Genomic DNA, 57,671 nt, shown 5'->3' with positions numbered 1-57,671 from the left:
AACCACGGGGCGGTTGGGGCGAGTGGTCGAAAAAGGCATATTTAATTAAAAAGGAGTTGGCACCCGTTTGGGGCCAACTCCTTTTTCTATAGCCAAGTGTATGCCGCACCGAACAAGACGATTCCGGTAAGCAAGGTGAGCACCAAATAGCTGATTCCCTGAAGCCATTTGCGGTCTTCAAAATCTTTTACGGCATCCAATGCCATTGTGGAAAAGGTGGTGAACGCTCCGAGAAATCCCGTCAGCCAGAAAGCCGAATGGTTTCCCGAGCCAATTAGCGCCCCCATTGCGAACGACCCGGCGCTATTGACAAACCAGGTGGCGAGTTTTGGGTGCTTTGCCCGGCTTTCTGCCAGCCAGTAAAATCCGTAGCGCGCCATGGCGCCGAAAAATCCGCCTACTGCTACTGCAATCATCGGACATCCCGCTTTCTGCCAAGCGCTAATCCTGCAGCAGCAGCCATTATGGAAGCCGCAGTCATGGCTACAGCAAACACTATCCCCTGCCAAAAGGACGTTTCCAGCAAGTGAAACCAGTCAGCGGAAAAAGCAGAGAAGGTTGTAAAAGAACCGATCAGGCCGGTTGATAGAAATAACCGGAATTCAGCTGATTTGTGCGAAAAACGGGCGGCCATCCAGCCAATCAGCAAACTGCCGAAAAGATTGACCATCCATAACCCCATGCTTGAGGGTACGATTGCATAAACACCGGCCCGGAGCAGGGAGCCCACCATCCCGCCGAAGCCGACCGCTAAAAGTCGTTTCAAGAAAACCGCCCCATATCGTTTTCTCCCAGTATAACTCAATCAGCCGTTAAAATTAATGTGCTTCCTTCCACCTCTTCTTTGATTTCCGTTTCGTGGTAATCTCCTTTTGCCCAATCATTCACTTGGTTATGGAAATAATCCGATTTCATATGGCCGCTGAGCCCCGGCCCGACAATATGGTAAGCACTCGACAAATCGCTGAGATCTGCCACAAACCTCCAGGAAGCCCCGTGGTCGACATTGCCTTCGGCATCAAAGGCAGCCGCCTGGACTGTGATATTCGAACCGCCGATCGGCACCGGATCCGGATTCAAGAATTGCCCAAGCACCGGAGAAGCACCCGCTATTGGATGCGGGAACGTCAATTGATGGTCGTCTCCCCATTTCCAATCGTTAAAATCTTTGCCGAATTCTTCTTCAATTTCACCCAAACTTGTTTTGAGCGCATCGGCCAGCCATTTCCCTGTGCCGCCGTATTCTGTAACCCATTCACCTTCCTCGCCGCTGAACGATTCCCGCATCATCTGGTCGGTGATGTGGTTTTTCCCGGGCAGCAATTCGTAGACATCTTCAGGGAAATCTTTCGCCAGCATCGTTTTCGGCAGTTGCTTCATCCATTTGTGGAACACAAGCGGCGCTGCTTGGTCCTTGCTGTCGACTTGGTCCCACTTCTTCATCATTTCGAACAAGTCATTGTATTCGTCCGTTTCCCCTTCCACAGCTGCCATCATGCCATCCAGAAATTCAGCCGCGTATAAATTCTTCTGGTCCATCTGAAGCGCCATCATGTCCTCCGGCGTTAAATCGTCCGAAGCTTCCAGCACTTCCGCAATGCGTTCATAACGGTAGGGCTGCGCCCAGAAATCCGTGATGTGGTAAGGATAGGAATCATCGACCACTTCGTTGTTCGCTGTGGCAATAAACCCACTTTCCGGATTCACCGCCTTCGGCAATTCATCAAACGGCACATATCCTTCCCAGCCATAATCGGCTGAATCGCCCGGCACCGGCAGCTGGCCATCTCCGGATTTGCGCAGCGGAATGCGTCCATTCGCTTTGTAGGCAATCGTGCCGTCCGTCGAAGCGAACACAAAGTTCTGGGCAGGCGCCTGGAAATCTTCCAGTGCCGTTTCGAACTCTTCCCAGTTGGACGCTTTATTGAAACTCAGCACGGCCTGCAATTCAAGCGTCGGCTCAAGTGCGGTCCACTGCATTGAGAACAGGGCTTCCGGGTCTTCTTCTTTGTACAGCACATTTGAAATGATCGGGCCGTGGCGGGTAACGACCACCTCGAAGTCTTCGGTTTCCCCGTCTTTTACTCGGATGGGTTCATCCCGTACTTCCGCCTGCTCCCATTCCCCTTCATAGCGGAACTGCGTCGGATCATCCGGATTCGGTGTTTCAATGTAGAGATCCTGCACATCCGGCCCGACATTCGTCACGCCCCAGGCAATTTGTTCGTTGTGCCCGAGAATAATGCCTGGAATGCCGGCAAAGATGACGCCGCTGACATTTTGCTCAGGCGATTCCAAATGCATCTGATACCAGATGGACGGCGTGCTGAGCCCAAGGTGCGGATCGTCCGCGAGCAGCGGTTTTCCGCTTTCGGTTTTATCTCCTGACACCACCCAGTTGTTGCTGCCGTTGAATTCAGGCGGAATGACCGACGCATCGAATTGACCCGCGACTTTCACCGGCTGCTCCAAATTCGCTTCGATGATGGACGGCGCATTTTCCGGATACTTGATAAACAATTCCCGCGCCTTTTCTTCCGGGAACTCATTGAGCGCCCAGTGGCGTATCGCAAGCGTCGACCAGTTGCCGCCGAGGTCATATGCCATGAATTTGCCGATCGTCAAGGAATCCACCGGCGTCCACTCTTCCGGTTCATACCCGAGCAGCGCAAATTCGTAGCTCAACGTCCCTTCTTCTTTCGCTTCTTCCATATACGCATTGACGCCGTCCGCGTACCATTCAAGCACTTGCTTGGCTTCGTCGTTGTAGCCATCCCATGATTTTTCAGCCGCATCGCGCAAGCTGAATGTCCGGAAGAATTTGTCTGTATCGACAGCTCCTGCCCCCACCACTTCCGCTAAACGGCCGCTTGCCTGACGGCGCGACAAATCCATTTGGAACATCCGGTCCTGTGCTTGCACATAGCCCTGTGCCCGGTACAGGTCTGCGTCTGAATCGGCTTCGATATGCGGCACACCGATTTCATCGCGCGTAACTTTTACGTCCCCATCCAGTATGGCCACCGCACTTTTGCCTTCGATGACCGGACTCGACTTGCCTATGTAAACGTTTACAAAAACTAGCGCCGCAACTGCCAGCACCAGCAAAACCCCGACTGTTCCCAATACCCATTTCAGCCACTTTCTGTTCTTCGGCTTTTTCCCCACTTGTGTTCCCCCTCGTATCCATTGTGTAGTTTGTCCCCTTATATCTTTTCGACTGCATGCAAAGAAATTCCTTTAATAGGAAAATGAAAAGTGTATTTCTGCATAGAAAAAAGCGATGGCCCAATTAAGGGCACATCGCTTTTTTAAATAGAATCTTCTCCGACAATCTTAACTTCCAGTTCCAAGTCAATGCCGAATTTTTCAAAGACAGCGGTTTTGACCATTTCAATCGTCTGGATGTAATCATTCGCCGTCGCATTGTTTTTGTTGACGATAAAACCGGCATGTTTTGTCGAAACTTCCGCTCCGCCAAAGCCTTTGCCTTGAAGTCCGCTTTCCTGGATCAGTTTGCCGGCAAAATTGCCCGGCGGCCGTTTAAAGACACTGCCTGCTGAAGGAAACTCAAGCGGCTGCTTGGTTTCGCGCTGAATCGTCAAGTCGCTCATTTTTGCATCGATGGCTGCCTGTTTGCCGAACTCCAACGAAAATTCAGCTGACAAGACGTAATAGCCTTTTTTGATAATGATGCTTTTCCGGTAGCCCAGCTCCAGATCTTCTTTTGACAGCACCAGTTTTTCCCCTTCACGGGTCAAGACAGTCGCCTGGCGGATAATGTCTTTGATTTCTCCGCCGTATGCGCCAGCGTTCATCGCCATAGCGCCGCCGATAGAACCCGGGATGCCGCAGGCGAATTCAAAGCCTGTCAGCCGGTTGGCCGCTGCTATTTTGGAAACTTCCTTGATATTGGCGCCGCCTTGCGCATAAACAGATGTGCCTTCAATGCGGACTGTGCGCAGGCTCTTCAAGTTCAAGACAATTCCACGGACGCCTCCGTCACGGACGACCATATTCGAACCATTGCCAAGCAACAGCAGCGGTATTTTATTTTCGTATGCATATTTAACTGCATAAGCAGTTTCATCTTCGGTTGTAGGGGTTACAAAAATATCAGCTGGCCCACCCATTCGTGTTAATGTATGTAAGTGTAGCGGTTCATCCATTTTCACGTGATCATCAGCCAAAAAGCGGCGTAAATCACTTAACCATTGTTCTTTCGTCATTTAAAGCAAATCCCTTCTAACTTTTCGCTTCTATTAGTATCCGATTTTATTGTTGATTTGACAAGTGATAGCCGCATCTTCCGTTCTAAAGACCGATAAAATAATATCTTGAATTCGAGAATTATTAATTGAAACCTATTGACTTTGAGATTTTATGCCGGTATAGTAAAAGTAGATAGAATATTTAGGAGGAATTATACATGAAAAAATGGACAATCGACGCAGCTCACTCTGAAATCGGCTTCTCAGTAAAACACATGATGATCTCTAAAGTAAAAGGCTCTTTCACTTCATTCGACGCGGAAGTTGAAGCGAACGAAGAAGACCTAAACGGCGCTTTGATCGATTTTAAAATCGACGTAGCAAGCATTAACACAAACAACACAGACCGCGACAACCACTTGCGTTCTGCTGATTTCTTTGATGCTGAGTCTCACCCGCATATCACATTCAAAGCAAACGACATCACGAAAAAAGATGATGAATATGAATTGACCGGCGACCTTACCATTAAAGGCATCACCCGCCCTGCTACTTTTGAAGTAGAATACGGCGGAAAAGGCACGAACCCATGGGGCGTAGAAGTTGTAGCTTTCAGCGCGGAAGGCAAAGTAAACCGCAAAGATTTCGGCCTTACATGGAACCAAGCGCTTGAAACAGGCGGCGTAATGGTCGGCGAAGACATCAAGATTTCATTGGAACTGGAAGCAAATCCTGCATAATAACACGAAAAGTGGAAGCGCCTGTTCAGCTCTGAAAGGCATAAGAAAGTTCAGCGAAGTGGCGCTCTTTGCCACACAGCTCGGCTGGCTTATGTCCCGAGGAGCTAGGCGCTGCAGCTGGACATGAAAAGCGGAACCAAAAAAGCAGTGCGGAGAAATCTCTCCGCACTGCTTTTTTTAATATTCCTGCTCGATTTTCTTTAGCGGTTTGACAGCTGGCCCATCCAGCACTTCGCCCGTATAAGAAAAACGCGAGCCGTGGCATGGGCAGTCCCAGGAACGTTCAGCGTCGTTCCAATGGGTTTCACAGCCCATATGGGTACATGCTGTATCGACCAGATGCACCTGGCCATATTTGTCTTTATAGCCTCCGGCTTTGCCTTTGCCGTATTTCACTAAGCCGCCTTCGTCTTTCCCTAATGTTTCGACCGTTTTGGACGGCATTTTCAATTTCCCTTTGACCAATTCCTTGGCCACGCCGCCATTGTCTTTCAAGAAACTCAGCGCATCGACCGCTTTCATCTTCGTCCGCGTCGGATCATACAGGTCTGCATAAGGGTTCGGATTTCCAAGAATTTGGTCTGACAGCATCATAGCCGCTACAGCCCCGTTCGACATGCCCCATTTATGGAAGCCTGTCGCGACCAGAATATTGTCGTAGCCTGCAGTGATGGTGCCGACATACGGCACTTTATCAAGCGTGGTCATATCCTGTGCCGACCAGCGGTATGGAATTTCGCGGATGCCAAAATACTTTTCGCCGAACTTCTCGAGGTTTTTGTAGTGCTCCATGGTCGGCGATTTGCTTTTGCCGGTCGCGTGGCCGTCGCCGCCAATCAGCAGGAGTTTTTCGCCGTTTTCATCTGTTGCGTAGCGAATGGAACGCGATGGCATATCTGCACTGATGTACATGCCTTCCGGAACTTTCCCAGTCGTACGGGCTCCAATAACATAAGAACGATTTACATTGAGCCGCGTAAAGTAAAAGCCGTCTGAACTATTGAACGGGTAATGGGTGGCGACAATCACTTTATTGCAGGAAAGATGAGACATGTTTTCCGTCTGGATCACCGGGTCGTTTTTACTCAAAATCTTGACGGCACGGGTTTGTTCATAAATCTTGCCGCCGAGGCGCTCGATTTCACTGACCAACTTCGCCAAAAATTTGACCGGATGGAACTGTGCCTGGTTGCGCATGACAAGCGCTTCCTGCACTTCAAATGGCAGTTCCACTTCTTCTTTCGCCAAACCGCCGTTGATCCCTAACTGCTCGTAAGCTTCCGCTTCTTTTTGGACCAGCTTGGCCCCAATGGCTGTATTGGCATAGATAAAGGCATTTTGATGCGAAAAGTCGCAGTCGATGCCAAGTTCAGAAGCCGTTTCTTCGATGTAGTTCAACCCGGCCATATTGGCGTCATAATACTGGCGCGCTTTTTCCTGCCCCATAATTTTAATGAGCGGGAAGTAAAATACGCCATGCTGGGCCGTAATTTTTGCGGTCGTGTAGCCTGTCACGCCATCAATCAGCTTGCCGGCGTCGATTAACGTCACTTTGCGCCCTGCTTTTGCCAGCAGGTAAGCACTGATGACTCCGACAATCCCGCCGCCTATGATTCCAATATCCGTGGACTCGTTTCCTTGCAGCGCAGGGTAACTTGGCACATTCTTATACTCTCTCCAATAAGACTTCTGCTCGTCCGGAACTTGCGTGATATTTTCTTCTTGCCGCATGCTGTCCCTCCTCTAAGGTTTTACTAAATGTGTACCCTGTCACCCCAATTCTTAACCTACAAGAAAAGCCCGAAAGCGGATTTCGCTTTCGGGCTTTCGGGAAAAATTCAATTAAGCTCTTACGCCTTGAAGAGAGCGAGCTGCTTGTTTTACGCGCTCCATGCCTTCTTCAATAATGGCAGGTGCTGCTTCTGGATCAGCTGCATGCCCTTCGATGATGACTTCGTTGATGTCCTGGATGCCAAAGAAGTTCATGATGTTGCGGATATAAGTAACACTCATTTCAGCAGGCGCTGCTTCCGGTGTTGAGTAAACGCCGCCGCGTGCATTCAAAATGATGACTTTCTTTTCCGGAACCAAACCAACCGGGCCATTCTCAGTATATTTAAACGTCATGCCTGCGCGGTAAATGTAATCAATAAATGTTTGCAACGCTGCAGGAATCGTCATGTTCCATAACGGGAAAGCAAATACGACAACGTCCGCTTCCATGAAAGCGTCCATTGCTTTAGCAGAAGCAGTCAAAATGCGCTGTTCTGTTTCAGTCATCGCTTCAGCTTGAGCTGATTTTTGCATGGCATTGAAGAAGTCCTGGCCGAAATACGGCATATCTTCTTCAAATACGTCAAAGGTTTGGATGTTTAACCCTTTATCAATTTCATTCATAAATACTTCGTGCATTTTGCTGGAAATACCTTCAGTAGCCGGGCGGTTATTTGCTTTTACAACTAATACATTCATCTTAATACAAAACTCCTCTTATGCTATTTTTACAATTCTCGATTTCAAGACATTATTATCTTACCAAAAAGCAGAGTGGAAATCCACCTCTCTGCTCACATGTCACAAGAGTCTCCTGTGCAATATGTGGTTTCTTTTCTTCCCAACGGTTTTAAAGCCGGACGAATGCCTTCTTCTTCCCCAATTTGGATAAGCGCATCCACGAATGCTTCTACCGGCTGGGCGCCGGAGATGGCGTATTTTCGGTTGATAACGAAAAACGGTACACCTTGCACGCCGATTTGGCGGGCTTCCTCAATATCGGTCTGTACTTCAGCTGTAAAGCGTTCCGAAGCTAGAATTGCTTGTGCGTCTTCCCGCGGAAGTTCCACTTTCTCAGCAAGGTCCAACAACACTTCGGAATTCCCAACATTCTTGGCCTCAATAAAATAAGCATGGAGCAATTGTTCTGTCAGTTCGGCATCTTTATCTAAACTTTCCGCCCATTTTACCAAACGGTGAGCGGCAAATGTATTGGCTTCCACCATGCCATCAAATTTATATTCAAGGCCCACAGTGCGTGCATGCTCTGCTACACCTTTAGTCATTTCTTTCGCTTGTTCGACTGTCTTCCCCATTTTTTTAGCCAATGATTCGTAAGTTGGAACCGTCGAATCCACCGGTGTATTCGGGTCTAATTGGTAGGCTTTGAATGAAATGTCTGCTTGGCTTTCATAGCCTGATCTCTTCAAAGCTTGTTCCAGTGTTCGTTTGCCTATGTAACAAAATGGGCACACATAATCTGACCAAATCTCTATTTTCATTTTATCCACCTCTTGGCATTAACTATAACAACGAAAACAGCAAGCCTCAATTTTTTTGCTTATACAAAGAAAAGCGGAAGCGCTTGTGCAGGTGCGACAGGCATAAGCCAGACTGGCGAAGTGGCGTCCTCTGCCACATAGCTAGGCCGGCTTATGACCCCGAGCATCTAGGCGCTGCAGCTGGACACTAGGAAAAGCACAAGCGGCCGTCCAGCCCCGGCAAGCGCTGGAAGCCTGGCCGGTAATGGTGTTCTGTGCCATTGCTGGAACGGTTGAAGCGACTCGAGGGGCTGGGCGCTGGAGCTGGACAAAAAGAAAAACTGACTCCTTAAAGGAGTCAGCTAAGCGCTTCGGTGATGACCGGAACAATTTGTTTTTTGCGCGATACGACACCCGGCAAAAGAACGCGGTTGTCAACAACGCTCGATTTGAACGCACCTTCGATGATGTCTGCTCTTCTGCCCAGAACGATGGCGACAGAGTTGTTGTTCAAAATATCGGTTACGACGAACGCAAACAAGTCCAGCCCTTTTTCAGCGATGATTTGCTGCATCAATACTTCCAGCTCTTTTTGGCGGGTAATGACGTCGTTCACATCAATGGCATTTACTTGAGCCACTTCAAAACGGTGGTCGCCTGCTTCGAATTCTTTGGAATCCAAAGACATCAAATCTTCCAATGTTTTATTGCTTAAATCGGCTCCAGCTTTCAGCATAGCCAGACCGTATTCTTCTGCATCCACTTTTGCAATTTCAGCCAGTTCACGCGCCGCTGCAATGTCTTGCGGCGTGCAAGTCGGAGATTTGAAAAGAAGTGAATCTGAAATGATGGCGGACAGCATCAGCCCGGCAATATTCGCTGGAATTTCCACGCCGTTTTCCTTGAACAACTTCAGCAGGATGGTCGTTGTGCAGCCTACGGGCTCCGCGCGGAAATAAAGCGGATCGGTTGTTTCAAAATTAGCGATCCGGTGATGGTCAATCACTTCGATGACCTGGACATCTCCGATATCTTCCGCACTTTGCTGGCGTTCGTTGTGGTCGACAAGGATGACCTGCGACACTTCTTCCGATACGCGTTCAACAAGGCGCGGCTGTTCAAAAGCGAATTTCTCCAGTGCATAAAGGGTTTCGTTGTTTAACTCACCTAAACGGATCGGCTCTGCCTGCATTCCGATCTCATTTTTTAAATAAGCATATGAAATGGCCGAGCAAATAGAATCCGTGTCTGGATTCTTATGACCGAATACAAAAACGTTTGACATGTTATAGCCTCCTGAATAAAGTTGGTTTCCGTGATAATTTTAACACAACTCTGCGTGTTGCCGAAATACAATGAGGCATGTGCTGGAAAAATGGCAAAAGCTGCAAAGCTTTTTGGCAGAAGCTCGATGTTGCTCTTTTGTTTCGGCAGAAAGATATGGAAGTTCCAGTTTATTAAATAGTCTGACAATACAGCATCTCATTCGAATTAAAGGACTAATATACTATAAAAATAGAAATTTAAGATATTATCTACTCATCAATTTCCAGCATTAAAAAAAGTTTTTAGAAAATAGAAATAATTATATACATTTTAATAGGACAAATGGTATAATTCCCATAACCAATCCATTGTGTTTCAAAAAAGGAGCGAATTTAATGACCATAATTCTGGAAAAAAAATACATTCCGCTTGCCGATTATTTTGCATCAGCTTCCGCTTCCAAAATTACTTTGTCTTTTAATGAAATTGAACAGATTATGGGTCAACAATTGCCGAATGCCGCCTATTTGAACAAAAGCTGGTGGAAAAAAACGAAACCGCCCGCTAAGCATTTTCATGCGTGGATGGACGCCGGTTATCATGTCAGCGAGATTATCACCAACCGCTACGTCACCTTTGAACGGACGGACAGTTCCGGCGCCCATAACGCCAACGCTGGCAACGAAGATGTCTTGCTCATCCGGGCTGCGGAACATGGCGATGCCCGCTCCCTTGTCTCGCTGCAGCGCCAAGTCGAATCAGAATCCGAGTTTATGCTGTATGGACAAAACGAACGGGTCCAGTCGACGCAAAGCATGCGCAAGCAGATCATCGACTGGAAGCAAAAAGGCCATTCTGCCATCTTCATCGCCATCTTGAACGGCGAACACGTCGGCTATTTGATGCTTATCGGAAATGACGCCAAACGGGCGGCTCACCGGGCAGCCCTGATTCTGGGAGTTCAGAAAAGCGCACAAAACAAAGGCATCGCCACGTCACTGCTGCAAAAAGCCGAAGAATGGTCGGCCGCTAAAGGCGTCACCCGGCTGGAGTTGACGGTGGTCGAAGAAAACAACGCCGCCCGCAAACTTTATGATAAATCAGGCTACGAAAAAGAAGGCGTCCGCAAAAAATCATTGATAATCGATGACAAACCGTACGATGAACTTTATATGGCGAAGTTTCTGGATTAAAAAAAAGCTCGCAGCCGCGAGCTTTTTTGATTTGGCTTATTAATTTAAAATAATCAGCCATAAATAAAGGCCGGTTAATGTAATAAACAAAGTCGGCAAGGTTAAAATGATGCCGATCTTGAAATAATAGCCCCAGCTGATTGTAACCCCTTTGGCTTTCAAGACATGAAGCCATAACAGCGTAGCTAAAGAGCCAATCGGCGTAATCTTCGGTCCAAGGTCCGAACCGATGACGTTGGCATAAATCAGCGCCTCCCGCACCACCCCGGTCGTATTGGTTTCAGCAATGGCGAGCGCATCGATCATGACGGTCGGCATATTGTTCATGACCGATGACAAGATGGCCGCGATAAAGCCCATGCCAATTGTCGCTGCATACAAGCCGTGGCTAGAAGTCCATTCGATCGCTGCCGCCAAAACGGAGGTCAAGCCGGCATTGCGCAATCCATAAACGACTACATACATCCCGATGGAGAAAAAGACGATATTCCAAGGAGCGCCTTTCAAGACTGCTTTTGTATGGACCGATTCGCTTCTGCGTGAAATGGCCAAAAACAGAATGGCAACGATGCCGGCAATGAACGATACCGGGATGCCAAATGGGCTGCTGACGAAATAGCCGACCAGCAGAATGCCCAGGACTGCCCAGGAAAGGCGGAACAATTTCAAATCCTTAATTGCTGATGCCGGCGCCTTCAAAGCACTGGCATCAAATCTTTTCGGTATGTCTTTTCGGAAATACAAATACAAGACGAGCATGCTCGCAAGGATGCTGAACAAATTGGGAACAATCATATGCAGGGCATACTCGGTAAAACCGATGCCGAAAAAGTCGGCCGATACGATATTGACCAGGTTGCTGACCACAAACGGCAATGACGCCGTATCTGCGATAAACCCGGACGCCATGATGAACGGCAAAATCATGGCATCTTTAAACTTCAATGCCCGTACCATTGCCAGCACAATCGGCGTCAGGATGAGTGCTGCTCCGTCGTTCGCAAACAACGCCGCTACAATGGCGCCGAGCACGATGACCAGGAAAAACATCCGCAAGCCGCTGCCTTTGGCAAAACGCGCCATATGTAAGGCGGCCCATTCAAAAAAGCCGATTTCATCAAGAATCAATGAAATGATAATCAGCGCCACAAACGTCAATGTGGCGTTCCAGACGATGCCGGTCACATCCCACACATCTCCGAAGTCGACGACTCCAACAAGCAGCGCCACAACAGCTCCGCCGACCGCCGACCAGCCGATCGACAAATTGCGCGGCTGTGCAATAACCAAAAATAATGTAACAATAAATATAAATCCTGCTAACCAAACTTCCACGGTTCCCTCTCCTTAATTACAAACTACTTTTTTCCCTTCGGCCACCAAAGTTTCAATCGTCCGTTCCGGTTCCGGAAGAAGACTCAATAAATGAATCAGTATCGGATATTGCGGATGGCGCACATTTAACGCCCAAATGGTCCAGCGGCCCCGCTTTTCTTCCGTAACGAGTTCTGCCTGCTTCAATTTGCGCATATGCTGGCTGATGGCCGGCTGCGTCATGTCCAAAAGCTCGGTAAATTCGCAAATGCACAGCGAATCCTTCGACAGATATTTTAAGATCAGCATCCGGTTGTGGTCACTGATCGCCTTTAAATACGATTCCATTTGAAGATAATCCATGTTTTCACCTTCTTCGGCTTAGTCTTGCTTATTATATAAGTGTTTGCTTATTGATTCAAGAGGCGATTGAACGGAATCGGGATTTATTCGGCTACTCTTTATTCAACAGATTTTGCAGCCCAAAATAAAAGACTTCACACGAACCCCATCAATTCATTTGCAGCTTTTTTCAGCACAAAAAACCCCGGCAGCGAACCTGCCGGGGTTTCTCATCTTTTAGATTAAGCTAATTGTTCAAGAACGCGAAGCGCTTCACGGTTGAATGCCGGAATGTCGTCAGGCTGGCGGCTCGTTACCAATTGGTCCTGGCATACAGCCACTTCTTCATCGACAAGTTTTGCGCCGGCATATTCCATATCCACATGAATGGATTTGTAGCCCGTTGCTTTGCGGCCTTCCAACGCTTTCGCAGTGATCAATAATTGCGGTCCATGGCAAATGGCAAAGACCGGTTTTTTGGCATCCATGAATGCTTTCGTGAATGCGACAAAGCGGTCATCCGCACGCAATTGGTCCGGTGAAAATCCTCCTGGAAGGAATAACGCATCGTATTCGTCCGGATTGACGTCATCGATTCCTTTATCGATGGTTACGACGGCTTCGCCTTGCTTGCCCGTCACTTCTTTGCCGGCTTCTTTCTCAATCGTAAAGACTTCATGGCCTGCATCGTTGAATGCTTTCGATGGATCCGTATATTCTACATCCTCAAACATATCTGTAATTAATGTTGCAATTTTTGCCACTATCTTTCACTCCTTCTGTATAAGTACTCTTTTTTAGTATTCCACACAGAAAGAAGATTAAACACCACACTTACCGAAACTTTGAAACGAACGGATTATCGCTTTCCCAAAAGCGGTACGGATAATGGACCGCTTCTTCCGAATTGCCGATGCCGACGCGCGGCCCGACGGCCACTGCATGAACCGGATCGCCTTCTGCGATATACAAAGGGCGTTCCGTAAAATGATGGCCGTAATAATCCATCGTAATGCCCATCGCTTTTGTCAATTTGCCGGGGCCGCTCGTCCACTGTTTGATGGGCATGTGCTTTCCGCGCAGTTCAGCCATCAAATCGATGCCTTCGACCGGTTCTACGGCACGAATCAAAATGGCACGCGGTGTATCAACCGGACCGCTGACCACATTGATCAAAGTATGAGTATGCATTTGATACGTATAAACAAGTCCGGGTTTGCCGAACATCACTTCCGTGCGTTTGGTGCGCCGGTTGCCAAAGCTGTGGGCTGCCCGGTCTTCCGCACCCATATAGGCTTCGGTTTCCACGATGCGCCCTGCGACGATTCCTTGCGGCAATTCGTGCACCAGGATTTGGCCAAGGAGACTGCGGGACAGTTCAAGCGTTGGCGCTTCAAAAAAGTCTGCCGAGATTGGCGTAAACATAAAAACATCCCTCCTAATCCGTATTATACCGGATTAAGAGCCGTCACCGCCTGTATGAGCGGTTCAATTTCCCGGATAGTGCCATCCTGGAAAGCCTGGACAATGGCGCTTCCGACGATAAAGCCGTCGACATCTTCCCGCAGCAGTTCCACGTGCTGCGCCTTTGAAATGCCAAAGCCTGCATAAACCGGCACCGGGCTTTTGTCCCGGACGCGGCGCATAAAGGCCTGGACATCACCCGACATTTCGTCGCGCGCTCCCGTGATGCCTTTTACCGTCACCGCGTAAACAAATCCTTCCGCCTCATTCAAAATGGCTTCGAGCCGCTCTTCGGTAGTTGTCAGCGTTACAAGCTGCACCAACGCAATTGCTTCTTTTTTGGCGAACGGTTCGACCAGCTCCCGGTGCTCATAAGGCAGGTCCGGGATGATCAAACCAGAAACCCCCGCTTTTTTGCACTCTTTCACAAAATGCTCGACGCCGACCCGCAAAACCGGATTTAAATACGTCATAATGAGCAGCGGAATTTTCACTTCAAATGTCCAGTTCTTCATTTCATCGAGCACTTTTTGCAGCGTTACGCCTTCTTTTAACGCACGGTTGCCTGCCGCTTCGATTGTCGGGCCGTCTGCGACCGGATCTGAAAACGGGATGCCGATTTCGATGGCGGTCACGCCTGTTTCCTGCAAGTACTGCACTTGCTCGCTCAAGCGCGATAATCCGCCGTCGCCCGCCATAATATAGGCCACGAATGCTTTTCCGCCGGATTCTTTCAAGTCCTGTAATCTCTTCATGACAAGCCCTCCAATCTTTCCGCATACGTGGCCATGTCTTTATCGCCGCGTCCGGAAACGCAGATGACCATTAGTTCATCCGGCTTCATGTCTTTGGCTGTCTTCTCGGCTTGCGCGATGGCATGCGCCGATTCGAGCGCCGGAATGATGCCTTCCAGGCGGGAAAATGTGACCACAGCGTCCAATGCTTCCGCATCGGTAATGGAGACATATTCGACGCGGCCAATGTCTGCAAGATGCGAGTGCTCCGGACCGACTCCCGGATAATCGAGGCCCGCTGAAATCGAGTGGGCTTCCAGAACTTGCCCTGCTTCGTCCTGCAGCAGTTTCATGAATGCACCGTGCAATACGCCTTCCGTGCCTTTTGCCATAGTAGCAGCGTGTTTTTCTGTATGCAGCCCTTCACCCGACGCTTCGACGCCGATCAGACGGACCGATTCGTCCCCTATAAACGGGTAAAATATACCAATGGCGTTGCTGCCGCCGCCGATGCAGGCAAGAACCGTATCCGGCAAACGCCCTTCATGCGCCACAATCTGCCGCTTCGTTTCTTCACCAATCACGCTCTGGAAATCGCGCACCATTGTCGGGAAAGGATGTGGCCCAAGTGCTGAACCGATCAAGTAATGCGTGTCTTCCACGTTCGTCACCCAGTAGCGCAGCGCTTCGTTGACTGCGTCTTTTAACGTGGAACTGCCTTTTGTGACGCTTTCCACACGAGCGCCGAGCAGTTTCATGCGGAACACGTTTAATTGCTGGCGCTTGATGTCTTCTTCGCCCATAAAAATGACGCATTCCAGATCGAACAACGCACAGACCGTCGCTGTTGCCACGCCGTGCTGGCCGGCTCCGGTTTCCGCGACAATTTTCCGTTTGCCCATGCGCATCGCAAGCAACGCCTGCCCAAGTGCATTATTGATTTTATGGGCGCCGGTATGGTTCAAGTCTTCCCGTTTCAAGTAGACTTTCGGGCCGCCCCACGCTTCCGTCAACCGCTTTGCATACGTCAGCGGCTGTTCGCGTCCGACGTATTCGGATAAATAATGATGGTATTCGTTTATGAATTCAGGATCCCGCTTGGCTTCTGCGTACGCTTCTTCCAATTCCTTGACCGCTTTCATCAATGTTTCCGGAACAAACTGCCCGCCGTATTTGCCGAAAAACCCAATTTTCTCAACTGCTTGCTGCATCGAACCACCCTTTGCCTGTTTGATAAACTCCTGTATTTTAACCGCATCTTTTCTGCCGTCCGTTTCCACTCCGCTTGATACGTCCACCATATGCGGGTTCGTCTGTCCGATGGCTGCCCGGACATTGGCGGGATTCAAGCCGCCTGCTAAAATCAGCCGGGAAGCATCCACTTGTGCGCCCTCCAATAAGCTCCAATCAAAGACCTTGCCGCTGCCGCCCCGGTAATCCGTCCCAGGTGCATCCACTAAGATAAAGTCAGCTTTTGAGCGCTCCAGCTTTTCCACATCTTCTTTGCTGCGGATCGAAAACGCTTGAATCACCGGCACTCCGATCGCCTCGACCAATTCATCCGGTTCATCGCCGTGCAGCTGCACCATCGTCAATGGCACTTTTTCCACCGTCTCTTCAATCTCTTCCAGTGACGCGTTGACAAACACACCGATTTTATCCGTACTGATGGGCACGTGTTGTGCCAGTTCAGCCGCCTGCTCAATCGATACTCGCCGTTTGCTTGGCGCAAAAACGAAACCGATGGCATCTGCTCCTTTTGCCGCTTCAATATGCTGAACTTCTTTAAGTCCGCAGATTTTCACTCGTGTCATTTGACCGCCTCCTCAGCTGTTGCTTCCCGAATCCAGTTCCCTGGATCTTCGGAACGCATCAATGCTTCACCAACCAAAATTCCGGAAGCGCCGGAACCAAAAACAACTGCTGCGTCTTCTTTTGAATGAAGGCCGCTTTCACTGATCAGCAAACGGTTGCCGCCAAACGGAAAGGTTTTCGCCAATTCGACTGTGCGATTGACTGACACTTCGAATGTCTTCAAGTCCCGGTTATTGATGCCAATCAATTCGGCATCGAGCTCCAGTGCCCGTGCCAATTCCTGGGCGTCATGCACTTCCACCAGCACTTCGAGTCCGAGAGATGCAGCGTAACCAAACAACCGGTGCAATTCTTCTTTCCCAAGCGCCGCGACAATCAATAAAATAATGGTGGCGCCTGCATGTTTCGCACGGTCAATCTGGATTTCGCTAATCATGAAATCTTTGCAAAGCACTGGAATCGATACGTTTTTCGCCACTTCCCGCAAGTCATCGATGGACCCTTTAAAATACGTTTCGTCCGTTAAGACGGAAATGGCCGCCGCTCCTGCTTCTTCGTATTTCTTCGCTTGCGCCACGACGTCGACTTCGGTGCGGATATCTCCTTTCGAAGGGGAAGCCCGCTTGATTTCGGAAATGACGCCTTTTTGGCTGCGCAAGTGGTCGGCCAACCTTGTTTTTTCCGGGAAAGCTTGGCCGTTTGCCTCTACTTTTTCGTATTGTTTGATTTCCATGCGTTTGGTTTCAATGATTTGATCCAGAATTGTCATACCAACACCCCCGAAGCTAAACGATGCAGTTCAAATACTTTGGCTGTATCACCGGACATGATTGATTTCCGGGCTTGATGCACGCCTTCCGCAATTGTCTCGGCACGTCCGCTGACATAGAGCACCGTTCCGGCATTGAGCGCCACTGTATCCAAATACGGGCTTTCTTTTCCTTCCAGCACTTCCAGAAAAATTTCCGCATTGCGTTTCGGCTCGCCGCCGCGTATGGCATCAATCGGCGCAGTTTCCAGCCCAACCTCATGCGGGTGGATCGTCAGATGGCGTTTGCCGTGTTCATCGAAAACAATCAATTCGTTGACGCCCGCAAGCGACAATTCGTCCAGTCCGCCTGCTCCGTGGACGATGGCTCCACGTGTTCTGCCAAGGCGCATCAATGCGTCTGCCATTGGTTTCATCATGTCGCGGCGGTAAACACCCGTCATTTGAACTGTGATCGGCAGCGGATTGGCAAGCGGCCCCACCAGGTTGAAGATTGTCGGTGTGCCGATGCTTTTGCGCACTTCGCGAAGGTCCCCAAGCGCCGGGTGGATGGCCGGCGCAAACAAGAAAGCAATACCTGTCCCATCCAGCATTTCCGGAATGCGCTCCACTTCCACTTTGGTAGAGATGCCGAGTTCTTCGAGCACATCGGAGCTGCCCGTTTTGCTTGAAACGCTGCGGTTGCCGTGCTTCGCAACGGTCATGCCGCATCCTGCCAGGACAAATGCCGTCAACGTGCTGATGTTGAAGCTGTACGAACGGTCGCCGCCCGTTCCGCACACATCGACCAATTCGCCCCCTACTTCCGGAAGCGGCACCGCTTTTTCTCTCATGGCTTTGACCAGCCCGACCAATTCATCGGCGGTCTCGCCTTTCTCATGAAGGTCAAGCAAGAATTGCTTGAGGCTTTCCTGTTCGATCTTTCCATTCAATAAATCCAATGATTTTTCATACATGCTCTGCTCTGTTAAACTCTCTGCTTTTCTCATGCTATCTCTCCTCAGCTCGTATTGGAATGCAAAAATCCCCGCAACCGGACTGAAATCCGGTTGCGGGGACGGGGGTAAACCGCGGTACCACCACGCATTAATGCAATTTTGCACTCACTTAAAACAGGCTCTTCGCCTTTCCCTTTAACGCAGGGCCTACGTCTCCCTTACTCGCTTCCGCTTTCAGGCCAGCTCTCCTAAGTCCATTCGCGCAAGCAATCCAATCAGCTCCCACCAGCCGCTGACTCTCTAAAATGGATCCACTTGCCTACTCGTCTCAATCCTCGATTTGCACACTCTTCTATTCTGATCTCTTCTCTGGGCTCTTCTCTCAAATGAACTTGCCGCTCGTCCAACAAGTTGACACTCATATTACAATTGTTTTGTATATTCTGTCAAGTGTTATTGACTGCAGCATTTACAAAAATACACCAACAGCCAATCTGCACATTTTTCTTTTACCGCTCAATCGAAGCTTCTCTGCTCTTGGTAGTGATGATCCAGTTCTTTTCGCAACGCGGCTTTCAGGAACTTGCCGACCGATGTTTTCGGCACTTCTTTTAAGAATACGATATCATCCGGCACCCACCACTTGGCAAATTGGCTTTCGAGGTAAGCGAGCAGTTCCGCTTTTGTCTGTTCATTTTCTTCGTAGCCTTCTTTCAACACGACGCAGGCAAGCGGGCGCTCCAGCCATTTCTCATGCGGAATCGCCACTACTGCTGCTTCAAATACGGCTTCATGCGTCATAAGGGCATTTTCCAGATCGACAGAAGAAATCCATTCGCCGCCGCTCTTGATCAAATCTTTTGTGCGGTCCGTCAATTTGATGTAGCCATCCGGTTCAATGACTGCAATATCTCCCGTATAAAGCCAACCGTCCCGGAACGCGTCATTCGTGCGTTCATCTTTATAATATTCATCCGCAATCCACGGGCCTTTGACATTCAGCTCACCCATTGTTTTGCCGTCCCACGGCGCTTCGCCTTGTTCATTGACAATGCGCACTTCAAGCCCAGGCATCGGCAGCCCGGCCATCGCACGGCGCTCGATGCGCTCATCCATCGACAGATCAGCCATCGCCGAAGTCGTGACCGCCAGGCTTACAAGCGGCGACGTTTCCGTCATGCCGTAGCCTGTCACAAATGGCACCTTGTATTTTTCCTCAAACGCCCGGATCAAGCCTTTTGGCGAAGCCGACCCTCCACAGATGATCATCCGCAGCGATTCCAAATTACGCGGATGGGCTTCCAGTTCTTTTAAAACGCCCAGCCAGATGGTCGGAACTCCGGCAGTCAGCGTTACCCCTTCCTGTTCAATCAAATCCAATAGCATGCCAGGCGCAAATCCCGGCCCTGGCAGCACTTGAGTCGTACCGAACAGCACCGCCGCAAACGGCAGCCCCCATGCGTTGGCATGGAACATCGGAACGATGGACATGGCTACGTCACGCTCGGATAGCCCCATCGAGTCGTTCATCCCCAGTGCGAAGCTATGGAGCACAAGTCCGCGATGCGAATACACGACGCCTTTCGGATTGCCGGTTGTCGCTGATGTATAGCACATGCCGGCCGGCGTGTTCTCATCCAAATCTTCCGGAAATACATAGCTGCCATCTTCTGCGCTGAGCAATTCTTCATAGGAATGAACGTTTTCCAGGGCCGTTTCCGGAAGATCCATTCCGTCTTTCATGACGACGAAATGCTTGACGGTTTTTAGCTGCGGCGCGATTTTTTCAATCAACGGAAACAAATCATGGTCTACCAGCAGAATTTCATCTTCCGCGTGGTTGATGACATAAATGATGTGTTCAGGAGAAAGGCGGATGTTGATCATATGCAAAATCGCACCGGAGCCTGGCACCCCGAAATACAATTCCAGGTGGCGATGATGGTTCCAAGCGAAACTGCCGATTTTCGTTCCGCGGTCCATTCCGAGTTTTTCCAGTGCACTTGCCAGCTGGCGTGTCCGCTTCGCAAAATCTTTATACGGGATGCGGTGGATCTGCTCACCTGTCCGCGAAATAATCAGCTTATCAGGGAAATATTGCTCGGCTCGTTTCACAAAAGAAGATAATAGCAGCGGTGCATTCATCATTGGACATCAGGCTCCTTTTTCTTAGCGATTTGGGATTGACGTAATTTGGTTCAGCAGAAATTCACTGTCTGCCGGCGCGCGGCAAACTGAGGATGCTCATGGCGTTCATGCGCTTTCAGGACGGGCGCCAAGCAACAATCAACGTTCATAGAGACCTCGTACCATTCCTGCCAGTCTTTTGTTTTGAAAAAATCAGCGACTTCTGCATGTTCTTTACTGCCGACGGTTTTTGCACTCCATTTTTGCCAATTCGGCTTTTCCGCAAATTCGCAGAAGTTATGCCAGAATTTTTCTTCAAGCGCCCCTAATGTGACGAACCGCCCGTCTTTCGTCTCGTAAATCGCATAGCTGATGCGGTTTCCTGAAATCTCGGGAATGCCGCAATCCGAAGCACCGCTTTGATGATAGATATCGTGGTTGCCCTGGAATTCACCCAGTATTTCAGCCAGCGCAATGTCCAAATAAGCCCCTTCGCCGGTACGGAATTTCCGAAGCAATGCAGCAATGATTTTTTCGGATGCCAACAAGCCCCCGGTATAGTCTGCAAATGTGTTCGCGGGGTGCACTGGACGGCCATTGCTGTCGGCCATTTGGTCCAATGCGCCGGACAGGGCCAAATAATTCAAGTCGTGGCTGCCAAGTTCAGCAAGCGGACCTTTTTGCCCGTAGCCAGACAGTGAACAATACACCAAGTCCGGCTTGACTGCTTTTAAGCTTTCATAATCCAATCCCAGCTTTTTCATAACGCCCGGCCGGAACGTTTCAATCAACGCATCCGCTGTCTTGGCCAATTCCAGCATTTGCTCATGGCCTTCTGCTGTTTTCAAATCCAGATGGACGATCGTTTTCCCTTTATTGTTCGCTTCGTGCACGTAGCCGCCGCTCATATAACGCGCCGGATCACCCGCCGGCGGCTCGATTTTGATCACTTCCGCGCCCATTTCCGCCAGGCGCATCCCGGCATAAGGCCCCGGCAAGTAATAGGTGACATCCAGCACACGGATCCCCATTAACGCCTTATCCATTTACAAGCCCATCCGTTTGGCAATAATGGTTTTCATAATTTCATTGGATCCGGCATAGATGGCCGCAACCGGCGTGTCGCGGTAGCGCCGCGCAATTTTGTATTCTTCCATATAACCGTAGCCGCCGTGCAGCTGCATGCATTCGCCGGCTATTTTTTTCGCCGTATCCGTCAGCCAGTATTTCGCCATGGACACTTTCGAGACAATGTCTTTGCCCGCCATATGGTCTTCAATCAGCGATTCTAAAAACGAATGCCCCAGTTCGATTTCAGTCGCCATTTCGACCAGTTTAAACTGGGAATTCTGGAACGACCCAATCGGTTTGCCAAACGCTTTTCTCGATTTCACGTAATCGAGTGTTGTTTCCAACATGTCTTCTGAAGCAGTTTGTGCAGCAACCGCCACGACCAGGCGTTCCTGCTGCAATTTTTCCATCAAATATGTAAAGCCTTTGTTTTCATCGCCGATCAGATTTGCAGCCGGTACAACACAGTCTTCAAAATACAATTCCGATGTATCCTGTGCGTGAAGGCCGACTTTATCGAGTTTCCGCCCTTTGGTGAACCCGGGCATGCCTTCTTCAATCATCAAAAGCGAGATGCCGCGGTGTTTCGGCTCCGCCTTCGGATCTGTCTTGACAACTACCACTACGTGGGTGCTGTTGATGCCATTGGTAATAAAGGTTTTTTGCCCGTTGACGATGTAGTTGTCTCCGTCCCGCACTGCGGTCGTTGAAATATTTGCCAAATCCGACCCCGCTCCCGGTTCCGTCATGGCAATTGCCGTGATATATTCTCCTGTCACGCAGCCCGGCAGCCAGCGCCGTTTTTGTTCATCCGTTCCGTAAGCTTCAATATAAGGGACCGTGATGTCGTTATGCAGGCCAACCCCGGTCAAGCTGGTGCCGACGCGTTCCATCTCTTCGCCGATGATGACCGCATAGCGAAAATCCAGTCCCAGCCCGCCGTACTCTTCGTCCACTTGCGGACATAAAAACCCCATGTCGCCCATGCGTTTCCAAAACGATTTCGGAATGATGTGGTCTTTTTCCCATTGGTCATATTGCGGCACGGCTTCTTTTTCCAGGAACTTTCTTAGCGATTTCCGGAACAGCTCATGCTCTTCTTCTTCAAAACGGTATTTTCCCATCTCCCTATTCCCCCTTACTTCGGCTGCATACGGATTGCTCCGTCAAGCCGGATCACTTCGCCGTTCAACATCGGATTTTCAACAATGCTTTGGACCAATTGCGCATATTCAGCCGGATGCCCAAGACGGGCTGGAAACGGCACAGACGCCGACAGCGACTTCACGGCCGCTTCCGGCAAGCCATCGAACATCGGTGTTTGCATCAGGCCTGGCGCAATAGTCATGACACGGATGCCGTCCCGTGCCAATTCACGGGCAATCGGCAAGGTCATCGATACCACACCGCCTTTTGAAGCGCTATAGGCAGCTTGCCCAATCTGTCCTTCAAAAGCAGCAACCGAAGCGGTTGAAATGATGATGCCCCGTTCCCCTTCTGCATTCGGTTCGTTTTTCTGCATGGCTGCCGCCGCTACCCGAATGACGTTGAAGGTGCCAATCAAGTTGACCCGGATGACTTTTTCAAACTGATCAAGCGCTATCGGTTCGCCTTTTGATACGACTTTGCCCGGAGTGCCGATGCCGGCGCAATTAATGACTCCGGTAAGCCCGCCCCATTTCTCAACCACATTCGCTACATTGTGCGCCACTTGTTCCGCATTGGTCACATCGGTTTCAAAATAACAGACGCTCTCTTCACCAAGTTCATCAATAAGCGAACCGGCGCGTTCTTTGTTCAAATCAAAAATGGCTACTTTCCCTCCATTTTCGGCTATCCGGCGAACCGTCGCTTCACCAAGCCCCGAAGCCCCGCCTGTTATAATTGCTTTCAATTCTGCTAAGTTCATGCCCAGCCTCCTTTTTCCTTATAACCGTTCAATGATTGTGGCGTTCGCCATGCCCATGCCTTCGCAAATCGCAAGCAAACCGTAGCGCCCTTCGATGCGTTCCAGTTCATGGAGAAGCGATACCAAAAGTTTCGTGCCGGTTGCTCCGAGCGGATGCCCCAAAGCAATCGCTCCACCGTTGACATTCAATTTTTCAGGATCTGCCCCGATATCGTTCAGCCAGGCAAGCGGCACAGGCGCAAACGCTTCGTTGACTTCGTAGCGGTCCATGTCCCCAATTTGGAGGCCCGCTTTTTCCAACACTTTGCGGGTTGCCGCAATCGGCCCCGTCAGCATCAAAGTCGGATCTGAACCGACCACTGCACGCGCCACAATGCGCGCTTTCGGCTTCAAGCCCAGTTCGTCCGCTTTTTCACGCGACATCAACAAGACTGCTGAAGCTCCGTCGCTCATCTGGCTGGCATTTCCCGCCGTGATGACGCCGTTTTCATCAAAGACCGTTTTCAAGCCGCCAAGCACTTCTTCTGTGGTGCCGGGACGGGGGCCTTCATCTACGGAAACCAGCTGTTTTTCTCCATCCGCACTTTCCACTTCAACTGGCACAATTTCGCGTTCGTAATGGCCGTTTTGGATAGCTTGTTGAGCCCGTTCATGGCTCTGGACCGAAAAAGCATCCAGCTGCTCACGGCTGAAATTCCACTTCTCGGCAATGCGTTCAGCTGATAAGCCCTGGTTGATGATTTCGTACTGCTCCGTCAATTTCGTGCTCGGTTTAGCGCCCTGCATATTGGAGAACATTGGCACGCGCGTCATGCTTTCTACTCCGCCGGCAATGACAATATCCATGTCGCCAGCCAAAATGGCTTGGGCTCCGAAATGGACCGCTTGCTGGCTTGATCCGCACTGGCGGTCAATCGTCACGCCGGGCACATAATCCGGGAACCCGGCAATCAACGCCGCCGTCCGGGCGACATTGCCGCCTTGTTCGGCCACTTGGGAAACGCAGCCCAAAATAATGTCTTCCACCGCACCTTTATCGACGCCTGCCCGGTTCACCAATTCCTCCAATACAAGCGCTGCCAGTTCATCCGGCCGGGTATTGGCATACATTCCTTTCCGTCTTCCAATTGCCGAACGGACTCCTTCTACAATGACTACTTCTCTCATTTCTTACACCCCTTTTAATTTTCCTTCTATTATAATGCAACCGCTTTCAATTTAAAGAATTGAATGACTATTCACTCATTAAAGCAATTGTACAAGAATTCCCATGCAAATACCATAAGAAAATCCTGCAGATGGCTCTGCAGGATTCTTTTGTTTATTCTTCTATCAAACCTTGTTCAACCAGGAATTCGCGGGCCACTTCGCTTGCTTCTTCTTTATCCACATCGACACGGGCGTTCATTGCGAGCATTTCCTCTTCCGTGATTTGGCCGGCCAATCCTTTCAGCACTTCTTCCAGTTCCGGGTATTCTTCAAGCGTTTCCAAGCGGACGACGGGTGCTGCGTCGTATTTCGGGAAGAACGACAAATCGTCTTCCGTGGTCTCCAAATCAAACAGTCCGATCCGGCTGTCCGTCGTGAATGCCGGAATCACATCCACTTCGCCGTTTTTCACCGCTTCGTACATGATGGCGGGATCAAAACTTTCAGTTGCAGAAAACTTAAATGGGTATGTGGCGATCATATCGTCATAGCCATCGCCTTTCCGTTCATAAAATGGATGCGGAGCGCCAAACGACATATCTTCTGTTTTGGAGATTTCCGCTAAGTCCGAGTACGTTTTGGCATCATAGCCGCTGTCTTTTGAAAAGGCCAGTGTATAGCCGTTTTCAAATCCGAGCGGCTCCAGCCATGTCGCATTTAGCGTTTCTTCATAGCCTTTTCGCACACGTTCAAGCACTTCTTCCGAAGACTGGCCCGGCTGGGATTCTTCTTTCAACACGTCTTTTAATCCAGTGCCGGTATATTCCACATACATATCGATATCGCCTTTTTCAAGAGCCGGCGTCAAAATGGACACTTCGCCAAGTCCGTCTTCATACTCTACCGCATACTCCGAATTCGCTTCAATATACTGACCCAGAATATGTGGCAATATGTACTGCTCCGTCCACGGCTTGCCGCCGATCACGATTGGATCTGTCCCTTCGCCGCCGCTTCCGCAGCCAGCCAATCCGGCAGACGCTGCCAATAAAATGACCATTGCTGTTTTTTTCACGGATATTCCCCCTTAAATTTTTAAGCCTTTCGGCGTCATGCGCTTCTCAATTTGTTTTAGCACCAAGTCGAATCCAATGGCCAATAAGGCAACCGGCAATGCGCCGGCCAGCACCAAAGCATTATTATAAGATTGAAGGCCGCGGTAAATGATGTCGCCAAGCCCTCCCGCTCCGACAAACGTGGCCAGGGTAGCGATGCCGACCGTCAGCACGGTTGCGGTGCGGATGCCGGCCATGATAAACGGCAGCGCCAGCGGCAATTCAATTTGGCGCAGTATTTGCGTCCGCGTCATGCCCATGCCCCGCCCTGCTTCGATTACAGAGCCGTCAACGCCGGTAATGCCGGTATACGTATTGCGGAGAATCGGCAGCAGCGCATAAATGATCAGCGCCACCAATGCCGTCGGTGACCCGATGCCTAGAATCGGCACTAAAAAACCGAACAACGCCAAGCTGGGAATGGTCTGAAAAATAGCGGTCACTCCGATGATCGGTTCCGCATAGCGCCGGTAGCGCGCAATCAGTATCCCTGTCGGCAAAGCGATAGCAATGCCGATGGCGACTGCCACAAAAGACAAATAAATATGTTCGAGAAAAGCCGACTGGATCATTTCCTGGCGGCTGATAAATGTATCAATGATCTGGCTCAACTGGCTGCACCTTCTTCCTTATGAAGGGCCGCCCGCAGTAAATCACGGTCGCTGGCATAAGCAATCACATGCTCATCTTCCATTAGCGCCAGACGCGGGAGTCCGCTTGCGGATAATTGTTCCACCGCTTCAGTGACGGTTGCATCGACCGAGATTTTTTGGGCTTCTCCCCGCCAATCCTTTTCGAACAGCGAAACAAATTCCTTCAGCTTTCTTTCGCCGAATGTCCGCTGCCGGCTAATGCGCTCGGCGCCGATAAAATTGCGCACAAAGTCGTTCGCCGGTTCCGCAACCAATTGCTGCGGCGTTCCAATTTGCTCCACCTGCCCGCCGCGCATCACAATGATGGAATCGGCAATTTTCAATGCCTCATCCATATCGTGGGTGACAAAGACAATGGTTTTGCGGATGTTCTTCTGCAAGTTCTGCAGCTCATCCTGCAACTGTTCCCGGCTGATCGGATCTAGTGCAGAAAACGGCTCATCCATCAAGACGATGTTCGGGTCCCCTGCGAGCGCCCGCACCACACCGACACGCTGCTGCTGGCCGCCGCTCAATTCAAGAGGGTAGCGGTGGAGGAACGTATCTGGATCAAGGCCGGTCAATTGCAGCAACTCACGCACCCGTGCATCGATCCTTCCTTTTTCCCACCCCAGCATTTTGGGCACCAAGGAAACATTATCAGCAATGGTCATATGGGGAAGCAAGCCAATGCGCTGGATAACGTAGCCGATAGACCGCCGCAGTTCAATCTCATCCAGTCCCATGATCGGCTTTTCATCAATCAGGACAGTGCCTTCGGTCGGTTTTTCAAGTTTATTAATCATTTTCATAAGTGTGGTTTTCCCGCAGCCGCTTGGTCCAATAATCGCTGTTAATTGATGCGAAGGCAATGTAAGAGACACTTCTTTTAATGCTTCCGTTCCATCAGGAAACCGTTTGGTGACCTTATCAAATTGAATCACAGCACCCACTCCTTTCTCTCTCTTTCGACCTACTTTTTAATTTACCCGGAACGGGGATTATTTACTCTTTTTTCCTGCTTCCTTTCCAGAAGCGGACGAAATAACTTTAATGGCTGCGGTCAATTCATTGAAACGGCGATCCAATGCTCCATACTCTTTATCTTTTGGCTGCATCAAACTCAGTTTGCCCAGAACAGCTTGGCGTTCTGTCTCCAGCTGCAACAGGTCCACTTGAACATCTCCGTTGGATTTATTGTTCCATTCCGAAAAGCTGTTTTCGTACTTGAACAGCTTGCCTTCCTCAAATACCAGCAATTTATCCGCCAGTTTTTCCATGAAAAAGCGGTCATGGGTGGCCACCAGCAAAGCCCCTGGAAAGCTTTCCAAAGTTTTCTCCAAATGTTCGCGGGAAGGCAAATCAAGATGGTTGGTCGGTTCATCCAATAACAGCACATTGCATTCCGACAGCATAAATTCCATTAATTTCAATTTAACCCGCTCCCCCATGCTCAAGTGGCGAATCGGTTCGGTCCAATGGTGTTTTTCGAATCCCAGGTTGTCCATCAAGGTCCGGATTCTGCCGTCCGCCTCGTAGCTTCCTGTTCCAAATAACTCCGCCGGCGTTTTTTCTTCCGGCAAGTCAAAAACATTCTGGCTCAAGTAGCCGATTTTCATGCCGGCAGTCATCCAAATCTCCCCTGAATAATCGGTTTCTTTTCGGAGCATACTGAAGAAAGTGGATTTGCCGCTGCCGTTTTTGCCGACCAGCCCAATGCGTTCGCCGTGCTGCACGGTAAAAGACGCATTTTCAAAAAGGAGGCGGTCTCCAAAAGCCTTGCTGACTTCCTTCAATTCCATGACGCGCTTCCCTTTTTTATCGGCACCGCCGATTTCAAACTTGACGCTTACGTCTTCTTTCGGCCGCTCCACCCCACCCTTTTCCAGTTCAGCTTCCAGCCGTTTCCGCTTGCTGCGCACTTGGACGTCCATACGCTTTGCTTTGGAGCGGTAGAATTCTTTAAAGCCATCTTGTTTCGTCGATTCCGCATGGGCTTTTCCCGACCAGGACTGCAGTTCCGAAAGCTGCTGTTCCACACGGGCAATTTTCGCCTGCTGCTGATTGTACTTTCTTTGCTGCGTCAGTTTCCGGTGTTCTTTTTCTTCTCTATAGACGCTGTAATTCCCTTTATAAACCGTTAGTTTTTTGTCTTCAATTTCCCAGACATGAGTCGCGACTTGATCAATAAAATGCCGGTCATGCGAGACGATCAGCAGTGTACCGGCATATGCCGCCAGTTGTTTGACGGCGGCTTCGATGCTTTCCGCATCCAAGTGATTGGTCGGCTCATCAAGCAGCAGAACTTCTGCATTTTCAGAAAGTGCCCGCGCCAGGCGTATCTTCATCGCTTCTCCCCCGCTTAAGCGGCTGCGGACTTCCGGCACATGCCATTTCTTTTCAAGCTTTCGGCTGCCGGCACTTCCGCTTTTAGCATCCACCTGCTTCACTTCCTGTTCCATATAAGCGACAGACGGCCGTGGCCCCATCCACTGGATCCCCGGAGCACCTTTTGCAATCGCCTCCAGCAAGGATGACTTTCCGCTGCCATTTGCGCCAATGACCGCAATTCGTGCCCCTTTTGGAATATCTGCTTGCGCTTCTTTTAAGACAATCCGGCCCTCAAAACCGATTGTCAAGTTGTTTACTTTCCCTCTGATGGCCATAGCCATTCCCCCTAACCGGAGAAATAAAAAAATCCCTCCGAATTGTATTCGGAAGAATTCGCATACCCAAATAGCCTGTTTTTCACAGGCTGTTTGTTTTGTTAAAAATGGGCAGACGAATCCAATCTCTTTCACACCAAAATCTTCGGTTGCATAGAAATAGGATTAGTTATCCATCGGCCCCCCATCATCCCTTCAGTTTATTGCCTCTACTATAACATATTATTCTGACAGATCGTCCTCAATTTTCAAATGGACCGGCGTCGCTATTTGTTCAAAGCCAATTTCTTTATAGATTTTATTGGAGGTCGGGTTCTGCAAGTCTGTGTAAAGCATGACGAAATCGTATTCACCGAGCAGTTCTTCGGTCACTTCTGCAACAAGTGTGCGGGCATAGCCTTTGCGACGGTGTTTCGTTGGCGTAAAGACAAAGGATACCGTGATGCCATTTTTGGATGGCCGGGATTTTTTCATGCAGGCCACGACTTCATTGTCCACTTCCCATACATAGACTTCTTTCAGCTCGATAAATGAATCGATTTTCCGCGCCGCTTCCGCAGGGGTCGACATGGCAATGCCTGTCTCCTGTTCAAAAAGCAGAATCCATTCTTCCAGCAACGGCGCATCTTTTTTATTGGCCACTCGCCAGGTTCCCGGACTTTTTTCCAGCCGGGTATTTACAGCATCCGCGCGGTAAAGCCCTTGGTGCATAAGGATCCGTATTTCCCCGCCAACGCGTTGGATCCACGCATCCACAAACCCCTGGGCCACGGCCTGGTCGCCGACGACTGCGTCCACTACGATGCCTGCAGCCAATAATCGATGCGCTATTTCTCTTTCAATTGCCGGAACTTCTCGAAAGACAACCAGCTGAAATGGATGCGGCGGTGTCATCAAACAGGCCGCTGCCACTTCCCCGTCGTTTTCCATCGTTGCCAGAAAGTATTCTTCGTAGCGCCCATCTTTTATCTGATTCAGTATCCCTAGAAACAAACTATATATGTCTTCATTTTTATATAACAGCTTTTCCACTTTATCTGCATAGGCAGCGGGATTTGTGTAAACCATCCAATCCATGTCGACTCACTCTTTTCCGTCTTGATCTCTGACTATTAGATATTGGCTAAAGGTGGAAAAAACTCCTGCTAAATAAACTTTTTTCTGAAATTTATTTCGGCTGATAACATGACAAAATCTAAAAAGAGCCCATCCGTTCAAAACGGATGGGCTCTTTGCATTTTCCTATTCAAGTTCCATTTGTTTTGTTTCCGTTCCAAGAAACGCCACAGCCAGCGCTCCAAGAATGATCGATACGCAGAAAATCCCAAAGATCCAGCCAATACCGTACCCAGCCGTCAGCATGAACCCGACCAGTAACGGCCCTAAGATGCCGCCGATCCGGCCAAACGAAGCAGCCATCCCGGTACCGGTGCCGCGGATGACCGTCGGATATTGCTCTGGCGAATACGCATAAAGCGCGCCCCATGCGCCCAAGTTAAAGAAAGACAGGAAAGCTCCCGCTGTAATCAGCACAGCGATGGCGTCGGCATTTCCGAAAACAAGCGCACTGGCAGCCGTCCCCATCAAGTACGTAACAAGAACAAATTTGCGCCCTGCTCTTTCAATCAGCCAAGCGGCGGAGAAGTACCCCGGCAACTGGGCCAGCGTCATAATCAGGACATAGCCAAAACTTTGAATCATTGTAAACCCTTTTAACACCATGACGCTCGGCAGCCAAAGGAACATGCCGTAATACGAAAAGACGACTGTAAACCAGACAATCCAAAGCATCAATGTCGGACGGCGGTATTTTTTGGACCAGACGTCTTTTATATTGGTTGAAATGGACCGCAGTACATCTTTTTTGGCCGAGAACTGCGGGGAATCCGGCAGTTTGATGCGCAGATACAGCGCATACAATGCCGGCAAGGCAGTCAGCAGCAAAGCGACGCGCCAGCCGAACGACGGAATCACAAAGTATGAAATAAGCGCAGCAATCAGCCAGCCGCCGGCCCAAAAACTTTCCAGCAATACGACTACACGGCCGCGTTCATTCGCCGGCACGCTTTCGGAAACCAGCGTCGAAGCAACCGGCAGCTCACCGCCAAGCCCCATGCCAACGAAAAATCGCAGAAGCATGAATGCAGCAAGCGATGTCGTTAATGCGGAAATGCCGCTTGCCAATGAAAACAGCAATAGCGTGATGATAAAGATTTTCTTGCGTCCGACCCGGTCCGCATAAATCCCGAAGACAAAGGCGCCGACAGCCATGCCGATTGAATTGACACTGCCAATCCAGCCCATTTGCGAAGCATTTAAATTCCAGTCCACTTGCAAGGCGGCAATGACAAAGGATAGGATCCCTACATCCATTGCATCAAAAAGCCAACCCAATCCTGCCACTCCCAGCAATTTGTTTCTTGAAAGCGTAACCGTGTTTTTCTCTGTTATTGTAGCCATACCAACTCTCCCTGTCTTTACACATGTAATATGATGTCTTTACACCATACTATACTCTTTCGCTATAGGGGTGACAAGACAGTCGGGAAAAGTTGAATTTTTCAAACAATTGTTGTTAATTAGAGCCATTATTGGCGGAAGAAGAAATAACAGCCGCATTGATACTTGCCATCATAGCCGCCTGCTGGGCCTGCATCAGCATCTCTAACGACGTTGAAAAGGTTATATCAGAAACTTCCCGGGTTTCGATGATGTCTTTCATGTCAAACTGAACAGCGGTTGAAAAAGCGACATCTTTATACCATTTAAACAATTTGCTGTTTTCCAGCTGCCGTGTATGTTCGACAATCTGCGCGAGTGTGCGGCCGCTCGCTTTTGCCGCTGCCAGCAGTCCCAAAATCGGATACTGGGGCGGCCGTATTTTTATTTTTTCGTTCTGCAGAAATTCACGGGTCGCCAAAACCCGTCCGACCATTTCCGGATCGTACACCGGTGAATTGAACGTCATAAGCTGTGACAGCCATTGCAAATCGTTGCCGATGCTAAAGCCATGTTCGCGGAGTTCCCGGTAATAGGCATTCATCGTGGCGGCCCGTTCTTCAGCCGCCCCTTCCCGCCTGCCTAAGAGCACCGCGTAGGGCACATCTTCATTGGAAGTGAGGAATTTGTGGTGCTGCTTCATTTGATCGTACAACTCTTTTGCACGGTCCGCTTCCCCCGTATCTTCCATCAACAGCGCAGCCAGATAGGTGTATGGCGATTTGCGGAATCCTGCTTCGTTCAGTTCGAGCTGCTTGGCATTCAATTTTTTCAAGCCGTTTTCCGGATCTCCCTGAAGCGCGAGAAAGGCCGAAGCAATATGGAACATATAATACCGTAACGGAGAAGCCCAGCCTTCATTTTTCTTGATGGCCTCTGAGGCTTCTTCGTGCTCTTTTTTTCGAAATCCTGAGTCCTGTGTCAGATAAAAGGTCGTCACTGCCAGGGCAATCCGCTTATCCACCGACCATCCAAGCGTTTTAGATACTTCTTTAAACGTCTCTTCCAGTTGCTTTATGTCCATAGAAAACGCCTCCTTGTCTCATTCATACGAGACGAGGAGGCGTAAAGTTTCATTTTATACAATCAATACCAGGCTGACCGCCATGACAGCCATCCCTGCCACCAATCCATATATGGACAAATGGGCTTCATCGTATCTTTTGGCAGCAGGCAATAGTTCATCAAGAGAAATGAAAACCATAATGCCGGCTACTCCGGCAAAAATGATGCCGAACAACGTGTCGCTAAGAAAAGGCATTAAGATCAACCAAGCGGCAATGGCCCCGACCGGTTCTGAAACACCGGATAAAAAACTGTACTGAAAAGCTTTTTTTCGGCTGCCGGTTGCATAGTAGATCGGAACCGACACTGCAATCCCTTCCGGAATGTTATGAATAGCAACGGCTATGGCGATGGCAATCCCCAAAGCCGGATCCTGGATTGCCGACATGAACGTGGCAATGCCTTCCGGAAAGTTATGGATGCCGATTGCAAGTGCTGTAAAGATCCCCAGCTTCCGGAGATGAGCATATTCTGCGTTGGTCGGCCCTTCATCCATATCTTCGACGGTCTTCACTTCATGCGGATTTCCCACTTCAGGCAAAATCCGGTCCAATACGGCCATAAAAATCATCCCGCCGAAAAAGCCAGCGAGCGTCAGCCAATACCCAAGCGATTCCCCGTGGGCACTGGTTAAAGCATCTTTCGCTTTTACAAAGATCTCAATCATCGAGACATAAATCATGACACCGGCTGAGAACCCGAGCGAAATTGAAAGAAATTTAGTATTAGTGCGGGATGCAAAAAAGGCAATCAAGCTACCGATGCCCGTTGCTAATCCGGCAAATAGCGTCAATCCAAGAGCAAATAATACGGTACTGTCCATAACCCCGACTTCCTTCCATTCTTTTGAATAGGGTTATTGTACGTTAAAAGTTTCCTTAACGCAACTTTTATCAATCAAGGAAGATATTCTATTATTCTCTAATTTCCTAATTGTTATTCGCAGACATTTGGAGACCGGCAGAATGCTTAACACCAGCTGCCGCTATTCCTTAATCCTTAACAATTCCCCCAGCTTCCGCCAATCGTCGTCTTTCAGTTCCCGCACCGGCGGGTTGTAAAAAACGCTGGCTGGATGGAAGGTCGGAAAGATATGATACACTTCTTCCGTTTCAGTAAAGGACTGCTTGTCCTCGTCCCACATTAGAATTGGTGTTTCCATCAGAACGCCGTGCAGCTGTGTCACTTTCGCTTTCGGCCCCACCAATCGCTGCAGCCCGATATTGCCCAACGTGACAATCAGCGGCGGATGGATATCCCGGATTTCCGTATCCAAGATCGGTGCATGGGCGATAATTTCTTTTTTGGTCGGCGCCCGGTTGTATTTCCGTTCGGTCGTTGTTCCATTGCGTTCTTTTTTGGTTCCCCATTTATACGGACGGCTCCGCACAGCACTCGTGATATACACATCTTCCCTGGCTAAGCCGACGCTTTCCAATGAAGCCATCAGCTCCTTTCCAGCTCGTCCCGTAAACGGAATGCCGGTTTCCACTTCATTTTCTCCTGGCGCTTCCCCCACCAGCATCAACGCCGGATGAAGCGGTCCGCTCCCTCTTACAAAGCCTTCCACCGGAAATTCTTTGATTCGGTCTATTCCTAATTGGACCAAGTCATCTGCTATTTTGTACATGGTTTCACCTCTGATTTATTTTATCGACTTTTAATGTAAGGTTTTCTCACATTAATTTTAAAAAACTATTGCATTGTCAGAATTTATTGTTTATTATGTTAGAAAACCTAACATTACTTTTGTTAGAACCACTTCGAAGGAGGAAAAACAATGAAAAAGATTGAGACAATCATCCGTCCCTCTGTTTTTGCCAATGTCCGCCAAGCTCTGGCGCTTGAAGGCATTGATGGGCTGAGTGTCACCGAAATCGCCGGAATTGGAAAACAGGAAGGCCGCGTCGGCTTGTTCCGGGGCAACGCCTATACGATGGAGTTTTCGCCAAAGCTGAAACTCGAAATGGTCGTAGACGACTCGAAAGTGGAAGCCATTGTGGATGCCTTGTTGGAATACGCCTCCACCGGCGAAGTCGGGGACGGCAAAATTTTCATCCTGCCAGTTGAAGAAGCCATTCGGATCAGAACAAAAGAACGCGGCAGCATCGCCGTCGGATAAGGAGGAATTTACATGGAAGCAGTTCAAAGTTCAGTTGATATGATGTGGGTAATGCTCGGCACGATTCTTGTATTTTTTATGCACGCCGGATTTGCGATGCTTGAAACCGGGTTCACCCGTTCTAAAAATACCCTTAATATCCTCATGAAAAACTTAATCACCGTCGCCCTCGGTTCAATCCTTTATTTCTTTGTCGGATTTGCACTTATGTTTGGCACTTCGGGTTTCGGGATGATCGGAACAGATGGATTTCTACTGGCAGGCCGGGAAGATATCGGCTTCTTCGTTTTCCAGGCAGTATTTGCGGCAACCTGCGCCACGATTATTTCCGGTGCAGTCGCTGAACGCATGAGATTAGGGGCTTATATTCTGCTCACTATAGGAATGACTGCAGTAATCTATCCAGTCGTGGGGCATTGGGTATGGGGCGGCGGCTGGCTGTCGCAGATCGGCTTTATCGACTTCGCCGGTTCGACCGTGGTCCATTTGACCGGCGCAACGGCTGCCTTCATTACCGCTTGGAAACTGGGTCCCCGCATCGGCAAATACAGCGGGAAAATCGTCAATTCGATTCCCGGCCATAATTTGCCGCTCGGTGCTTTAGGCGTTTTCATCCTTTGGGTCGGCTGGTTCGGGTTCAACGGAGGCAGCACATTGGCAGCGGATCCGGAACTCGTGCCGCCTGTCATCTTGAATACCTTGCTGTCAGCTTCAGCAGCCGTTTTGTCTACCGCTTTGTATACACGCCTGCGCTACGGCCGCATTGACCCTTCGTTGACGATGAACGGCGCACTTGCCGGTCTTGTCGGGATTACAGCCGGCGCGGCCAATGTATCGTTTGTCGGGGCGATCATCATCGGCCTCCTTGCTGGAGTCATTATGACAGAAGGCGTCCGTTTGCTGGATGCCAAAATCCGGGTGGATGATCCGGTCGGCGCCATCGCCGTCCACGGCATTGCAGGCATTTGGGGAACACTGGCACTCGGTTTCTTTGACACAACAGGCGGCCTGCTCTACGGGGGCGGCGCCGAAATCCTCGGCATCCAAACGGTCGGCATTTTAGCCGTCATCGCTTGGACGACCGTATCGGCGACCATTGTGCTGGCAATCGTCAATGCTCTTGTTCCGCTTCGTGTGACAGTTGAGGATGAAGAAAGCGGCTTGGATTTCTCCGAACACGGTTCCCAAGCTTACGCCATGCAGGATGTGCTGAGCGGTGCGCCGCCAACAGCCAGTTCTTTTGCCGAGCGCCTGAACCAGCTCGGGGAACATCCCGCTCCGCAAAAACCATGATGTGCATAAATAAAAGCAGGAACCGTTTATCCGGTTCCTGCTTTTCACTGTGTGTGCGCCCTTTTAAAGGAGCGCTCTCTCATTTCGTACCAAAATGCTACAGCGGCAAACAGCGCAAAGCCCGCACACCAGCCAGCTAAGACATCCGAAAAGTACTGCTCGCCGCCAGCCACCCGCGACAAGCCAATGGCAATCGCCAACCCTGCAGCTGCGAGCCAAACGAGCCCTTGGGCTGTCCGCGACCCAAGCGACCCCACTAAAAAATAAGCGGCCGTCAAAAGATACAAAACCGCCCCCATGGCATGCCAGGACGGAAAACCGTAGCTGTCCAAACCATGCGAAAAATCAGGCCGTTCCCGGTGATACACTTCTTTCAATCCCTGATTCAATGCCCGCCCCGCTCCGACGGTCAAAAAGACAAACAGCATGCCCCGGTAATCCTTCCGGCGCAGCCACAAGTAAACGATCATGGCGATCCCAACAATAAACACAACCGCTTCATCCGCCAGAACGGACAGAACGTCCAAGAAACCGATTCCCGCCAGCAAATCAGCGGCTTGCCGGTCGACTTCTCCAAATGCCCCGTCAGCGAAAGTAAACCCAATTCCAATAAAACCGATCAGCGCAATTATCCCCAACAAATACAAGAGACGCTTCATAGCCTCACCTTCTTTCCACGAGCTCTTCCTTCTATTATAGTCTAAATTTTCCATCCATTCAAAAGTGCCCGGTTTGGACTTTGAAATAAACAATGGCTTACCTGCTTTTTTTCTTGCAAAAGCGTATTTTAACCTTTGTTGAGCGTATCCCCGACATAACGGAGCGTATTTTAACCTTTACTGAGCGCATTCAAAAAAACCCTCCAAGAAGGAGGGTTTAATGTAATATGCGGCGCTCATTTTTGCTGTTCCAAAACACCATCGACCATTTTATAGACTTTGTCGCAGTAGTCGATAAGCCGGGTGTCGTGCGTTACCACAATGGTGGTCGTCTTTTTATTTTTCGTTTCTTCTTTCAGCAGGCCCATCACTTCATAAGCCCGGTCGGAGTCGAGTGAAGCCGTCGGTTCGTCGGCCAAGACGATCGACGGATTGCTGTAAAGCGCTTTGGCAATCGCCACGCGCTGCCGCTCCCCGCCTGATAGGTCCGATGGATATTTATTGCGCAAGTCGCCGATGCCCAGATCTTTGTAGAGTTGTTCGACTTCTTCTTTGTTCATATTGTTTTTCTTCACTTTATCCAGCAGCTTCATTTGTTTGTCCACCGTCAAAAATGGCACCAAGTTGGAAGCTTGCAGGATAAAACCGATTTCTTTCAACCGGATTTTGGAACGCTCTTTTTCGTTCAAGGCGGTGATGTTTTCATTGTTGATGATGACTTCCCCGTTTGAAGGCGACAATAGACCGCCGGCGATTGTCAGGAACGTACTTTTTCCGGAACCGGAAGGCCCGATCACCGCAATCATTTCTCCTTGTTCAGCATGAAAGTCGGTTGATTTCAAAGCATCCACTTTTTTATGGCCGCTGCCGAATGTTTTGTTCACTTGGTTAAATTCCAATACTGTCATCGTTTACCCTCCAATCGCTTTTAGCGGATCTATTTTTACAATCGTCAATACAGAGAATACAGCGCCGGCAATTGCTACTACTACCAGAACTGCACCATATATCAGCATGGTCGGAATATCAAAGGCTACTGGAACAGCGGCCGGCAAGAACAGGCCGGTTATCAGCGTCAATGCCAATCCGACCGCCACCCCGATCAAAGCCAGAATAAATGTCTGGGCAATCACGGAACGCGCCAGATAGCCGCTCGGTACGCCTTGTGCTTTCATGACGCCGAACATGCTGATTTTTTGGACGGTCAATACGTACAAGAAAATCGCCACGATAACCGACGAAATGACAAACAAGAAATAAATCATGAAGTTCAGTGTTAAACTTTGCGCTGTATAGCCTGGCAAGTTTTCGATGAAGGTCTCCACTTCAATGGCTTCAAGTTCATCTTTATCCGTTGCTGCAGAAACATCATCTGTCCGCAAAACCAAACCGTTGATTTGGTCTCCGTTCGCTTCGGCTGCTTCCCCGAACTTCACCCGCTGAAAAGTCGCCAAGTCACCGTAAAGCACGGGCGCCGCATTAAAGCGGGCGTCTTCTGTGAACCCGACAATCTCCAGCTTTTCTTCGGTCGAAGACAATTCCACTACGTCGCCAAGAGCAAAACCGTCTTCTTTCAACGTATCACTGGCAATGACTTCATTTTCTCCGGCAAACGCTTTGCCTTCTGTTACTTCAGGCATGATGAATTCGTCTTCCCGGATGCCAAAAATGGAAACATTGGCTTTTTGGTCATCGTTCCGTGCAATGGCATTGATCTGGCCAAGAACCGCCGTTTCATCAGCTTCCACGGCTTCCGCTTCGTCAATCGTCAAAGAAGACGCCACTAAACTTTTATCCGATTCTTCGGTCAGCACCACTGCCGATGCTTCCCACTTGTCTACCGCTTCACGGTTTAAACTGGCTAAGCCATTGGCAAGTCCCGACAAGAAAAATACGAGATACGCAACCAGCATAAGGACGCCGATAATCAAAACGAAGCGAAGCTTATTTTTTTGAATTTCGTTCCACGCTAAAAACATTCCATCACTTCCTGTTTCTTAAGTATGTCATCAGTATAGCAGATTCAGTTATATAATACTTATACAAAGATTGTATACCCTTTGTATTTCTATGTAATCTTTTTGATTATCGCTCAAAAAAGGCAAATTGGTGACGGCATGCCTCATTTCCCGGTTGGTTGTTTCAGCTTTTTAATAAAGCCGAAAGAAAACCCCCGCTTTTTATTAAAGCGGGGGCAGGAGAAATCCTATGACTGATAGGTTTATTTAAACGCAGCCTGGATGTCTTTAACCATCTGGCTTACAGATTGGAATCCGCCGCCTGATAGGTACCAGAAATCTGGATCCAAGTAGATGATGTTGTCGTTTTTATAAGCGTTTGTTTTTTGCACCAATTCGTTTTCAAGAGAGTCTTTTGCCGTTGCTTCATTTCCTACTGCCGCATTGCGGTCAATTACGAACATCATGTCCGGATTTGTTTCCAGGATGTATTCGAAAGAAATGCTTTGGCCGTGAGTCGAAGCTTCAATTCCTTCATCCGCTTGTTTAACGCCGAACACGTCATGGATAAGCCCGAAACGTGATGCAGCTCCATAAGCGCTCACTTTGCCTTCATTTGCAAGAACGATCAATGCTTTTTCATCAGTAACACTTTTTTTCAAGTCTTCGATCTGCTTTTCAACTGCAGCCAATTCTTCTTTCACTTGGTCTTCTTTGCCGAAGATGTCTCCAAGTGTGTTCATGTTCGCTTCAAATGATTCCATGTATTTTGTCGTATCTACAGCCAAGTGGACTGTTGGAGCAATTTTTTCGAACTCCGGGTACATGTCTGCCTGGCGTCCAGAGATGATGATCAAGTCCGGCTCCATTGCATTGATTGCTTCAAAATCCGCTTCTTTCAACGTACCAACGTTTTCGTATTTTTCAGTGTCTGCGTATTTTTCAAGGTAAGCAGGAATGCTTGCTTGCGGAACACCTGCAACAGATTCTTCAAGCCCTAATTGATCCATTGAATCAAGAATACCGAAGTCAAAAACGACTACTTTTTTCGGGTTCTTGTCAAAAGTTGTTTCGCCAAGTTCGTGTTTCACCGTGATTGTTTCTGTTTCTTTCCCGTCTGCTTTTGCAGCATTTGCATCTGTTGCTTCTTCTTTAGCGCCGCAAGCTGCCAGCACTGTTACCATCATTAATGTAAATGCGATCAATAACCACTTTTTCATTTTATTTTAGCTCCTCTTTTTAAGTTTTCAAGAAAGTATAGATCTTCAGCTCTTTATTTATTGTCCAGACTCCAGCGCCTAGCCCCTCGAGTCGCTTCGATCTTGTCCATCATGGCAAAAACCGCCACGACAGCCAAGCTCTCCAGCGCTTGTCAGGGCTAAACAGGCGCTTGCGCTTTTCTTAAGAATTGAAATACACGCAAATCCGGCAATTATCCATCTGCTGAATCGGAATATCCATGTCGTAGATTTCTTTTAATGCTGCACTTTGAATGATTTCTTCCGTTGTTCCGTCTTTCACTACCCGGCCATTTTTCAATGCCACGATCCGGTCGGAATACACAGAAGCGAAGTTGATGTCGTGAAGGACGATGACGACTGTCTTGCCAAGTTCATCCACCAAGCGGCGCAAAATCTTCATGATTTGAACGGAGTGTTTCATGTCCAGGTTATTCAGCGGTTCATCCAACAAAATATAGTCGGTGTCCTGGGCAATGACCATCGCGATAAACGCGCGTTGGCGCTGCCCGCCTGATAACTCATCCAAATACGAGTTCTCCATTTCCTTCAAATCCATATAGTCGATTGATTGGTCGACCATCTTTTCATCTTCGTCGTTGAGACGGCCCTTTGAATAAGGAAAGCGTCCAAAAGAGACCAGTTCGCGAATTGTCAAACGCACATTCATGTAGTTCGACTGCTTTAGGATGGAAACGCGTTTCGAGAAGTCATTCGATTTCAACTTTTTGGTGTTGGTTGAATCGATGAGCACTTCCCCGGTATCTGCATCCAAAAGCCGGCTAACCATTGAAAGCAATGTGGATTTACCTGCGCCGTTCGGCCCGATAAAAGAAGTAATCTGGCCGCGCTGGATATCAACCGAGACATTTTCCACCACTTGCTTTTTTCCGTACAGCTTCGTCAATTCACGAACTTGGATCATTTAGATCGACTCTCCTTTAATAGTAGATAGATGAAGTAAACTCCACCGATGAAATTGATGATAACGCTCAATGTCGTGTTGAAAGTGAAGATCCGCTCCACTACCCATTGGCCGCCGACTAAGGCAACTACACTGATGACGATGGATCCTGTCAATAACACCGAATGTTTATACGAGGTGAAAAATTGATAGGACAAGTTTGCAACAATCAGGCCGAAGAAGGTAATCGGTCCGACGAGCGCCGTGGCAATGGCAATCAAGACAGCCGACAGCACCAGCATTTGTTTTACGAGTGCGTCGTAGTTTACTCCAAGATTAATCGCTGTATCGCGGCCCAGCGTCAGAACATCCAAGGATGAATTCTGCTTCCAGGCAAAAGCGATGAGCAGCGTGATAAAGACGAGTGAAGTCCATACCAGATCTTCGTTGACATTATTGAAACTGGCAAACATCCGGTCCTGGATGATCGAGAATTCATTGGGATCAATCAGCACTTGCAGAAACGTGGAAATGCTTCCGAAAAACGTTCCGCAAATGATGCCGACCAGCAACAGAAAGTAAATCGGCCGTTCGTTCTTTTTGAACAGCAATTGATAAAACAGTAAGGCGAAGACAACCATGACAGCAATCGACAGCAAGAAATTCACTTGCTTGTTGACGATGGTAATGTGGTCTGAACCAAGGAAGAAGATCAGCAAAGTCTGAAGCATCATGTAAAGCGAATCCAGCCCCATAATGCTCGGCGTCAAAATTCGGTTATGGGAGATGGTTTGGAAGACGACCGTCGCATAGGCGATGGCCACTCCCGTCAACACCATGGCAAACACTTTTACGCCGCGTCTCGGCAATGCGTAATCGAAACTCCCATTCAAATCCTGGAAGAGGTATACTCCACAAGCCGCTAAAGCCAAGCCGACCAGTATGAGCATCTTATGTAAATCACGCATATGCTTTCCCCCTAAACAATAAGAAGAGGAAAATAAAGCTTCCGATGACACCGACCATTAAGCTGATGGAAATTTCATACGGGTAAATTAATACTCTTCCTAAAATATCGCATACCAGCAAGAAGATGGCTCCAAGCATCGCCGTATGCGGCAAAGTTTTTTGAAGATGGTCACCTTTGAAAATCGAAATGATGTTCGGAATGATCAGCCCCAAGAACGGAATCATGCCAACCGTCAACACGACGGTTGCGGTAATCAGTGCAACCAGTACCAATCCAAGGTTTACAACGCTCCGGTATTTCATCCCCAGGTTTTTGGAGAAGTCTTCTCCCATCCCGGCAACCGTGAAGCGGTTGGCATAAAAATAAGCGATGACAAAGACCGGAACACTGATGTAGAGCAGTTCGTAGCTTCCTTTCATGATCATCGAGAAATCGCCTTGCAGCCAAGCCGACATGTTTTGGATAACGTCTGCGCGGTAAGCGAAGAATGTCGTGACCGAAGAAAGAATGTTTCCGAACATTAATCCGACAAGCGGAATGAATATAGCATCTTTAAATTTGATGCGGTCAAGAATTTTCATGAAAAGAAACGTTCCGGCAAGTGCAAAAGCGAATGCTACCGTCATTTTCTCGAGCATCGATGCATTGGCGAACAACAGCATCGAAACGAGAATCCCAAGCCTTGTAGCATCTAATGTACCTGCCGTCGTAGGAGACACAAACTTATTGCGGCTTAACTGCTGCATGATGAGTCCTGCCATACTCATTCCCGCACCTGCCAGCAAAATCGCAACCAGCCTTGGCAGTCGGCTGATCAGGAATATTTGTGTTTCTTCTGATTGGAAGTCAAACAGATCGGTGATACTGATACTGCTTACTCCGACAAACAGCGAAATAACAGACAGTATGATTAATGCTGGTATTAAATATCTTTTTTTCATAGCTGCCCCTCATCCGCGCTCAATAAAACTTTATTGATTAATTAAATCAGTGATAATGATTATCACTTACTCACAAGTTTTAGTATAGCAGTTTGGTGAGAAGAGTCAACGGTTAAATGAGAATTATTTTCAACTGCATGTGAAGAAATGAATTTGTTTATAACTTTGACATATTTATAAATTCTGAAGCATAGAAAAAGCGCATGCCGCAGCATGCGCTTTTCTACCCGATTATTCCATTTCTTGTGCTTGTTCGACGATTTCGGCCGGTACGGTGATGGCGTCGATTTCATTGTATTTGCTGTAGGCCGATTCCAGATCTGACTGGATGTTGACGGAGTCGCCTTCAATGTTCATATCGATATCCATGTCGACGTTCATGTTGTTTGGCAGGAACGTTTCTTTATCGATAAAAATCTCATACGCTACGGCGTTGATTTTCATATCTTCCATTGCGGTTTGGGCTTCCAGTTCCATTTGGCCTAAAAATTGTTCCATTTGCTTGTCGATCAACGCTTGGAATTCTTCGCCGGCAGCATCCAATTTCAGAATGTATTCATCTTCCGACTGTTCAAATGTGAAATCGTCCTCGAATGCTCTCAGATCTTCGAGCTGCTGAGAAGGATCGGCTGTTTGCTGTTCCATCATTGCCTGAAGATCCGGGATGTTTTCATCCGGCATTTTAATCCAGGAACCGATTGTCGGGTCATTCATATACATGCCTTCTTCTGTCATATACATTTCCATCGTCATCGGTTCCGGAGAGTCCATTTCTTCTGACGCCATCGTCGTTTCAGCCTTTTGGTAGAAGGCGATTGGATCTAGTGTCATGTCCATCGCGATATCCATGGCAATCTCCATTTCCATTCCCGCCGATTCGATGCTCATCACCTGGTTGTTCACCATGTCCGCATGCAGGCTCTTGATGTCTTCCGAAGCTTCCTGTGATTTTGCAAACACTTCTTCCAAAGTCAGTTCGCTGTTTGCTTCTTTTTTGTCTTTTGCGCCTGCTGCCGGTTCCGCTGTTTCTCCACATGCCGCTAAGCTCATCGCTAATGCCCCTGCACCCATTGCCATCATCCATTTTTTCAAATCTCTCATCCTTTCAAAATTCGTCTTTGTTTATAGTACGGGAATGATTGGAAAAAGTTTCAACTAATGGGCATTTATTTAATGAATATTTCGATTTCAGAAACTTTTATTCGTTTATTTCTTAGCTTTCGATTATACTTTTCAATAGATTAAAATCCTTGAGGTGACTAGCTGTGAAGTTAAAACAATTTTTCAAGTACTACAAACCGCATAAGCGGTTGTTCATTATTGATTTCTCAAGCGCCGTCATTGTCGCTATTTTGGAGCTGGCTTTCCCTGTCGCTGTCCAGTGGTTCATCGACGAACTGCTGCCGAGCGGCGAATGGAACACTATCGTGACCGTCAGCGTTCTGTTGCTTGCTGTGTTCCTGTTGAGCACATTTTTGCAGTACATTGTCAGTTACCTTGGGCACAAGCTCGGCATCAATATCGAAACCGATATGCGCGAAGAGCTGTTCACCCATGTCCAGCGGCAATCGTTCCGCTTTTTTGACAACGTGAAAACGGGGCATGTTATGAGCCGCATCACCAATGATCTTTTTGACATCGGCGAACTGGCCCATCACGGACCCGAAGACTTTTTCATTGCCATCATGACGTTCTTTGGCGCATTCGGCATCATGTTCTGGATCAATCCGAAATTGGCGCTTGTGACCTTGATCGTCATTCCGTTCCTCGTTTGGCTCATTACGTTCTGCAACGTCAAGATGAACCAGGCCTGGGGCAGCATGTACGGCAAAATCGCCGATGTGAACGGGCGCGTGGAAGACAGCGTCTCCGGCGCACGCGTTGTCCAGTCGTTTACGAACGAAGAATTTGAAATCAACCGTTTCAAAAAAGACAACGGCCGCTTCCGTTTGGCGAAGCTTGTCGCCTATAAAGTGATGGCTGCGACGCATTCCAGCATCTATATGATGACGCGTTTGCTGACATTGATTGTGCTCGTTTACGGCGCCTGGTTGAATTTCCAAGGCGAATTGTCCTACGGGGAACTCGTCAGTTTCGTCTTGTTCCTAAACGTCCTAATCAAACCGATCGATAAAATCAGTGCACTGCTTGAGCTGTATCCGAAAGGGATGGCGGGCTTTGGCCGCTTCCGCGAACTGCTCGAGCAGGAACCGGACATCCTCGACCGGGAAGACGCCGTGGAAGTGAATGGCCTTCGCGGCGACATTACGTTCTCCGATGTCCACTTCGGCTACGACGACCATAAAAAAGTATTGAACGGCATTGATTTAAAATTAAAAGCTGGAGAAACCGTCGCTTTTGTCGGGCCATCCGGTGCCGGAAAAACAACGATCTGTTCGTTGATTCCGCGCTTCTACGATATCCAGGAAGGGTCGATTGCCATTGATGGCATCGACATCCGCGATATGACCAAGCATTCACTGCGCTCCCATATCGGCATTGTACAGCAGGACGTTTTCCTGTTCACCGGAACCATTCGGGAAAACATTGCGTACGGCAAACGCGGCGCGAGCAATGAAGAAATCATGGCCGCTGCGAAAAAAGCCCATTTGGAAGAGTTCATCCGAAAACTCCCGGATGGCTACGAAACACAGATCGGCGAGCGCGGCTTGAAATTGTCCGGCGGGCAGAAACAGCGCTTAGCGATTGCCCGTATGTTCTTGAAAAACCCACCGATTCTGATTTTGGATGAAGCGACTTCCGCCCTTGATACGGAGACGGAACGCGTTATCCAGGAAGCACTCGGCGAACTTGCGGAAAACCGCACGACGCTCATCATCGCCCACCGCTTAGCGACGATCCGCGATGCGGACCGCGTCATTGTGGTAACCGAAGACGGCATTGCCGAACAAGGCGGCTACGCGGAACTGCTTGAACACGACGGCATTTTTGCGAATTTGCACCGCATCCAGTTTCAACAGTCTTAAATGAGGAAAGCCTGCCCAGTGCACCGGGCAGGCTTTTTGTTTGGGTAATTGGGCGTAACCTGATGGAAGCTGGGCAAGTTGCTCGTATATGATATAGAGTCGCTCGTATCCGGTGCGAAGTTGCTCGTATATGATATAGAGTCGCTCGTATCCGGTGCGAAGTTGCTCGTATTTCACTCGAAGTCGCTCATAATCCACTGCAACTTGCTCGTAAAACCTAAAAAACATGCTCGCCCACTCCCATCAATATGGGTGGACGAGCATGTTTTTGATTACCTGCCGATTACATATTGCTCAAAGCGATCGTAATCCGCCTGGCCGAGTTCCACTTTCATCAACGTGCCCTCTTCTTCGTATTGCGTCTCCAAAATGGTCGCAGAATCATTTAAATACGCGACTACGTCTCCGCGCTCGAAAGGAATAATCATGCGGCATGTGACGTATTCCGAGAAAATATGCTGTTTGATCATGTCCAGCAATTCATCCAGGCCCACGCCTTCTTTTGCCGAAATCCACAATTCTCCCTGCTTCACTTTCGGATGGGGAATTCCTGCCAGATCCGCTTTGTTGTATACAAAGACGGTCGGCACATCTTCCACTCCAACTTCATGCAAAGTTGAGTTTGTCACATCCATCATGTACCGGTATTCCTCATTGGATACATCCACTACATGCAGCAAAAGGTCGGCGTTGCGTGCTTCTTCCAAAGTTGAGCGGAATGCCCGCACCAAATGATGCGGCAGCTTGCTGACAAAGCCGACCGTATCCGTCAGCAAAAAGTTTTTATTGTCTTCCAGGCGAATTTGGCGCACGGATGTATCGAGCGTAGCAAACAGCATGTCTTTTTCAAACACTTGCTTTTCCTGATCCTGCCCGGACTTTGTCAATAAACCATTCATGATGGTGGATTTGCCGGCGTTCGTATAGCCGACGAGCGACACGACGGGCATTCCCGTTTTCGTCCGCTGCTTCCGCTGGGTTGTGCGCTGTGCCCGGATCTGTTCCAATTCACGGTTGAGTTTGGACAATTGCTCTTCGATTTTCCGGCGGTCGAGTTCCAGTTTTGTTTCACCGGCACCACGGTTGGCGAGACCGCCTCCCGTACTACCGCCTTGCCGCCCAAGAGAGGCACGCAGCCCCACGAGCCGCGGCAGCATATATTGAAGCTGGGCTAATTCCACTTGGACTTGCGCTTCCCGTGTTTTGGCGCGGCGCGAGAAAATATCCAAAATCAGCATGGTCCGGTCGATGACTTTGCATTCCAGATCTTCTTCCAGGTTGCGGATTTGGGATGGGGACAATTCATCATTGAAAATGATTAAATTGGCATCTGCTTCTTCATAAAAAGCTTTGATTTCCTCGACTTTCCCTTTCCCTACATAATGCGAGGGATTGATGCGTTCCAAATTCTGGTACACTTCCCCAACCACGCCTACGTTGCACGCTTCCGCTAAATTGCGCAGTTCTTCCAATTCGTATTCAAAATGCAAATCTTTCTGCAGCTGAACGCCTACTAAAATTGCTTTTTCTATTAAGACATCCATTTATTTTCCTCCTTGTACCGTAAAGGGAATCTTTTGCGTCCCATGACAAAAAAGAAGAGTAGGATACTCTCCTTTCAAAATTCCGGCAGCTTATTTACCTATTATCCTATATGTTCCCGAGTTTTGGCAGGTAATAAACCCCGTCTTCAAAAGATAGCCTTTTATGTCCATTCATAAAATGCACTTCTTCCAGACGCTCTTTTACCCCTTCGGTGCGTTTGAACTCCAATCGACAATTCGGCAATTCCAGAGAACCGCCCAAAACTTTGCGCCACTTGCCTTCAGCAGCTTCCGGGTCATTGACGCCAAACACAAGCCGCTCGATTGCCAGCTCTTCATTTGCCGCCGCAATTGCCCCTCTTTTCCGCAGCCCCTCATAACGCTGCTCATCGCTTTCCTGCCATTCAATAAAAAACGGCGCCGGCAATTGACCGGCCGCTTCTTCTTGTATGAACAGCATCTTCCATTGAATCAATTCGCCCGTATCGGTTCTGCGTTCCGCATCCAGCACGCCGGAAGTTTCAAATCCTTCACTTTTCAACCGGTTGTCGAGTTCTTCAATCGACTCTGTACGCAGGCAAATGGTGCCGAAGCCGGTTTTGTCATGCAGCAGCAGTTTCGTCAGCGGGTGGTCCGCTGCTTCTGCAATTTCCGGCTTTTCGACAGCGAGCCATTCGATATAGCTGTCTTTTGTGTAGAAGAGCGCATTGTGGGTGCCCCAGTTTAAATGCTGGCCGCCTATCGCCGCATGCATCCCTTGCCGCTTCCACTCTTCAACCGCTATCTGTGGTTTCCTATCGATAAAATGAACAATATGATCCAAAAACATACAGCACCTCTTTCTGAATGGGTTCACCTACTACGTTCGCCATCCTTTGTTGCATCTCCTTTAACCGCAGGATTTTACGTAAAAAAAGGCTTTAACCCCCTTTAAAGGAGGTTAAAGCCTTTTGCTTATTTCGCTGGTTTTTCTTTAATTAAGCGTTCTGTTTCGTTAAACTCTTTGTCGATTTGTGCATTCGGTTTGTAAGTGAATAAACTTACTACTACCGCCACAATCAAACATAAGATAAATCCTGGAATGATTTCGTAAAGGTTAACAGCAAATTCAGCATCCAAGCTATCCCAGATGATGACAGTTGCGGCACCAACGATCATACCGGCTAAAGTACCCCATGTTGTCAATTTGCGCCAGAACAAAGCTAATAGAATTAACGGTCCAAAAGCAGCTCCGAAACCGGCCCAAGCATAAGCTACCAAGTCAAGAATAGTTGAATTTTGCTTCCATGCCAAGGCAGCCGCGATTAGAGAAATCACCAAAACCGCTAAACGGCCTAGAGTTACATACTGTCTATCAGTTGACGCTTTTTTAAACGCGATTTTGTATAGGTCTTCCACCAATGCAGATGAAGTTACAATTAACTGAGAAGAAATCGTGCTCATGATAGCTGCCAGAACTGCTGCCAGCATAAACCCTGCAATCAATGGATGGAAGAAAATTTGACCAAGGACGATAAAGACGCCTTCAGGATCTCCTAATTCCATGCCAGGGTTTTGTTGGAAATATGCAATCCCAACCAGTGCCGTCGAGGCAGCTCCGAGAAGACTCAAAATCATCCAGCTGATGCCGATCCGTCGTGCTTGGCGAACTTCTTTCAACGTGCTGATTGCCATAAAACGGACAATGATATGCGGCTGACCAAAGTAGCCCAGTCCCCACGCCACAGCCGAGATAATACCAATTAGAGAAGCACCTGTTGTGAAGTTCAACAATGCCGGATCCACTTCACGGATGCTTGCTGCGGTTTCACTAAAACCGCCAGTAGCAAATACCCCAATGATTGGCACAAGAATAAGTGCTAAGAACATCATAAGCCCCTGCACCACATCTGTATAACTAACGGCCAGGAATCCACCGAATAAAGTATATGCAACAACGACTCCGGAAACGATTACTAGTCCAAGATGGTAGTCCAGTCCAAATGAGCTTTCGAAAAAGACTCCTCCGGCCACCATTCCTGAAGATACGTAAAATGTGAAAAAGATTAAAATAATTGCTCCAGAAACAATCCGCAATAAGCGGGATGAATCTTTCAAACGGTTTTCCAAGAAACTTGGAATTGTAATCGAATCACTTGTAACAAAAGAATAAACCCGCAAACGCGGTGCTACGAAGAACCAGTTTAAGTAAGCTCCGATCGTCAAACCGATTGCAATCCAGAATTCGACTAATCCGCTTACATAAATAGCCCCCGGCAATCCCATTAAGAGCCATCCGGACATGTCCGCTGCCCCTGCGCTCAATGCCCCAACTGCTGCGCCAAGACCCCGTCCACCTAACATATAGTCTGTTAAGTTAACGGTTTTTCGGTAAGCATACCAGCCGATAAACAGCATGGCTGCCATGTAAATAACCAATGCAATAATTTGATATGTTGAATCTGACATTCTCTCCACCTCCGATTTTCAGTGTACCATTTTCTAAAATTTTTACCATAAAAATTTTGTTTTATTCCGGAAGCGAAAGGGGAAAAGAAAATCAAGGAGGCGATGGTTGTGCCATGGAGCAAAAATGATTATCCGGATTCGTTTAAAAACTTGAACCCTGCTGTCAGAAATAAGGCAATTGAAATCGCCAATGCACTGTTGCGGGACGGTTATGAGGAAGGCCGTGCCATTCCTATTGCCCTGGATCGGGCACGCAAAAGCGTGGAAGACGATGGAGAAAAAGTGATTTTTGAAATCAGGGCGCACGATGAAGGCTGGCAGCTTAAGAAGAAAGACAGCAAAAAAGCCATCTTGATTGAAGAGACAAAAGAAGATTTAATGGGCGAGGCCAAACGGTACGCCAACAAAAACAACGGTGAACTGCATATCTATACTAAAGACGGTTCACTTGAAGAAACCTTATACGAATAATCAGCCCACAAAAAACCACTGTCCGCGACAGTGGTTTTTTTGCGGTTTAGAGGCTAGCTTGGCCGCTTCCGCTTTTCTTTGTCCAGCTTCGGCGGCCAGCCTCTCGAGGTCGCTTCGGTCTTGTTGTTTAAGGCAAAGAGACGCCTTAAACCTCAAGCCCTCCAGCGCTTGTCGGGGCTGAACAGGCGCCTCCGCTTTTCTTATTGTCCAGCTGCAGCGCCTAGCCCCTCGAGGTCGCTTCGGCTTTGAATCCATGGCTGAAAAGCGCCATGGCTTTCAAATCCTCCAGCGCTTGTCGGGGCTGGACAGGCGCCTCCGCTTTTCTTATTTAAACCAGCCTTTTTCTTTGAATTTGGAAATGGCTTCGATGCGGTTTCCTACTTCGAGTTTGTCCAGGATGACCGAGATGTAGTTGCGGACGGTGCCGGTTGTGATGAACAATTCTTTTGCAATTTCCTTAGTGCTTTTGCCGTCTGCAATCAGTTCCATCACTTGGCTTTCCCGCTCTGTCAGGGGGTTGGCATCGGCGTATGCCAGGTCCACTAGTTCCGGTGCGTAAATGCGGCGGCCGTCCATAATGGTCCGGATCGAAGTCGCTAAATCCTCGCTCGGACTGTCTTTCAGCAGATAGCCGCTGACGCCGGCCTTTCGCGCCCGCTCAAAATAGCCGGAACGCGCAAAAGTCGTTAAAATAATAATCTTGCACGGGTAGTCTTTCAACGCCTCTGCTGCGTCCAACCCGCTTTTTAAAGGCATTTCAATGTCCATAATGACAATATCGGGTTGAAGCTTTTCCACCAGCGCAATTGCTTCTTCCCCGTTTCCGGCTTTGCCGACCACTTCCATGTCTTCTTCTAAATCGAGCAAAGACCCCAGAGCTCCTAGCATCATGCGCTGGTCTTCGGCAAGGACAATCCGAATCATATTAGCTCCTCCTTTTTTTCCTTGTAGAGAATCACATTTGGCACCCGAATGTTCAAGGTGGTGCCGTCCATTTTCTGGATGTCAACGCTACCGTTGACAAATTCCAGTCGTTCCCGCATGCCCGCCAGGCCATTTCCCCGCTGCTTGCTGTTCCCTTCAAAACCGATGCCGTCATCTTGCACTTGCACTAGCACTTCTTCAGGTTTTTGTTTGATCAAAACACTGCAGCGCGTCGCCTGGCTGTGCTTGACGACGTTCGTTACTGCCTCTTTTAAGCACATGCTGAGAACGTTCTCCACAAGCAAAGGCGTATTGACCAATTTAGGTGAACCGTACAGGACAAAGTCGATTTCAGCGGCTTTCAGAATCTGCTGGATTCGCAGCAATTCGTCTTCCAGTTTCGTTCCGCGCATATCGGAAACCAGTTCGCGGACTTCTTTTAAAGCCGTCCGTGCGGTTTGGCGAATGTCATTGATTTCATTCAAAGCGGCATCGGCATCCCGGTGAATCAGTTTGCCGGCCAAATCACTTTTCAATCCGATTAGTGACAGCTTTTGCCCCAACGTATCGTGCAAGTCCCGCGCAATGCGCTCTCGCTCTTCAATAACAATCAGCTGGGAAATCCGTTTATTGGCATCTTCCAGCTGCCCTTCCAGTTTTTCGCGCTTATTGCGGTTATAGGTATTAAAAGGCAGAAGGATGACGCCGATGATACTCAGCACGATGAACGGCAGCTGCGAAACGTAAAGAGAGCTGTGTTCGATCAACCCAAGCACCACAGCTAATATGGTCGTACCGATATGGATTCCGTAAACGATGAAGAAGCCGACTTTATGGCGTATATTGCCGATGAAAAAAGCCAGGAAAATCGCCAGATAAACGTACCCGAACAGGAACGTCATGCCGATATTGATGGCGATTTCAATGCTGATCCACACGTAAATAAAGCCGGTGCGGGAGATGAAAGACAGCCGGTAGGCAATGAAGAACAGCACCAATAAAGCGATTCCCGCTGCAATTTCTACTGGCGAGGAAGATCTGAAAATGAAAAAGAACGGCAAGATACAGAAGATGACCCAGGCATACAAACTGAGCCATGGGTTTTTCGGAAAAATTTGATACCAGCTTTGCATAATTTCGCTCCCCATTCACCTATTATTCTTCATCATACCAAAGAATGGCAAAAAGAAAAAACCATTCACAAAGGAATGGTTTTTCTCAAATCATTGTTGCGCCGGCATTTTGTTTTCGTTCAACAAATGTTTGATGTCGCCGAACGTAACGAATGTTTTGTTTTTCGCATCGTATACTTTATAGCGCAACGATTTAAGGCTTGATTTGATGGTAATCGTTGTCGCTTGTTGAAGCGGTGGAGTAGACTCGTGCGCTTTTTCCAAGTTGTAGTTTGGAACACGCGGGCTTAAATGGTGGACATGGTGGAAACCGATGTTTCCTGTCACCCACTGAAGCACTCGTGGAAGTTTGTAATATGAACTTCCTTCTACTGCAGCTTTCACATAATCCCATTCGCTTTCGTCTTCAAAATACGAATCTTCGAATGTATGTTGTACATAGAACAACCAGATGCCTAATGCCCCGGCGATAAACATTGTTGACCCTTGAACGATCAAGAATGCCTGCCAGCCAATTGCCCAAATAAGCAATGAATAGATAACCACTAGAGAAACGTTGATCAAGTACGTGTTATTGCGTTCTTTTTTGCGTGCATCTTTGCGGTTGAAACGGCTAGAGATCAAGACTAGGAATAATGGTCCGAACCCAAACATTACTAAAGGGTTGCGGTACATGCGGTATTTGAAACGTTCCCATTTAGAAGCCTCAACATACTCTTCAATTGTCATAACCCAGATGTCGCCGACTCCGCGCTTATCAAGATTTCCGCTTGAAGCGTGGTGGATCGAGTGCTCGCGTTTCCATTTTTCATAAGCAAACAAAGTCATAATCCCCGTAATGGTTCCGACTACTGCATTTGCTTTTTTGTTCTTAAAGAACGATCCGTGCGTGCAATCGTGGAAAATGATGAACGTACGTATTACGAATCCTGCAGCTACTGCTGATAAAGCGATTGTTAACCAAATGGATACATCCAATGCCTGGTAAGCCAGGAACCAAAATAAAATGAATGGGGGAATCGTGTTCACCAATTGGCGTACACTGGCTTTTACATCCGCTTTTTCGAACGGCGCTACAAACTTGCGTAATTGGGCTGTCTTTTCTCTGCTCATGTTCTTCCTCCTTATACGAGCTCTTTCCGCTCGGATAACTTATTGTCCTTATCATAAAAAAAATCGGACATGCAAAAAAGGCATAAACGTCTGGTTTATATATGACACTTGTCATGTCTTTTCAAGAAGCATTTTGAGGCTACTGCCGGACCGGGCAGCTAAAAATGCTGCAGGTAAAGGATTCACGCGAAGCTTTCACCTTTTTTGAGAGTCCTGCAGCCCCGGTACCTTCCATCACACCATGACACAGAATCAGTCTTTCCTCCTTCAAGAAATTGTTTTGTATCAAATCGAAATCCTGTATACTGATGGTAATCAGAATTTTCAGGAAAGAGGTGAACGTTGTGACCGGTCTAGTAGCCGTCGTTATGGTTTTTTCGATTCCGCTCGTCGCCATCATTACCTCACATTTCCAAACGCAGACAAAACTAAAGAACAAAATGATTGAAAGCGAAATTGAACTGGAAAAATTGAAACACGAGAACTTTGTCATCGAAACACAGAAAATGAGGCTTCAATTGGAACAGCTGAAACTCGAAGATGCTAAACGCGGAAATGATCTGCTGCTCAAATAAAACCGGAAGACTTCCCCTTCGATTTTGAAGGAAGTCTTCCGGTTTTCCTTTTTCCCGGCTGAGGGCTCTTGCTGAAAAAGCAACAGCACCGCTGGGACAGTATTTTTTATTTGCGGACAGTATTTCATGCGCTCCGGACAGTATATCCAATGAAGGGGAGATAAACCTGCGAAAAATATCCGAAATCACGCAAATATGCTCTTTTCAATCTGTTTCAGTTTGAAAAAGTGGCCTTGCTTTTCCATGATTTCTTCATATGGCCCGGCTTCGACGATTCTGCCCCGTTCCATGACGATGATTTGGTCCATCTGCTCAAGGCCCGTCAAATCATGGCTGATGATAACGAATGTATCGTCTTTTCCTCGTTCAAACAATTGCCGGTAAATGGCTTTGGCGGTAACCGAATCGACCGATGATACCGGTTCATCCAGCAGCCAAAGCGATTCGCCTCTTAATATTGCCCGGGCAATAGCGAGACGCTGCTTTTCGCCGCCGGACAGATTTTCTCCTTTTTCATTCACTTTTGAAGACAATGAAAAGGGCCCGAGCTGAACTTTGGCCAAAGCTGCTTCCATTTCTTCGTCCGTAGCCGCTTCATTGGCAATCAACAAGTTGCTGCGGATCGTGCCGAAGAAGAAATGATTTTCCTGCAGCACCACATTCATCCGCTGCCACAGCTTTTCCGGATCGAGTGCCGCTAAAGGTTCTCCGCCAATGGAAATCGTGCCGCTGTCTGCAGGCAAAATGTTCAAAAGAAGCTGCAGCAATGTGGATTTCCCCGAACCGCTTGGCCCGACGATGGCGGTTTTCGATCCCGGCGCAAGACGAAGAGATACCCCTTCAATTGCCTGCCGCTCTTCTTCCGGATATGTGTAAGATACGTTCTCTAACTTAATGTCCAATGTGTTTAACGGCAATTCTGCATCACCGGCCGCTTGCACGGGTTCTGACACCACTTGGTCAAGGCGTGCTGCAGCTTTCCGGTTTTCTTCAAAATGAGCCGGAAAAACTGCCATCGGTGCGACATTTTCGAAGACTGCCAAGGAAATCATCACAAGCATTGCCAGATACAAGCCGTCGAGTTGCCCTTCTGCGACAAAATATGCCCCAAGCCCGAGTACAAAGAACGAAGCCAACAGCGCCACAAAAGCATTGACGGACTGGCCCAGGTTTTCTTCAAAACCCTCTTTCCGCTGCTGTTCGCCGTAGCGTTCCGAGAAAGTTGTCAAATCCTGTTTTTTGCGGTCAAGCTGCTGGTAAATTTTCAAATCACGGAAACCGTATAGAAATTCGGTGGCTTCCGTTGACAGTTCCGCACGGCTCGCCCGGACAGCTGAATCAATTCTGCGCTGCCGCCATGCAAAAATAGCCGGCACTGCAACAATTGTCAATAACATACCTACGAGCACCACCATCGCGATGGCAAACGAGAAATAAGAAGTGAAGAAAATCGTACTGATAAAGACGATGGCCAGTACGACCGGCGGATAGAATACCCGCAGCAAAAAGTTTTGCAAGTTCTCCACATCGCCAACGATGCGCGCCAGCAAATCGCCGCTCCGGTATTTTTGAAAAATCCCGGGAGCCAGCGGCGACAACTTCTCAAAAAACGATACCCGCAAGTTGCTGAGCATGGTGAATGTCGCCCGGTGCGAAAACAAGCGCTCAGCATAACGGCTCAGAGCCGAGACGAGGCCGAATAATTTCAAACAAGCCCCCATGACGATCAAGATGGTCATTTGAGAAGTCAGCGCTGCTTTTGAAATCAAATATCCACTTGAGGCCATAAGTGCGGCTCCGGCAATCCCTGCCAGGAAACCGAAGAAAATGGCAAGCGCTACGTCTCTTTTTTCACGAAGCGTCAACAACAATGTCTGTTTCAATTCTGTCATTGCACAATACCTCCATGCTGTATTTCCAGCATTACTCCATAAGGCGCGTATGTCTCCAATAAGTCGTTGTGGCTGCCGGCAGCTGCCAGCTGGCCTTCAGATAAGATTAAAATCGCATCGGATTGTTTAATGGTATGCAACCGGTGGGCCACCGTGATCACAGTCGCCTGTTTTCCAAGTTCCGCGATTGATTGCTGCAGAATCTTTTCGGTTTGAAGATCCAGGCCGGTTGTCGGCTCATCAAATAAAACAATGGACGGCTGTTTCAAGAAAGCACGGGCAAGCGCTATCCGCTGTTTTTCGCCGCCGGACAATCCTCTTCCCGCTTCACCGATTTGCGTATCCAAGCCATGTTTCAGAGAACCGACCATTTCGCCGATTCCCGCTTTCGCTGCAGCTTCCCAAATTTCATCATCTGCGGCTTCCCGGCCAGCTCCGATTGCGATATTTTCTTTTATGGTTCCCGCAAACAAGTAAGGACTTTGCGAAATATAGCTCAATTGATCAAACCATGATTTTTCATCAATTTGTTCCCTAGAGATGCCGTTCACTCTTACAGCGCCGCTTGAGAGCGGTAGCAGCCCTGCTATTGCATGCAGCAAAGTGGTTTTTCCGGAACCGCTTTTGCCGATAATGGCAAACTGGCTGTAGGGCAGGATTTCCGTATTAATCGGTCCCAGCTTGAAACTCTCACCATACTGGAATGTTAAATCTTGCAGCAATAGATGCGGAGGATCGTTCGATAATGTTCCTGCTCCCCATTCAACTGCAGGCGTTTCTTTTTCCAAATGCGCAGACAGCCGGTTGGCCGCTGCTGTACTTCCTTTCCCCGTATGGAAAGCACTGCCGAAATCTTTCAGCATATTAAAGAAATCCGGTACAAGAATCATCACGAAAAACGCCGTGAAAAATGTCAGGCTATCAAATACGACCAGCCGCAATCCGATTTCGAGTGCGATGATCCCCATGCTGAGCATGGAAATGTATTCGAGCATAAGCGAAGATAAAAAAGCCGACTTCAACACTTCCATTGTGGCGTCCCGGAAATCCAGGCTGCTTTTTTGGATCGTCTGTTTTTGACGGTCTGCTTGATTAAACAATTTCAAAGTGGTCAAGCCTTGCAGCACGTCAAGAAAAGTGCCGGAAAACTGGCCCAACTTCTCCATCTGCTGATCCGCTTTCTCCTTCGTTTTAATGCCGACAAGCGCCATAAAAACAGGGATAAACGGTGCCGTGATCAAAATGATCACTCCGGTTACCCAGTGCTGGGAAAAAATGACGGCCAGCAGGAGAATCGGGATGATATAGCTTTGTACCATCTGCGGGATGTATTTGCTGAAGTAGCCGTCCAGTTCATCGACCGCATCCAGCAGCAAACTGACTTTTTGCCCGGACTGCCCTTGAATCGAAGCTTGCAGCGGATTGCTTGCAAAAGAAGCAATCAGTTTTTTCCGCAAATCCATCTTCACTTCCGCCGCTAAATTCACTCCAGACCGACCGATTGCGTAACCGCATGCCACGCGCAACAAAATTGCTCCAAACAAGCCGTATAAATAAGGCAACACTTCTTCGAACGAAGCATTTTTCAGAAAAACGCCATCGGCGATCCATACAAAAAATAAAGCTTGCCCAATCATCGCCGCACCTTTTAAGAAGGAGGCAATAAACAGGAAGGCCATGATATTCTTTCGTTCATAAGCCAGTTGTTTTAAATCAACCATGCTTTTCTCTCCTTTAACCGCTGTTGCCTCCATTATAAAGCACTGGGGCTTAAATTCCGTTGCAGTTGCCCGCTCTCAGCCCATTTAACGCACCGTTTGTTACAAACATGTTCACATTCTCCGAATGCCTGTATTCTCGATAAAACAAAAAACCTGCCGGATTTTTCCGGCAGGTTTATTGGTTGGATGTATTCATTTTGTCAGTTCTGTGATGCAGGAACTGGAGAACGGATTGCAAAAAAGAGATATCTTCTTTTATCTGTGATTTCAATGCGTCATTCGCACATTGTTGATACTCTATAGCTAATTTATTCAATTCGTACTCGAACACCTGCTTTTCCTCTTGTGTGATCATTTTGGACACCCCAAAGAATTAAGATTTCCGGGACTTATGATTATGATTATTTTGATATGATAGCAAAAAAATTAGCTCGTGGCTAGAAATACAAGCAGCAGCTTATAACAGCAGCAATAAAACCGAATAGCCGATAATTCCGATGCAGAA

At 48.5% G+C, this 57,671-nt stretch carries 55 protein-coding genes and 1 other annotated feature (2 of these 56 running past the window's edge); of the genes, 8 read left to right on the top strand and 47 right to left on the bottom strand.

The features are described 5' to 3' along the window. On the top strand, positions 1-49 hold the final stretch of the coding sequence (locus BLQ32_RS04750) for a DmpA family aminopeptidase (RefSeq protein ID WP_244890314.1). It extends 938 nt beyond the left edge of the window; the window shows 49 of its 987 coding nt (coding positions 939-987); its start codon lies beyond the left edge, outside the window; it ends in the stop codon at positions 47-49. Positions 50-86: 37 nt separating this feature from the next. On the opposite strand, the gene BLQ32_RS04745 is transcribed toward BLQ32_RS04750, so the two are convergent. The 4 genes from BLQ32_RS04745 to murB all read right to left on the bottom strand — a co-directional run bounded on the left by BLQ32_RS04745 (position 87) and on the right by murB (position 4,229). Then, positions 87-416 (bottom strand): fluoride efflux transporter FluC, encoded by a 330-nt coding sequence (locus BLQ32_RS04745; protein WP_074509313.1) that lies wholly within the window; start codon positions 414-416, stop codon positions 87-89. Next, positions 413-766, bottom strand: a complete 354-nt coding sequence (locus BLQ32_RS04740) for a fluoride efflux transporter FluC (RefSeq protein ID WP_074509312.1) — start codon at positions 764-766, stop codon at positions 413-415. The genes BLQ32_RS04745 and BLQ32_RS04740 overlap by 4 nt, the downstream gene beginning before the upstream one ends. 35 nt (positions 767-801) lie before the next feature. Beyond that, complete coding sequence (locus BLQ32_RS04735; protein ID WP_074509311.1) at positions 802-3,168, bottom strand: penicillin acylase family protein; 2,367 nt, start codon at positions 3,166-3,168, stop codon at positions 802-804. A 143-nt stretch (positions 3,169-3,311) separates the two neighbouring features. Next, a complete protein-coding gene (murB, locus tag BLQ32_RS04730) occupies positions 3,312-4,229 on the bottom strand; it encodes a UDP-N-acetylmuramate dehydrogenase (protein ID WP_036807526.1) in 918 nt (305 codons plus the stop codon). A 200-nt stretch (positions 4,230-4,429) separates the two neighbouring features. Here murB and BLQ32_RS04725 point away from each other — a divergent pair, with 200 nt between their 5' ends. After that, positions 4,430-4,951: a YceI family protein gene (locus tag BLQ32_RS04725; protein WP_036807529.1), complete on the top strand. Its 522-nt coding sequence runs from the start codon at positions 4,430-4,432 to the stop codon at positions 4,949-4,951. A 177-nt stretch (positions 4,952-5,128) separates the two neighbouring features. Here BLQ32_RS04725 and BLQ32_RS04720 read toward each other — a convergent pair whose 3' ends face one another. From BLQ32_RS04720 to BLQ32_RS04705, 4 genes are all read right to left on the bottom strand, one after another. Continuing rightward, positions 5,129-6,682: an FAD-dependent oxidoreductase gene (locus tag BLQ32_RS04720; RefSeq protein ID WP_053166025.1), complete on the bottom strand. Its 1,554-nt coding sequence runs from the start codon at positions 6,680-6,682 to the stop codon at positions 5,129-5,131. Positions 6,683-6,793: 111 nt separating this feature from the next. After that, entirely contained in the window at positions 6,794-7,423 is a 630-nt protein-coding gene (locus tag BLQ32_RS04715) for an FMN-dependent NADH-azoreductase (protein WP_053166026.1), read from the bottom strand. A 95-nt stretch (positions 7,424-7,518) separates the two neighbouring features. Beyond that, positions 7,519-8,226, bottom strand: coding sequence for a DsbA family oxidoreductase (locus BLQ32_RS04710; protein WP_053166027.1), 708 nt, complete (start codon positions 8,224-8,226; stop codon positions 7,519-7,521). 337 nt (positions 8,227-8,563) lie between these two features. Next, positions 8,564-9,490, bottom strand: a complete 927-nt coding sequence (locus tag BLQ32_RS04705; protein ID WP_036807541.1) for a manganese-dependent inorganic pyrophosphatase — start codon at positions 9,488-9,490, stop codon at positions 8,564-8,566. Positions 9,491-9,866: 376 nt separating this feature from the next. Between BLQ32_RS04705 and BLQ32_RS04700 the strand changes: the two genes are divergently transcribed. Then, complete coding sequence (locus BLQ32_RS04700; protein WP_036807544.1) at positions 9,867-10,664, top strand: GNAT family N-acetyltransferase; 798 nt, start codon at positions 9,867-9,869, stop codon at positions 10,662-10,664. 39 nt (positions 10,665-10,703) lie between these two features. Here BLQ32_RS04700 and BLQ32_RS04695 read toward each other — a convergent pair whose 3' ends face one another. From BLQ32_RS04695 to BLQ32_RS04590, 22 genes are all read right to left on the bottom strand, one after another. Beyond that, on the bottom strand, positions 10,704-11,999 hold the full coding sequence (locus BLQ32_RS04695) for an arsenic transporter (RefSeq protein ID WP_074509310.1): 1,296 nt from the start codon (positions 11,997-11,999) through the stop codon (positions 10,704-10,706). 12 nt (positions 12,000-12,011) lie between these two features. Further along, a complete protein-coding gene (locus BLQ32_RS04690) occupies positions 12,012-12,341 on the bottom strand; it encodes an ArsR/SmtB family transcription factor (protein WP_036807550.1) in 330 nt (109 codons plus the stop codon). Between the two features lie 221 nt (positions 12,342-12,562). After that, the gene (locus BLQ32_RS04685) at positions 12,563-13,084 is read right to left on the bottom strand and encodes a type 1 glutamine amidotransferase domain-containing protein (RefSeq protein ID WP_036807556.1); all 522 of its coding nucleotides are present in this window, start codon (positions 13,082-13,084) and stop codon (positions 12,563-12,565) included. Between the two features lie 70 nt (positions 13,085-13,154). Then, complete coding sequence (locus BLQ32_RS04680) at positions 13,155-13,745, bottom strand: DNA-3-methyladenine glycosylase (RefSeq protein ID WP_036807559.1); 591 nt, start codon at positions 13,743-13,745, stop codon at positions 13,155-13,157. Positions 13,746-13,768: 23 nt separating this feature from the next. Further along, positions 13,769-14,539 (bottom strand): tryptophan synthase subunit alpha, encoded by a 771-nt coding sequence (gene trpA, locus BLQ32_RS04675; protein ID WP_074509309.1) that lies wholly within the window; start codon positions 14,537-14,539, stop codon positions 13,769-13,771. Continuing rightward, the gene (gene trpB, locus BLQ32_RS04670) at positions 14,536-16,332 is read right to left on the bottom strand and encodes a tryptophan synthase subunit beta (RefSeq protein WP_074509308.1); all 1,797 of its coding nucleotides are present in this window, start codon (positions 16,330-16,332) and stop codon (positions 14,536-14,538) included. The genes trpA and trpB overlap by 4 nt, the downstream gene beginning before the upstream one ends. Next, positions 16,329-17,102 carry an indole-3-glycerol phosphate synthase TrpC gene (gene trpC / locus BLQ32_RS04665; RefSeq protein ID WP_074509307.1) on the bottom strand — a complete coding sequence of 258 codons (774 nt, stop codon included), beginning with the start codon at positions 17,100-17,102 and terminating at the stop codon, positions 16,329-16,331. Before trpC ends, trpB begins: the two co-directional genes overlap by 4 nt. Continuing rightward, positions 17,099-18,091: an anthranilate phosphoribosyltransferase gene (gene trpD / locus BLQ32_RS04660; RefSeq protein WP_074509306.1), complete on the bottom strand. Its 993-nt coding sequence runs from the start codon at positions 18,089-18,091 to the stop codon at positions 17,099-17,101. The genes trpC and trpD overlap by 4 nt, the downstream gene beginning before the upstream one ends. Positions 18,092-18,152: 61 nt before the next feature. Then, positions 18,153-18,385 (bottom strand) — a binding site (T-box leader). Positions 18,386-18,556: 171 nt separating this feature from the next. Further along, positions 18,557-20,188 (bottom strand): long-chain fatty acid--CoA ligase, encoded by a 1,632-nt coding sequence (locus BLQ32_RS04655; RefSeq protein ID WP_036807571.1) that lies wholly within the window; start codon positions 20,186-20,188, stop codon positions 18,557-18,559. Between the two features lie 50 nt (positions 20,189-20,238). After that, positions 20,239-21,213, bottom strand: a complete 975-nt coding sequence (locus BLQ32_RS04650; RefSeq protein WP_074509305.1) for a CaiB/BaiF CoA transferase family protein — start codon at positions 21,211-21,213, stop codon at positions 20,239-20,241. Then, positions 21,214-22,362, bottom strand: a complete 1,149-nt coding sequence (locus BLQ32_RS04645; RefSeq protein ID WP_074509304.1) for an acyl-CoA dehydrogenase family protein — start codon at positions 22,360-22,362, stop codon at positions 21,214-21,216. A gap of 14 nt (positions 22,363-22,376) precedes the next feature. Beyond that, complete coding sequence (locus tag BLQ32_RS04640; protein WP_074509303.1) at positions 22,377-23,147, bottom strand: 3-hydroxyacyl-CoA dehydrogenase; 771 nt, start codon at positions 23,145-23,147, stop codon at positions 22,377-22,379. A gap of 18 nt (positions 23,148-23,165) precedes the next feature. Then, entirely contained in the window at positions 23,166-24,314 is a 1,149-nt protein-coding gene (locus BLQ32_RS04635) for a thiolase family protein (protein WP_074509302.1), read from the bottom strand. A gap of 154 nt (positions 24,315-24,468) precedes the next feature. Further along, positions 24,469-25,371 carry a glycine betaine ABC transporter substrate-binding protein gene (locus BLQ32_RS04630; RefSeq protein WP_074509301.1) on the bottom strand — a complete coding sequence of 301 codons (903 nt, stop codon included), beginning with the start codon at positions 25,369-25,371 and terminating at the stop codon, positions 24,469-24,471. 12 nt (positions 25,372-25,383) lie between these two features. Beyond that, positions 25,384-25,983 carry an ABC transporter permease gene (locus BLQ32_RS04625; protein WP_051413819.1) on the bottom strand — a complete coding sequence of 200 codons (600 nt, stop codon included), beginning with the start codon at positions 25,981-25,983 and terminating at the stop codon, positions 25,384-25,386. A gap of 35 nt (positions 25,984-26,018) precedes the next feature. Further along, a complete protein-coding gene (locus BLQ32_RS04620; protein WP_074509300.1) occupies positions 26,019-26,987 on the bottom strand; it encodes an ABC transporter ATP-binding protein in 969 nt (322 codons plus the stop codon). A 57-nt stretch (positions 26,988-27,044) separates the two neighbouring features. Beyond that, complete coding sequence (gene abc-f, locus BLQ32_RS04615; RefSeq protein WP_074509299.1) at positions 27,045-28,709, bottom strand: ribosomal protection-like ABC-F family protein; 1,665 nt, start codon at positions 28,707-28,709, stop codon at positions 27,045-27,047. Between the two features lie 222 nt (positions 28,710-28,931). Beyond that, positions 28,932-29,786 carry a GNAT family N-acetyltransferase gene (locus tag BLQ32_RS04610; RefSeq protein WP_074509298.1) on the bottom strand — a complete coding sequence of 285 codons (855 nt, stop codon included), beginning with the start codon at positions 29,784-29,786 and terminating at the stop codon, positions 28,932-28,934. A 165-nt stretch (positions 29,787-29,951) separates the two neighbouring features. Continuing rightward, positions 29,952-31,169, bottom strand: coding sequence for an MFS transporter (locus tag BLQ32_RS04605; protein WP_074509297.1), 1,218 nt, complete (start codon positions 31,167-31,169; stop codon positions 29,952-29,954). A gap of 115 nt (positions 31,170-31,284) precedes the next feature. Further along, the gene (locus BLQ32_RS04600) at positions 31,285-32,232 is read right to left on the bottom strand and encodes a DUF4003 family protein (RefSeq protein ID WP_074509296.1); all 948 of its coding nucleotides are present in this window, start codon (positions 32,230-32,232) and stop codon (positions 31,285-31,287) included. Positions 32,233-32,286: 54 nt separating this feature from the next. After that, positions 32,287-33,096 carry a zinc transporter ZupT gene (zupT, locus tag BLQ32_RS04595; protein WP_036807614.1) on the bottom strand — a complete coding sequence of 270 codons (810 nt, stop codon included), beginning with the start codon at positions 33,094-33,096 and terminating at the stop codon, positions 32,287-32,289. 162 nt (positions 33,097-33,258) lie between these two features. After that, the gene (locus BLQ32_RS04590) at positions 33,259-33,903 is read right to left on the bottom strand and encodes a uracil-DNA glycosylase (RefSeq protein WP_074509295.1); all 645 of its coding nucleotides are present in this window, start codon (positions 33,901-33,903) and stop codon (positions 33,259-33,261) included. Positions 33,904-34,053: 150 nt separating this feature from the next. Between BLQ32_RS04590 and BLQ32_RS04585 the strand changes: the two genes are divergently transcribed. Next, complete coding sequence (locus BLQ32_RS04585) at positions 34,054-34,395, top strand: P-II family nitrogen regulator (RefSeq protein WP_074509294.1); 342 nt, start codon at positions 34,054-34,056, stop codon at positions 34,393-34,395. Positions 34,396-34,407: 12 nt separating this feature from the next. Next, positions 34,408-35,688, top strand: a complete 1,281-nt coding sequence (locus tag BLQ32_RS04580) for an ammonium transporter (protein ID WP_074509293.1) — start codon at positions 34,408-34,410, stop codon at positions 35,686-35,688. Between the two features lie 44 nt (positions 35,689-35,732). Here the strand turns inward: BLQ32_RS04580 and BLQ32_RS04575 are convergent, their stop codons facing one another. The 8 genes from BLQ32_RS04575 to BLQ32_RS04540 all read right to left on the bottom strand — a co-directional run bounded on the left by BLQ32_RS04575 (position 35,733) and on the right by BLQ32_RS04540 (position 43,450). Beyond that, positions 35,733-36,347, bottom strand: a complete 615-nt coding sequence (locus BLQ32_RS04575; RefSeq protein ID WP_074509292.1) for a phosphatase PAP2 family protein — start codon at positions 36,345-36,347, stop codon at positions 35,733-35,735. A gap of 236 nt (positions 36,348-36,583) precedes the next feature. Then, positions 36,584-37,255, bottom strand: coding sequence for an ABC transporter ATP-binding protein (locus tag BLQ32_RS04570; RefSeq protein WP_074509291.1), 672 nt, complete (start codon positions 37,253-37,255; stop codon positions 36,584-36,586). Between the two features lie 3 nt (positions 37,256-37,258). Continuing rightward, on the bottom strand, positions 37,259-38,326 hold the full coding sequence (locus BLQ32_RS04565) for an ABC transporter permease (RefSeq protein WP_074509290.1): 1,068 nt from the start codon (positions 38,324-38,326) through the stop codon (positions 37,259-37,261). 242 nt (positions 38,327-38,568) lie between these two features. Beyond that, entirely contained in the window at positions 38,569-39,525 is a 957-nt protein-coding gene (locus tag BLQ32_RS04560; RefSeq protein ID WP_074509289.1) for a siderophore ABC transporter substrate-binding protein, read from the bottom strand. 181 nt (positions 39,526-39,706) lie between these two features. Continuing rightward, positions 39,707-40,468, bottom strand: coding sequence for an iron ABC transporter ATP-binding protein (locus BLQ32_RS04555; RefSeq protein ID WP_036807645.1), 762 nt, complete (start codon positions 40,466-40,468; stop codon positions 39,707-39,709). Beyond that, on the bottom strand, positions 40,465-41,415 hold the full coding sequence (locus tag BLQ32_RS04550) for an iron chelate uptake ABC transporter family permease subunit (protein WP_036807648.1): 951 nt from the start codon (positions 41,413-41,415) through the stop codon (positions 40,465-40,467). The genes BLQ32_RS04555 and BLQ32_RS04550 overlap by 4 nt, the downstream gene beginning before the upstream one ends. Continuing rightward, complete coding sequence (locus BLQ32_RS04545) at positions 41,408-42,358, bottom strand: ABC transporter permease (protein WP_074509288.1); 951 nt, start codon at positions 42,356-42,358, stop codon at positions 41,408-41,410. Before BLQ32_RS04545 ends, BLQ32_RS04550 begins: the two co-directional genes overlap by 8 nt. A 231-nt stretch (positions 42,359-42,589) precedes the next feature. Further along, positions 42,590-43,450 carry a DUF6612 family protein gene (locus BLQ32_RS04540; protein ID WP_074509287.1) on the bottom strand — a complete coding sequence of 287 codons (861 nt, stop codon included), beginning with the start codon at positions 43,448-43,450 and terminating at the stop codon, positions 42,590-42,592. Positions 43,451-43,623: 173 nt separating this feature from the next. Here BLQ32_RS04540 and BLQ32_RS04535 point away from each other — a divergent pair, with 173 nt between their 5' ends. Continuing rightward, positions 43,624-45,345 carry an ABC transporter ATP-binding protein gene (locus tag BLQ32_RS04535; RefSeq protein WP_074509286.1) on the top strand — a complete coding sequence of 574 codons (1,722 nt, stop codon included), beginning with the start codon at positions 43,624-43,626 and terminating at the stop codon, positions 45,343-45,345. 272 nt (positions 45,346-45,617) lie between these two features. On the opposite strand, the gene hflX is transcribed toward BLQ32_RS04535, so the two are convergent. The 3 genes from hflX to putP all read right to left on the bottom strand — a co-directional run bounded on the left by hflX (position 45,618) and on the right by putP (position 49,337). Beyond that, positions 45,618-46,889, bottom strand: coding sequence for a GTPase HflX (hflX, locus tag BLQ32_RS04530; protein ID WP_074509285.1), 1,272 nt, complete (start codon positions 46,887-46,889; stop codon positions 45,618-45,620). Positions 46,890-46,995: 106 nt separating this feature from the next. Continuing rightward, positions 46,996-47,718: a VOC family protein gene (locus BLQ32_RS04525; RefSeq protein WP_074509284.1), complete on the bottom strand. Its 723-nt coding sequence runs from the start codon at positions 47,716-47,718 to the stop codon at positions 46,996-46,998. Between the two features lie 125 nt (positions 47,719-47,843). Continuing rightward, positions 47,844-49,337 (bottom strand): sodium/proline symporter PutP, encoded by a 1,494-nt coding sequence (gene putP / locus BLQ32_RS04520; protein ID WP_074509283.1) that lies wholly within the window; start codon positions 49,335-49,337, stop codon positions 47,844-47,846. Positions 49,338-49,439: 102 nt separating this feature from the next. On the opposite strand from putP, the gene BLQ32_RS04515 reads away from it, so the two are divergent. Then, entirely contained in the window at positions 49,440-49,808 is a 369-nt protein-coding gene (locus BLQ32_RS04515; protein WP_236058846.1) for a DUF2188 domain-containing protein, read from the top strand. A 324-nt stretch (positions 49,809-50,132) separates the two neighbouring features. Here BLQ32_RS04515 and BLQ32_RS04505 read toward each other — a convergent pair whose 3' ends face one another. The 3 genes from BLQ32_RS04505 to desA all read right to left on the bottom strand — a co-directional run bounded on the left by BLQ32_RS04505 (position 50,133) and on the right by desA (position 52,978). Further along, positions 50,133-50,732, bottom strand: a complete 600-nt coding sequence (locus tag BLQ32_RS04505; RefSeq protein WP_074509281.1) for a response regulator transcription factor — start codon at positions 50,730-50,732, stop codon at positions 50,133-50,135. Continuing rightward, positions 50,729-51,865 (bottom strand): sensor histidine kinase, encoded by a 1,137-nt coding sequence (locus BLQ32_RS04500; RefSeq protein ID WP_074509280.1) that lies wholly within the window; start codon positions 51,863-51,865, stop codon positions 50,729-50,731. The genes BLQ32_RS04505 and BLQ32_RS04500 overlap by 4 nt, the downstream gene beginning before the upstream one ends. 90 nt (positions 51,866-51,955) lie before the next feature. Then, a complete protein-coding gene (gene desA, locus BLQ32_RS04495) occupies positions 51,956-52,978 on the bottom strand; it encodes a Delta(5) desaturase DesA (RefSeq protein ID WP_074509279.1) in 1,023 nt (340 codons plus the stop codon). A 344-nt stretch (positions 52,979-53,322) separates the two neighbouring features. Here desA and BLQ32_RS04490 point away from each other — a divergent pair, with 344 nt between their 5' ends. Next, positions 53,323-53,553, top strand: coding sequence for a hypothetical protein (locus BLQ32_RS04490; RefSeq protein ID WP_036807712.1), 231 nt, complete (start codon positions 53,323-53,325; stop codon positions 53,551-53,553). Between the two features lie 185 nt (positions 53,554-53,738). On the opposite strand, the gene cydC is transcribed toward BLQ32_RS04490, so the two are convergent. The 3 genes from cydC to BLQ32_RS04470 all read right to left on the bottom strand — a co-directional run. Then, positions 53,739-55,445 (bottom strand): thiol reductant ABC exporter subunit CydC, encoded by a 1,707-nt coding sequence (gene cydC, locus BLQ32_RS04485; RefSeq protein ID WP_074509278.1) that lies wholly within the window; start codon positions 55,443-55,445, stop codon positions 53,739-53,741. Next, positions 55,442-57,166, bottom strand: a complete 1,725-nt coding sequence (gene cydD / locus BLQ32_RS04480) for a thiol reductant ABC exporter subunit CydD (protein ID WP_074509277.1) — start codon at positions 57,164-57,166, stop codon at positions 55,442-55,444. Before cydD ends, cydC begins: the two co-directional genes overlap by 4 nt. A 457-nt stretch (positions 57,167-57,623) precedes the next feature. Next, positions 57,624-57,671, bottom strand: the 3' portion of a protein-coding gene (locus BLQ32_RS04470) for a ZIP family transporter (protein WP_074509275.1). 684 nt of this gene lie beyond the right edge of the window; the window shows 48 of its 732 coding nt (coding positions 685-732); its start codon lies beyond the right edge, outside the window — the gene reads right to left on this strand; it ends in the stop codon at positions 57,624-57,626.

The organism is Planococcus glaciei (genome assembly GCF_900099655.1).
Classification (GTDB): Bacteria; Bacillota; Bacilli; order Bacillales_A; family Planococcaceae; genus Planococcus; species Planococcus glaciei.
The sequence above is the reverse complement of the archived record's forward strand: the minus strand, read 5'-3'. Positions and strand labels throughout refer to the sequence as shown.

Coding starts and splice junctions, on each gene's coding strand:
- BLQ32_RS04680 (WP_036807559.1), bottom strand. CDS start 13,745: ATGTTTACGCCAATCTCGGCAGACTTTTTTGAAGCGCCAACGCTTGAA.
- trpA (WP_074509309.1), bottom strand. CDS start 14,539: ATGAAGAGATTACAGGACTTGAAAGAATCCGGCGGAAAAGCATTCGTG.
- BLQ32_RS04585 (WP_074509294.1), top strand. CDS start 34,054: ATGAAAAAGATTGAGACAATCATCCGTCCCTCTGTTTTTGCCAATGTC.
- BLQ32_RS04515 (WP_236058846.1), top strand. CDS start 49,440: ATGGTTGTGCCATGGAGCAAAAATGATTATCCGGATTCGTTTAAAAAC.
- BLQ32_RS04550 (WP_036807648.1), bottom strand. CDS start 41,415: ATGCGTGATTTACATAAGATGCTCATACTGGTCGGCTTGGCTTTAGCG.
- trpD (WP_074509306.1), bottom strand. CDS start 18,091: ATGAGAAAAGCAGAGAGTTTAACAGAGCAGAGCATGTATGAAAAATCA.
- BLQ32_RS04555 (WP_036807645.1), bottom strand. CDS start 40,468: ATGATCCAAGTTCGTGAATTGACGAAGCTGTACGGAAAAAAGCAAGTG.
- BLQ32_RS04500 (WP_074509280.1), bottom strand. CDS start 51,865: ATGCAAAGCTGGTATCAAATTTTTCCGAAAAACCCATGGCTCAGTTTG.
- BLQ32_RS04725 (WP_036807529.1), top strand. CDS start 4,430: ATGAAAAAATGGACAATCGACGCAGCTCACTCTGAAATCGGCTTCTCA.
- trpC (WP_074509307.1), bottom strand. CDS start 17,102: ATGACAATTCTGGATCAAATCATTGAAACCAAACGCATGGAAATCAAA.
- BLQ32_RS04565 (WP_074509290.1), bottom strand. CDS start 38,326: ATGTTTTTAGCGTGGAACGAAATTCAAAAAAATAAGCTTCGCTTCGTT.
- BLQ32_RS04505 (WP_074509281.1), bottom strand. CDS start 50,732: ATGATTCGGATTGTCCTTGCCGAAGACCAGCGCATGATGCTAGGAGCT.
- BLQ32_RS04650 (WP_074509305.1), bottom strand. CDS start 21,213: ATGGATAAGGCGTTAATGGGGATCCGTGTGCTGGATGTCACCTATTAC.
- desA (WP_074509279.1), bottom strand. CDS start 52,978: ATGAGCAGAGAAAAGACAGCCCAATTACGCAAGTTTGTAGCGCCGTTC.
- BLQ32_RS04710 (WP_053166027.1), bottom strand. CDS start 8,226: ATGAAAATAGAGATTTGGTCAGATTATGTGTGCCCATTTTGTTACATA.
- BLQ32_RS04580 (WP_074509293.1), top strand. CDS start 34,408: ATGGAAGCAGTTCAAAGTTCAGTTGATATGATGTGGGTAATGCTCGGC.
- BLQ32_RS04715 (WP_053166026.1), bottom strand. CDS start 7,423: ATGAATGTATTAGTTGTAAAAGCAAATAACCGCCCGGCTACTGAAGGT.
- hflX (WP_074509285.1), bottom strand. CDS start 46,889: ATGGATGTCTTAATAGAAAAAGCAATTTTAGTAGGCGTTCAGCTGCAG.
- BLQ32_RS04610 (WP_074509298.1), bottom strand. CDS start 29,786: ATGGATTGGATGGTTTACACAAATCCCGCTGCCTATGCAGATAAAGTG.
- BLQ32_RS04705 (WP_036807541.1), bottom strand. CDS start 9,490: ATGTCAAACGTTTTTGTATTCGGTCATAAGAATCCAGACACGGATTCT.
- BLQ32_RS04570 (WP_074509291.1), bottom strand. CDS start 37,255: ATGACAGTATTGGAATTTAACCAAGTGAACAAAACATTCGGCAGCGGC.
- BLQ32_RS04700 (WP_036807544.1), top strand. CDS start 9,867: ATGACCATAATTCTGGAAAAAAAATACATTCCGCTTGCCGATTATTTT.
- BLQ32_RS04635 (WP_074509302.1), bottom strand. CDS start 24,314: ATGAGAGAAGTAGTCATTGTAGAAGGAGTCCGTTCGGCAATTGGAAGA.
- abc-f (WP_074509299.1), bottom strand. CDS start 28,709: ATGGCCATCAGAGGGAAAGTAAACAACTTGACAATCGGTTTTGAGGGC.
- BLQ32_RS04745 (WP_074509313.1), bottom strand. CDS start 416: ATGATTGCAGTAGCAGTAGGCGGATTTTTCGGCGCCATGGCGCGCTAC.
- BLQ32_RS04640 (WP_074509303.1), bottom strand. CDS start 23,147: ATGAACTTAGCAGAATTGAAAGCAATTATAACAGGCGGGGCTTCGGGG.
- trpB (WP_074509308.1), bottom strand. CDS start 16,332: ATGACACGAGTGAAAATCTGCGGACTTAAAGAAGTTCAGCATATTGAA.
- BLQ32_RS04720 (WP_053166025.1), bottom strand. CDS start 6,682: ATGCGGCAAGAAGAAAATATCACGCAAGTTCCGGACGAGCAGAAGTCT.
- BLQ32_RS04605 (WP_074509297.1), bottom strand. CDS start 31,169: ATGGCTACAATAACAGAGAAAAACACGGTTACGCTTTCAAGAAACAAA.
- putP (WP_074509283.1), bottom strand. CDS start 49,337: ATGTCAGATTCAACATATCAAATTATTGCATTGGTTATTTACATGGCA.
- BLQ32_RS04645 (WP_074509304.1), bottom strand. CDS start 22,362: ATGGGAAAATACCGTTTTGAAGAAGAAGAGCATGAGCTGTTCCGGAAA.
- BLQ32_RS04655 (WP_036807571.1), bottom strand. CDS start 20,188: ATGATGAATGCACCGCTGCTATTATCTTCTTTTGTGAAACGAGCCGAG.
- BLQ32_RS04600 (WP_074509296.1), bottom strand. CDS start 32,232: ATGGACATAAAGCAACTGGAAGAGACGTTTAAAGAAGTATCTAAAACG.
- BLQ32_RS04525 (WP_074509284.1), bottom strand. CDS start 47,718: ATGTTTTTGGATCATATTGTTCATTTTATCGATAGGAAACCACAGATA.
- cydC (WP_074509278.1), bottom strand. CDS start 55,445: ATGACAGAATTGAAACAGACATTGTTGTTGACGCTTCGTGAAAAAAGA.
- BLQ32_RS04560 (WP_074509289.1), bottom strand. CDS start 39,525: ATGAAAAAGTGGTTATTGATCGCATTTACATTAATGATGGTAACAGTG.
- zupT (WP_036807614.1), bottom strand. CDS start 33,096: ATGGACAGTACCGTATTATTTGCTCTTGGATTGACGCTATTTGCCGGA.
- cydD (WP_074509277.1), bottom strand. CDS start 57,166: ATGGTTGATTTAAAACAACTGGCTTATGAACGAAAGAATATCATGGCC.
- BLQ32_RS04575 (WP_074509292.1), bottom strand. CDS start 36,347: ATGAAGCGTCTCTTGTATTTGTTGGGGATAATTGCGCTGATCGGTTTT.
- BLQ32_RS04690 (WP_036807550.1), bottom strand. CDS start 12,341: ATGGATTATCTTCAAATGGAATCGTATTTAAAGGCGATCAGTGACCAC.
- BLQ32_RS04545 (WP_074509288.1), bottom strand. CDS start 42,358: ATGAAAAAAAGATATTTAATACCAGCATTAATCATACTGTCTGTTATT.
- BLQ32_RS04625 (WP_051413819.1), bottom strand. CDS start 25,983: ATGATCCAGTCGGCTTTTCTCGAACATATTTATTTGTCTTTTGTGGCA.
- murB (WP_036807526.1), bottom strand. CDS start 4,229: ATGACGAAAGAACAATGGTTAAGTGATTTACGCCGCTTTTTGGCTGAT.
- BLQ32_RS04590 (WP_074509295.1), bottom strand. CDS start 33,903: ATGTACAAAATAGCAGATGACTTGGTCCAATTAGGAATAGACCGAATC.